The sequence below is a fragment of the Sphingobium sp. genome, from assembly GCF_035511395.1.
GTDB lineage: Bacteria > Pseudomonadota > Alphaproteobacteria > Sphingomonadales > Sphingomonadaceae > Sphingobium.
The window spans coordinates 1-56,817 of sequence record NZ_DATKFP010000350.1; the positions used below are offsets into that span (position 1 = coordinate 1).

Consider the following 56,817-nt stretch of genomic DNA (forward strand, 5'->3'; position numbering starts at 1 on the left):
ACGTTCAGAAGCAGCGCAAATATCACCCCACGCTGCCCTCCAGCGAAATCCCCAACAGCTTCTGCGCTTCGACGGCGAATTCCATCGGCAGCTGTTGCAGCACTTCCTTCGCGAAGCCGTTCACGATCAGCGATACCGCGCTTTCCTGATCCAGCCCGCGCTGCATGGCGTAAAAGAGCTGGTCGTCGCTGATCTTCGACGTCGTCGCCTCATGCTCGATCTGCGCTGAGGGATTGCGCACCTCGATATAGGGCACGGTATGCGCGCCGCACTGGTCGCCCAGCAGCAGGCTGTCGCACTGGGTGAAGTTGCGCACGCCCTCCGCGCCCGGCGCCACGCGCACAAGCCCGCGATAAGTGTTATTCGAGCGGCCCGCCGAAATCCCCTTGGACACGATGGTCGAACGCGACCCCTTGCCGTTATGGATCATCTTGGTGCCGGTATCGGCCTGTTGCAGATTGTTGGTCAGCGCGACCGAATAGAACTCACCCACGCTGTTCTCGCCGTTCAGCACGCAGGACGGATATTTCCAGGTGATCGCGGAGCCGGTTTCCACCTGCGTCCAGCTGACCTTGGAATTGCGCCCCTGGCACAGCGCCCGCTTGGTCACGAAATTATAGATGCCGCCCTTGCCGTTCTCGTCGCCCGGATACCAGTTCTGGACGGTCGAATATTTGATCTCGGCATCGTCCAGCGCGACCAGTTCCACGACCGCGGCGTGCAGCTGGTTCTCGTCGCGCATCGGCGCGGTGCAGCCTTCGAGATAGGAGACGTAAGACCCCTCGTCCGCCACGATCAAAGTCCGCTCGAACTGCCCCGTATTCTCCGCATTGATGCGGAAATAGGTGGAGAGTTCCATCGGGCAGCGCACACCCTTGGGAATGTAGACGAAGGTGCCGTCGGAAAAGACCGCGCAGTTGAGCGTCGCGAAATAATTGTCGTGCATCGGCACGACCTTGCCCAGCCACTTCTTCACCAGATCGGGATATTCGCGCACCGCTTCGCTGATCGAACGGAAGATGACCCCCGCTTCCTCCAGCTCCTTGCGGAAGGTGGTGGCGACCGAAACGCTGTCGAACACCGCATCGACCGCGACCTTGCGACTGCTCTTCACGCCCGCCAGCATTTCCTGCTCGGCGATCGGAATACCCAGCTTCTTGTAGGTCGCCAGGATTTCCGGGTCGACCTCGTCCAGCGAGTTCAGCTCTGCCTTCTTCTTCGGCTCGGCATAATAATAGGCGTCCTGATAGTCGATCGGCGGGATGTTGAGCTTGGCCCAGTCAGGCGATTCCATCTTCTGCCACATGGCGAAGGCCTTCAGCCGCCACTCCAGCAGCCATTCGGGCTCCTTCTTCTTGGCCGAAATGAAGCGGACCGTATCCTCGTTCAGCCCCTTGGGCGCGAAATCCTGCTCGATGGCCGACGACCAGCCATGCTCGTAGGTGGAGGCGCGTTCGGCCGCCTCATGCGCTTCGAGATTGCGGATCGTGGTCGTTTCTTCGGTCATGCCATTTCTCGTGTCAGGCTGGCGATCGTGACGCCCGCGAGCGCCTCGCGGATCGCATTGTTCGCGACATTCATGTGCGGGCGGATGCGGCAATCGCTTTCCAGATTGCAGTCATGCGCGCCCTGTTCGCTACAGGCGGTCATGGCGATCGGTCCTTCGACCGCCTCGACCACGTCCGCAAGGGTGATGGCGGCAGGCGGCCGCGACAGGCGTACGCCGCCGCCCGTGCCGCGGCTCGATTCGAGCAGGCCGGCGGCCGACAGGCGGCTCACCAGCTTCTGCGCGGTAGGCAAAGGGATGCCGGTTTCGGCGCTCAGCGTCGTCGCGTTCATCCGCGTTGCGCCGCAATGCCGTGCAGCAGCGGACATCAGCACGACAGCATAGTCAGCGAAGCTCGACAGTCTCATAGCCTCTGAGCGCGTCCCAAGTTGCGAACCATTCTCAAATCGGACCGATTCCATCCGATTGGGCGCATGTGGTCGCAAGCGGGCCGTTAATCAAGGAGATTCTATTGGGGAGGGGTCAACTCAGCCTATTGAGCACGGCCACGTCGGCCCCCAGCGACCGGCGCAGCAGGGTAAGCTGCGCCACGGCCGTCGGCTCGGTCTGCAACTGGTGCGGGGTCAGGCCGATGAAATGCTTGATCTCCCGAATGAAGTGCGACTGGTCGTAGAACCCGGCCTCCTCGCACAATTGCTGCCAGCTATTGCCGTCCAGCGCGATCCGCGCCGAACAGCGCAGCGCCCGATATTTGCGCGCCAGCAGCTTGGGCGGCGCGCCATAATATTTATTGGTCAGCCGCGCGAGCTGGCGCGGCGACAACTGGGCGGTTTCCACCAATGCCTCGATCCGGGGCGACCCTTCCCCGATCAGCCAGACATCCACCGCCGCCAGCAATTCCCAGGTCGCCTTGCGCATCGGCTTGACCAGTCGGCCCAGTTCCTTCCAGCACAGAGCTGCCATGGCTTCGGCCTGGCTATCCTCCATCTCCTGCAACTGGCCGAGCAACGTGGCATAGGCGGGCCCGCGTTCCGCCGCGAGATCGCACAATCGATCGGCGAGCTCGCTGGCATCTCCGCCATGAAGCGACATCCAGCCGGCCGGAAGCAGGGATATGCCCAGCACGCGCGCCTGTCCTTCCAGAACGAAGCGGGTCGCCCCCATGGTCGGGCCCAGCAGGCAGACCTGCGGCGTCGGCATGACAGCGCCGTCCTGGAAATGATAATTGCCATCGCCTGACAGCATGAAGCGCAGTTGAGGTACGTCGGCGCGCGTGCCGTCCGCATAATTGTCTGCCGAGACGCTGAAGAGGTAGAGCGACCCGAAATAGGCGCGCAGATGTTCGGGTGGAGCGAAATAGCGTAGTCGAACCGGTCCCTGTGCCGCAGCGACCGTGTAGGAAAGTGGTCCCCCCTGGTCCGGCAGAGCGACATTGCTCCCCGGCGCATTCGTATGATGCAGCCCCATATTCTCACCCCAGGCGGCAACTATGCCCCATTCCCGTCCGGACGCAAGCGACGGCAGAGAAAAAGCGCATTCCTCATGCCTCTTTTCAAAGATGAAAATCTGCGGAAAAAAATGACCCGGCGGTTCATCACCGCCGGGTCAGGAAAAGGTCTCGTTGGCCAAATGACCTAAGAGCCTTCGGGTCGCAAGACGGCTTTACGCCCGAATCAGTGAAATTTTATTGGATGGATCGGACATTTTTCCGTCCGAAACGGTCTCATTCATGACGTTTCCTGTCATGAAATGTCATTGGCGGACGTCTGTGATGCTTCTGCCACAGTGACTCGACGCGCGCGCGCGCCGCTGGCATAGCGCGCCCATGTCGTACTGCCTGATCCGCCCGCTGCTTTTCACGCTCGATGCCGAGCGCGCCCATAATCTGTCGATCGCCGCGCTGCGGATGATGCCGACGGCGAAGCCTCTGGCGGCCGATCCGATGCTTGAAACGACGGTGGCGGGTATCCGCTTCCCCAATCCGGTCGGTCTTGCGGCAGGCTATGACAAGGATGGCCGGGTCGCGCACAAGATGCATGGCCTGGGCTTCGGCTTTGCCGAGCTGGGCACGCTGACCCCGCTCGCCCAGCCGGGCAATCCCCAGCCGCGCCTGTTCCGCCTGGTGGAGGACCGGGCCGTCATCAACCGTTTCGGCTTCAACAATGGCGGGCAGGGCGCCGCAGCCGACCGCATCGCCCGCTATCGTCGCCCCAAGGAATCGCGATCAGGGGGCGAAGGGCTGGTGATCGGCATCAATATCGGCGCCAACAAGGACGCGACCGCTGCGGGGCGTGGCATTGCCGACTATGTGACCGGCGTCACCTGCATGGCGCCGCTGGCCGACTATCTGACGGTCAACATCTCCTCGCCCAACACACCGGGCCTGCGCGCCTTGCAGGGGCGGGCGGCGCTCGACGATCTGCTCGGCGCGGTCATGGCTGCCCGCGGCAGCGACACCACGCCGATTTTCCTGAAAGTCGCACCCGATCTGGAGCCGGCCGATGTCGAGGATATCGCCGCCGCCTGCATCGACCATCGCGTCGACGCACTGATCGTGTCCAACACCACCGTCACCCGTCCTGCGCTGCGATCGGCCCATGCTGGGGAGATGGGCGGCCTGTCCGGCGCGCCGCTAACCGACCTGTCGCACGCGCGGCTCAAGGATTTCCGCCGCCTGCTCGGCACGAAGCTGCCGCTGATCGGCGTCGGCGGGATCGCATCCGGGGCGCAGGCTTATGCCCGCATCCGCGCCGGTGCGTCGCTGGTGCAGCTCTACAGCGCGCTGGTCTATGAAGGGCCGTATCTCGCGAAGCGCATCAATGCCGAGTTGAAGGGGCTGATGACCCGCGACGGCGTGCGCAATATCGTCGATATCGTCGGCGTGGACGCCTGATCCATAACCCCGGTCTATCATGGGGTTGCGAAGCGCCGTCGCGGCGATAGGGTGCCGGCCATGACGTCCCGCCTGACCGGCCTGCTGGCCCCCTTCGCCCTCATCTCCCTGATCCCGGCCGCCGCCTTCGCTCGCGAGCCGGTATCGACCAATGCCACCGTGTCCGCCGCAGACCCGCGCGCCGCGCAGGCGGGGCAGGAAATCCTGCGCAAGGGCGGCAGCGCCACCGACGCGGCGATCGCGATGATGCTGGCCCTCAACGTCGTGGAGCCGCACAATAGCGGCATCGGCGGCGGCGGCTTCCTGATGCACCATGATGGTCGCACCGGCGTGCTGGAATCGATCGATGGGCGCGAAACCGCCCCCGCCGCTGCGCGCCCCGACCGCTTCATCGGTTCCGATGGGCAGGTGATGCCGTTCCGCCAGGCATGGCCGGGCGGCTATTCGGTCGGCGTGCCGGGCAATCTTCGCCTCGCCTGGGACGCGCACAGGAAATGGGGCAAGCTGCCCTGGGCGGACGTGTTCCAGCCTGCCATCCGTTATGCGCAGGAAGGGTTCGAGGTGCGCGAGCGGCTCAACACCGCGATGCGTGCGGTCGCGCCGATCTGGGCCGACTTCCCTGAGATCCAGAAATATTTCTGGATCGACGGCAAGCCTGCACCCAAGGGCACGATCCTCAAGAACCCGCCGCTCGCCGCGCTGTTCAAGCGCGTCGCGGCCGAGGGGCCGGACGCTTTCTACACCGGCGAGAATGCGAAGCTGCTCGCCGCCGCCGTCACCAACGCGCCCAAGAATCCGGTACCGATGACCGAGGCGGACATCGCCGCCTATCAGGCCAAGCCGCGCAAGCCGGTCTGCGGCAAATATCGCGTCTATACCGTCTGCGGCATGGGGCCGGTGTCGTCGGGTGGCATCACCGTGCTCGAAATTCTCGGCATGGTGGAGCGCTTCCCGCTCGCCCAGTGGGGCAAGGACGATCCACGCTCCTGGCATGTCATCGGCGAAGCGATGCAGCTCGCTTATGCCGATCGCGACACCTGGCTCGGCGATCCCGATTTCGTCTCGGTGCCGATCAGCGGCATGATCGACCCCGCCTATCTCAAGCAGCGCTCTTCGCTGATCCGCCTCAACAAGGCGCTCACCGTCTATAATCCCGGCACACCGCCCGGCGCGCAGCCCCGCACCACATCTCTGCCCCAGCCCGAAAGCGGCACGAGCCACTTCGTCGCGGTGGATCATGATGGCGACATCGCCGCCTGGACCTCCACCATCGAAAGCTTCTTCGGCAGCCAGCTCGTGGCGAACGGCGTCATCCTCAACAACGAACTGACCGATTTCAGCCTGACCCCGGAAAAGGACGGCAAACCCGTCGCCAACCGGGTTGAGGCGGGCAAGCGTCCGCTTTCCTCGATGTCGCCGACGATCGTCTATGACGACAAGGGCACGCCCATCTTCACCGTCGGCGCGGCGGGCGGCAAGACGATCATCATGCAGGTGGCCAAGGCGCTGATCGCCCATTTCGACTGGGGCCTGTCGGCGCAGGACTCGATCGCCCACGGCCTGATCTTCTTCAACGGCGACGGTCTGGTGCTGGAACAGGGCACCGCACTGGAGGCGATGAAGGCGCCGCTGGAAAAGCTCGGCCACCGCGTGACCGTCAGCCGCCTCGGCCTCAAGGCCAATGCGGCGGAGCGGATGCCCGATGGCCGCTGGGTCGGCGCCGCCGACCCGCGCAGCCCCGGTGTGTCGTTGCAGGAATGAGGTGAGGGCAGGTCGCGCGGATCGTCGAATAGCAGTCGATCGCAGACCCAAATATCAACGTCATCCCGGGCTTGACCCGGGATCCCGCTTCTTTTTGTGGAAAGCAGCACTTGCAAAGGCAGCTGGACCCCGGCTCAAGCCTGTCCTGAGCCTGTCGAAGGGGCCGGGGTGACGAATGTGGAAGCAGTCGCACCCCCAGCCACCAAAAAGGGCGGCCTTTCGAGCCGCCCTTTTCGTTTCCTCTTACTTCCTGCCCGCGAACCACGCCGCGGTCGGCGCCTTCAACCGACCGCGCGTCTCGATCCGCGTCTTGATCGCGGCGATGGAGCGATCCACCACCTTGCGCGATTCCGGCGTCAGATATTGGGTCGCATAGGCGTCCAGCTTCGTAACCATCGCCGGGTCGGCCGATCCGCCGCCCAGGCGCGCCAGCGCCTGGCTGCGGGCCGATACGTCGATCAGCGCCTCATATTGCGCCTTGTGCGCCAGCACATAGTCGACCGCCTGCATCGGATGGGCCGCGCCGACCTGCCCGATGATCGCCGCGCTGGTGGTCTTGCCCGGCTCGTCGGTCAGGGCGAGGTCGAGCGCCTGTGCGCTCAGCTTCTCGTTCTTCGCCTTGCCCAGCAGGGCATAGACGGTGCTCTTCTCCAGGTCGCTCTTCGCGCCCTTCGCCATGGCGCGGAGCTTGTCCCAGGTCGCCTGATCGGCATTTTCCGCGATGATGCCGAGCCACACATTGCGCAGCGGCCCGTCGAGCGCGGCCGGGTTGCTCGCCAGCGCCGCAAAGCGCCTGTTGGCTTCTGCCACCACCACCTTGTCGCCCATGCTGCCCAGCGTCGCGACCAGGCTGGTGCGCAGCACCGGCACCTGCGGCCCTTCGCCAGCCTTCGCGTCATAGCCGATCGCGGCCAGCGCCGGGCTCAGCTTCTTCGACGTATAGGCGGCGATCTTCGCGCGTGTGGCGGCATCGCCCTCCAGCATGTCATAGCTGCTCTTGAGGTAGCCCGGCACTTCGGCCAGCACGGCGGGGCTGCCATCGGTAGGCACTGCGTCGACCAGATCCAGCGCAAGCCCGATCGGCTGGTAGCCGCCCAGCGCCAGCTGGAAATTGTCCGCCATCAGGCCGGTCTGGTCCATGCTCGACAGCGTGCCGAAGCCCTTGGCCAGCGCCTTCATATTCTCGGCCGGATAGAGCGAGCGATAATAGCCCGTCTGCCCCGCGTTGATGACATAGGCGCCGCAGCCCGGTAGCGTGACCTGCCCCTTGCCACCCGACAGGATCAGGCGCTGCGCCTCGCCGCCCAGCGTCTGCGCCTTCACCGGCACATTCCAGCTTTGCGGCGTCTTGTCCTTGTCGTCGCGGCTGAACTCGCCCTGGCTCAGCGTCAGCAATGTGTTGCCGCCCTGGCACTGCGCGCTCTCCACCTTGACCAGCGGAATGCCGGGCAGCGAAGTGAAGTCATGCGCGATGCTGACCAGCCCCTTGGCGCCCGCACCCTCGACCGCCTTCCACAGGTCGTCGGTCACGGTGTTCCCATAGGCGTGCTGCTTCATATAGGACTGGATGCCCGCCTTCCACGCATCCTCGCCGGCATAGCCTTCCAGCATGGTGATGACGGCTTCGCCCTTCTGGTAGGTGATGGCGTCGAACGCCTGATTCACCTGATCCACGGTGGTGATCTTCTGCACGACCGGGTGCGTGGTCTTGAGTGCGTCGAGGCTCATCGCCCGCTCGCGCCCGTCGACGCGCGACAGCAGCGTTTCCCATTCCGGATTCAGCTTGTCCGTGACCTTGGTCGCCATCCAGCTGGCGAAACCCTCGTTCAGCCAGAGGTCGTCCCACCAGGCCATGGTGACGAGATCGCCGAACCACTGGTGCGCCATTTCATGCGCGGCGACTTCGTAGATGGTGCGCTTCGTCTCTTCCGAGGTGAAGCGCGGGTCGACCAGCAGGGTGCGCTCGAAGGTGAAGATCGCGCCCCAATTCTCCATCGCGCTGAAGAACTGGCTCTGGCCCGGCCCGGCGACATTGTCGAGCTTGGGCAGGGGGAAGGGAACGCCGAAATAGTCGTTATAATAGGGCAGGATCGCCGCCGACGCGTCGAGCGCCAGTTGCGCCTTGCCGGTATTGCCCTTGCCGGTGATGACGCCGACTTCGGTGTTGCCCGCCATCTTGGTCGCACGGTCCAGTTCACCGAGGCCGAAGAAGAGCAGGTAGGAGGACATTTTCGGGGACGTGCCGAACGTCACCAGCTTCTTGCCGCCGCCCAGATCCTTGGACGCCTTGACCGGCATGTTGCCGACCGCCAGCTGATCCGCCGGGACGATCGCCGACAGGTCGAACGTCGCCTTGTAGCTCGGCTCGTCGAAGCTCGGCACGAAGCGGCGGGCATCGGGTGCCTCGAACTGGGTGAAGAGCGCGCGCTTCGCCGCCCCTGCATTGTCGGTATAATCGAGCGCGAACAGGCCGTTGGCCTGCTGGTTGATAATGCCGGCATAGGTGATGGCGAGCGTGTAGCTGCCCGGCGCGACCAGCTTGCCGAAGTCGAGCGACACGGTCTGCGCGTCGGCATCGATCTTGGCGGTGCCGGTGATCGGCTTGCCCTTCACGGGCGTCAGCGTGACGCTGGAGAATGTCAGGTCCGCCGCGTTCAGCACCAGCGTAGGCATCGCGGTCGCGACGGTGACGTCGATCGACACCTTGCCGGTGAACTTCAGGTTCGCCGCATCGGGCGTCACCTCGATCGCATAATGGCTCGGCGCGGCGCCGCGCGGCAGCTGGGTCGTGATCCCGGCGGCGGGACCGGCAGGCGCGGCCTGCTGGGCCAGTGCGGGCGTCGCCAATGCGACTGGGGCGGCCGCGACCAGCAGCGGCAGGATTTTCTTGAACGACATAGGGTTTCAGACTCCGACACGTCTCGAAGCGCGCGATGTGACACTATCACGCACGGACATGCAACGCGGGATCGGTTCTTTCGCTGCGGTGGTCAAGTGAACTATCCGCAAGATAATGTCGTTGGTCGAACCCTGTTGGGCGTTCGTCAAACAGGGGCAGGCCAATTTCCGTTCGGAGCCGGGAATTATCCCCGGCCGCGATAGCCCGGCACATCCTGCGCCGGCAGCCACAGGCCGGCTGGCGGTTCGTCGGACTGCCAGAAGACGTCGATCGGGATGCCGCCGCGCGGATACCAGTAACCGCCGATGCGCAGCCAGACCGGCTTCATCTCGTCGAACAGGCGCTGGCCGATCCCGACGGTGCAATCCTCGTGAAAGGCGGCATGGTTGCGGAAGGCGCCGAGGAAAAGCTTGAGCGACTTCGACTCCACGATCGTCTCGGCGGGCGCATAGTCGATCACCAGATGGGCGAAGTCGGGCTGGCCCGTCACCGGACAGAGCGAGGTGAATTCGGGCGCGGTAAAGCGCACCAGATAGGGCTTGCCGGGGCGGGGATTGGGCACATAGTCGAGCACGGCCTCTTCGGGGGAGGCGGGCAGGGCGCTGGTCTGGCCCAGATGCAACGGAGTCGTGGGAAGGTCAGTCATGCCGCGCCGTCTACGCGATCGCACGCCTGATGTCATCGCCCTGCATTGTTCACTTGCGGTTCAGCCATTCTTGTGCCTTGGCAGGGCCATGGGGTCCGCTATTCGTCCGTTGATTTTCGCCGTGCCGCTGTTGCTGGCATCGCCCGTCCACGCCCAGCAGACGGAGCAGCCCGCGCCGGGCTTCCAGCTGCCGCCGACCAGCACGACACCTGCGCCCGATCCCAACCGACAAGGGCCGGAACTGAACGTCTATCGCGATCAGCCGCGCACCGCGCCGCCCGTGGTCGCGCCGACGGTCGTGCCGCCGCCGGTGTCCGTGCAATCGACCCCGACGGTGCAGCCGAATCCGGCGCGCTCGACTCCCGCTCGCCCCACGCCGGCGCGACCCACACCCGATCAGCCACGCATTGCGCAGCCGACCGAGCGCGCGACGCCCGCGCCGGCCGAGCCGGCTCCAGCCGAACCGACCCAAGCCGCAGAACCCGCGAACGAGACGGCACCCGTCGCGGCGCAGCCGCTTCCCGCACCCGCAGCCCCCGCACCCAATGCTGTGGCAACGCCCGGACCAGCCGCGCCCGCGCCGGTCGCGACCGAAGAAGGCAGCAACCTCCCGTGGATCATCGGCGGCGCGCTCGCGCTCGTCGCGCTGGCGGCGTTCCTGCTGCTCCGTCGCCGTCGATCGGTTGAAGAGGAGGAACTGTTCGTCGAACCGGTGTCGCCGCCTGCGCCCGCTCCCGAACCGACTCCCGCGCCAGCCCCGGTCGAAGCTGCGCCAGCGTCGCCCGCTCCGGCGCCCGCGCCTGTCGCCGCGCCGGAACCTGTCGCCGCCGAGCCGGTCGCCGCCGAACCTGCCATCGAACGCCCCTGGCTCGACATGGACATGGCGGTCAGCCAGGCACGCTATTCGCTGATGGGCATGACCATCGCCTACAGCCTCATCCTTCACAATCGCGGCGACCGGCCGGCGCAGGACATATTGGTCCGCGGCATCGTCGGCAATGCGGGCGCGCAGCAGCAGGCGCTACTCCAGGGCTTTTTCGGCGGGGATGACGGCCTGCCGCTCCACAGCGCCGTGACGATCGCGCCTGGCGAGACGATCCAGCTCGGCGGCGAACTGCGCCTGGCGCCCGACCAGATCGTCCCGGTCGAGATGGGCCAGCGCAGCCTGCTCATCCCGCTCGCCGCCTTCGACATGGGCTATCGCTGGGAATCGGGGGAGGGCGAGCCGATCGGCCATGGCCGCACCGCGCGCGCCTTCATCGTCGGGCAGGAGCAGGAGCCGCCTGCCGATCGCCTCGCGCCGCTGCGCCTCGATCAGGGGCCGCGCCAGTATCGCCGTCCCGCCGCTCGCGCCGCCGCCGAACTGGCGCCGGCCTGACGCCTCTTCCCAGCTCCGAAAGCCGCGCCTAGAAGAAAGCCAATGGGTTCAGGCAAAGGACGCTGGGAAGCCGCATGACCATATTCGTTTCCACCGATTGGCTCGCTACCGAACTGGGCAAGCCCGACCTCGTCATCCTCGACGCCAGCCTGTTTCTGCCCGGCACTCCGCGCGATCCGCGCGCCGAATATGAGGCGGGCCATATCCCCGGCGCCGCCTATATGGACTTGCCGACCCTCGCCGATCCCGACGATCCGACGCCGGGCCAGTTGCCGCCCGAAGCGATGATGACGCAGCGCATGCAGGCGCTGGGCGTCAATGCCGACAGCCGCATCATCGTCTATGACAACAGCCCCACCCACAGCGCCGCGCGCGGCTGGTGGATGATGCGCATCTATGGCCTGGGCGCCTCTGCCGCGATCCTCGACGGCGGCCTTCCCAAATGGATCGCGGAAGGGCGTCCGGTCGAAAACGGCCTGCCCGCCATCGCGCCCGGCAACGCCGTCGCCCGGCTCGACCGGACGCAGGTCCGTACCAAGGCGGATATTCTCGCCAATCTCGACAGCGGCGCGGCGCAACTGCTCGATGCGCGCGGTGCGGGCCGCTTCACCGGCGCGGAGGCCGAACCGCGCCCCGGCATGGCGTCGGGCCATATTCCGGCCAGCCGCAACATTCCTTCGTCGGCCTTCTTCGCCGCCGACAACAGCATGAAACAGGGTGATGAACTGCGCCGCCTGCTGCTCGACGCCGGCGCCGATCTGAACAGGCCCATCATCACCACCTGCGGCAGTGGCGTGACGGCGGCGATCATCCTCGCCGGGCTCGAATCGCTCGGCAAGACCGACGTCGGCCTCTATGACGGCAGCTGGTCCGAATGGGGCTTCGACCCCGCCACGCCCAAGGCAACCGGCCCCGCGGCATGAGCGATCCCGACAAGCGCAAGCCCCTCACCAAACTCGCCCAGGCCGGCCGCAAGCCCGAATGGACCGGCATGCCCGACCAACCCGGCGGCATCGTCAGCCCGCCGGTGTGGCGCGCCTCGACCATTCTCTATGACGATGTCGCCCATCTGCGGCAGGCGGCCGGGCGCAGCACCCATGAACGCCTCTTCTACGGGCGCAAGGGTACGCCGACCGCCTGGAGCCTCGCCGACGCGCTCACCGAGATGGAGCCGGGGGCGGAGGGGACGATGCTCTTCCCGTCGGGCGTCGCGGCCATCGCCTGCGCGCTGATGGCGGTGCTGAAGCCCGGCGACCGGCTGCTGATGGTCGACAGCGCCTATGACCCGACCCGCAATTTCTGCGCGCAGATGCTCAATAATTACGGCATCAAAACGATATATTATGATCCGCTGACTGTCGACTTCGATGTCCATCTTTCGAATGGACCGGTCCGCGCCATCTTCCTCGAAAGTCCCGGCAGCCTGACCTTCGAGGTGCAGGATATCCCCGCCATCACCGCCTGGGCGAAGGCGAACGGGGTCGTCACCCTGCTCGACAATACCTGGGCGACGCCGCTCTATTTCCCGGCCATGGCGCAGGGCGTGGATATCGCGATCCTCGCCTGCACCAAATATATCGTCGGCCATAGCGACGTGATGATGGGCAGCGTCACCGCGACCGCCGAATGGTTCGGCAAGATTCGCCAGACGGCCTATCTGTTCGGCCAGATGACCAGCCCCGACGACGCCTGGCTCGCCTCGCGCGGGCTGCGCACGCTGGGCGTCCGCCTGAAGCAGCATCAGGACAGCGCGCTCGCCATCGCCCATTGGCTGAAGGAGCAGCCCGATGTCGCCCGCGTTCTCCACCCGGCGCTGCCCGACTGTCCCGGCCACGACCAATGGCGGCGCGATTTCAGCGGGTCCACCGGCCTGTTCAGCTTCATCCTGAAAGGCGGGAACGAAGCCGCCCGCGCCGCGTTGATCGACGGCCTCGCCCATTTCGGCATCGGCTATAGTTGGGGCGGCTTCGAAAGCCTCGCTTTGCCGATCGACCCGGCCCGCTATCGCAGCGCTACCCGGTGGCAAGCCGAAGGCCCGGCGATCCGCCTCCATATCGGCCTCGAAGACCCGGCCGACCTGATCGCCGATCTCGACGCCGGCCTTGCCCGCTTCCGCGCCATCCGCGATACCATCTGCGATCGGGCCTGAGGATATGACGCCGGGCCTGACCGACCTTATCGGCCGCCTGCCCGGCGATCCGGATCTGGTTCAGCCGGCCGTCGCGCTGGCGCTCGCGATCCTCTTCTATTCGGCCGCATGGGGTATCGCCCAATTGCTCGCCCCGCGTATCCGGCGCAGCCTGCCGCCGCTGGGCGATGCGCTCGCGGGCCATGTCCGCGCCATCACCCGCCACGGCATTGCGGCGCTGCTGCTGGCGCTTGGCCTCGCCTTCTTTCCCACCGGATCGCTTGGCCATCTGGTCATGGGTATCGTGCTCGGCAGCGCGGTGGCGCTGCTCGCCACCCACATATTGCGCGGCCTTGCCATACCGCGCTGGGCGGTGGTGCCGCTCGCGCTCATCCTGTTCATCCTGATCGTCTCGGGCAGCGGCGGCGGCATCGCGCCGGTGGGCGAGATGCTGGATCGGGTCGGCGTCAATCTCGGCAAGCGGCGCATCACGCTGCTCGGCCTGCTGTCGATCGCCGCCACCTGCGTCGCCCTCTTCGCCGCCGTCCGCCTCACCAACCGCGTCATCAGCCGCTGGATACAGAAGACGACCGGCTTCGACCCGACGCAGAAGCTGCTCGCGCAGAAACTCGCCGCCATCATTGTGGTGGTCGCCGCCTTCTTTATCGGCGTCGACCTGCTCTCGATCGACCTCACCGCCTTCGCGGTCTTCTCCGGCGCGCTCGGCCTTGCCATCGGCTTCGGCCTGCAAAAGACCTTCGGCAACCTGATCGCCGGCATCATCCTGCTGATGGACCGATCGATCAAGCCGGGCGACGTCATCGTCGTGGGCGACAGCTTCGGCTGGGTGAACAAGATCGGCGTGCGCGCCGTCAGCGTCATCACCCGCGATGGCAAGGAACATCTGATTCCGAACGAGAATCTGATGACGCAGGAAGTGGAGAACTGGTCCTATTCCGACCGCAACGTCCGCGTCCGCATCCCCATCGGCATAGCCTTCGATTCCGACCTGAAGCTCGCCCAGCAACTCATGCTCCAGGCCGCGCAGGAAAGCCCGCGCGTGCTGCGCAGTCCCAAGCCAAACGTCTGGCTGACCGGCTTCGGCGAAAGCCGCGTCGAACATGATATCCTCGTCTGGATCAGCGATCCGGAAGGGGGCGTCGGCAATGTGAAGTCGGACGTGCTGTTCCGCGTCTGGCAGCTGTTCCGCGACAATGGCATCGCCATTCCCTATCCGCAGCGCGTCATCCATCGCGTCCCGGATACCGACCAGCAATAATCGCATTTCCGACAGAAACCGGCCGATTATCTGCCGTTCTGTAGAGGGCGGCCATCAGTGCTGTCTAATTTTGTTGCAGTCCAGCAACATTAGGGCAGCAAAAGATACCATATAGCAATAAATTCTTGTGCGCCGCAGCGCAGGCAGGCATTTCCATTCTCGTTGAGGCAGCCAGCCCGTCCCGACCGGGAAGACAGAGGCAGGCGTCTGGACGCAGGCGGGACGATCGCAGAACCACCATCAAGGGGAATCCCATGCGTAAGTCCATCATCGGCCTCTCGGCTGCTCCCATTGTCCTTGGCGCTTTGATGGCGCTGTCGGCGCCTGCGATGGCGCAGGACGAGCCGACTCCCGAAGTCACCGTCACCGGCAATGCGGCCGTCGTCACCGACTATCGCTTCCGCGGCATCTCGCAGACCAACAAGAAGTTCGCGCTTCAGGGCGGCCTCACCGTCTCCCATGCGTCGGGCTTCTACGCATCGGTCTGGGGCAGCTCGATCGACGATTATGTCGCGGCTGGCAGCGATCAGGAACTGGACCTGATCGGCGGCTATTCGACCACGATCGGCGCAGCCACGATCGACGTCGGCGTCCTCTATTATTACTATCCCGGCAATGCGGGCGCGAACACCGACTTCGTCGAACCCTATGCCTCGGTGAAGGGCACGTTCGGCCCCGCCACCGCCAAGCTGACCGTCAATTACGCGCCCAAGGCGAAGGCGCTGACCGTCGGCAACGGCAAGGAGGACAATCTCTACGTCGCGGGCGATCTGTCGGCGTCGATCCCCAACACCCCGCTCGGCGTGTCAGCGCATCTCGGCCACAGCTTCGGCCCCAGCTATCTGACGATCGGCGACGAATATACCGACTGGAATATCGGTGCGACCTATACCTGGAGCCACCTGACCTTCGGCGTTTCCTATGTCGACACCGACAGGTCGCTCTTTTCGCCGGCGGGCCACAATATCAGCAAGGCCGGCGTCGTCGGATCGATCACCGCCTCCTTCTGATCCCTTCGCCTTTCAGAAGGATGGCAGGCCGCGATCTCCCCAGGGAGGTCGCGGCCTTTTCGCATCCTGCGGCTATTACGGGTCGCACCCGCGCCCGCGCGTCCCTATAAAGGCTCCATGTCGCCCATCGCCCTTCTTCTGATCTTCGTCGTTACCGTCGCCGCGATGGAGGGCTTTGCCTATGTCATGCACCGCTGGGTGATGCACGGCCCCGGCTGGTTTCTCCATGCCAGCCACCACCGACCGCGGACCGGATGGTTCGAGGCGAACGACCTGTATTTCGTGATCTTCGCCATGCCGTCCATCCTGCTGCTGCTGGGCGGCGTGCAATGGGGCTGGGGCAACTGGGCGACGGCGTGCGGAGCAGGCATTGCCGCCTATGGTGCCATCTATCTCGGCTTCCACGACATTATCGTCCACCAGCGGGTGAAGCACCGCTATGTCGCCCGCTCACGCTACATGAAGCGTATCGTCCAGGCCCATCGCCTCCACCATGCGGTGGAGACGAAGGAAGGTACGGTCAGCTTCGGCTTCCTGATCGCGCCGCATCCCACAACGCTCAAGCGCGATCTGGCCCGCCGCAACCGGGCGGGCGTCCGCGCACCGGTTATTTCGGCAGATCCAGCCCCGCGACATTGAACTGGAAGGCGGTCTTCTCGTCCTTCGTCCCGGTGATCAGGTCGACCTTCACCGTCTTGGATTTCGCGATCACCTCATAGGCCTTTTGCGACGGCGGAATCTCGATCCCGTCGTCGGTCGTGGTTATCCGGCCCTTCCAAAGCTCCGTCTTGCCATCGTCGCCGGTTGCGCTCACCGAACAGTCGGACAGGTCGCAGCGGAAGGGCGCGCCGACCAGCTTCACCCGCACGATCTTTTCGCCATTGTCCATCGGCTGGATCAGAAGGACGGAAAAGGTGTCGGGCGCGGTCATGGTCTGTACCGCATTGGTGCTGCCGATATAGGCCAGCTTCGCCTTCGCGCCTTCGCCGCCCTCATATTTCCAGACCTGACCGATCTGCTCGCGCTGGGTCGGCCCCTTGTCCTTCTCGCCGGAAGAACAGGCGGCCAGCAGGCCGATCGAGGCCAGGACGATGATGTGACGCATATACTGTCTCCTTGTCGAAGGAGCATAACGCGCCGGCCTTGATCCAGGTTGCAGCGTCAGCCGGCGTAGCGGCCGGCCGTCTCGCGGATCAGGGCGATCATGTTGGGAATGCCCTGGGTGCGGTTGGAACTGAGCTGGTTCTTGAGGTCGAACGGCGCCAGCGCCGCTTCGATATCGGTGGCGCCGATCTCGGCCGGCGCGCGGTCCTGCACCGTCAGCAGCACCAGCGCGATGATGCCCTTGGTAATGGCGGCATTGCTGTCGGCCAGGAAGTGCAGCCGGCCATCCTCCAGCACCGTGGGATAGACCCACACCGCCGCCGAACAGCCGCGCACCAGGGTCGCGTCGGTCTTCAGCGCATCGGGCATCGCCTCCAGCCCGCGACCCAGATCGATCAGCAGGCGATAGCGATCGTCCGCGTCCAGAAATTCATATTCTTCCTGAAGGTCGGCGAGGTTGGGCATGTCGGTCATGCCGCCCATATAGCCCGATCCTTGCGCCGGGAAAGCCCCAAGCCTGTCAGAGCATCCGCCGCAATATATCGTCCTTCAGCAGGAAATGATGGCGCAGCGCCGCGCCGACATGCAGCAGGATCAGCGCGGCCCACAGCCACGGCAGCAATTCGTGTGCCTCATGCGAGATGCCAGCGATCGCATCGCCCTTGGCCACCGCGAATTTGGGCACGTCGAACAGGAAGAACCAGTTCAGCGGTCGCGGCCCCGCCGAGGACATGATCCATCCCGACAGCGGCATGACCAGCATCAGCGCGTAGAAGGTGAAATGGGTGAGGTGCGCCGCACCCTTTTCCCAGACCGGCATGGCGGCGGGCAGGGCAGGGGCCCGATGGGTCAGCCGCCAGACGATCCGAAGGATGGTCAGCGCCAGCACGGTCAACCCGATCGACTTATGCACAGGCATGACTGCCCAATCCCTGGGCAGCGCATCATGCGCGAAGCCGAAGAACAGGTTCGCCAGAATGAGGATGGCGATCGCCCAGTGCAGGGCGCGGGCGACGGACGTGTAACGGGCCATGGGTTCTCCTGTTCGGATGTTTCCCGACAAGCCATGGCCATCCTACCCGATGGCCATCGCTCCTGTGTCAACGGACCGCAGCCGCGCGCGATCCCTCTATGACCGATCGACATTCAGATGATGGCGTGGCGAAAATGATGGATTTTCGCGACCCGGAGCGCAGCGTACTAAAAGTATGTGAGCACCGGAAGCGCGGAAATTCGCCATTTGCAGCCCGTCAGCGCTGAATGCCGATCGGTTCTAACCCTGACGATTGGCGACCAGATTATCCACCACCGACGGGTCGGCCAATGTACTGGTGTCGCCCAGCGCCTGGGCCGATACCTCGCCCTCGGCGATCTTGCGCAGGATGCGGCGCATGATCTTGCCCGACCGGGTCTTGGGCAGGCCCGGCGCGAACTGGATGGCGTCGGGCGTCGCGATCGGGCCGATCTCGGTCCGCACCCATTGCACCAGCGTCTTGCGCAGCGCGTCGTTCGCTTTCTCGCCGCTGTTCAGGGTCACATAGGCATAGATGCCCTGCCCCTTGATATCGTGCGGGAAGCCGACCACCGCCGCCTCGGCGACGCTTTCATGCAGCACAAGCGCGCTTTCGACCTCGGCCGTGCCCATGCGGTGGCCAGACACATTGATGACGTCGTCGACGCGGCCGGTGATCCAGTAATAGCCGTCCGCATCGCGCCGCGCGCCGTCACCCGTCGTATATTTGCCGGGGAAGGTGGTGAAATAGGTCTGGAAGAAACGCTCATGATCGCCCCAGACGGTGCGCATCTGCCCCGGCCAGCTCTGTGCGATCACCAGATTGCCCTCGGTCGCGCCGTCCAGAACATGCCCCTCGCCATCGACGATCTGCGGCACGACGCCGGGCATCGGGAAGGTCGCCGAACCCGGCTTCAGGTCGGTCGCGCCCGGCGTCGGCGCGATCATCGCCGCGCCCGTCTCGGTCTGCCACCAGGTGTCGATGATCGGGCAGCGATCCTCGCCCACGACATGATGATACCAGCGCCATGCCTCCGGATTGATCGGCTCGCCCACCGTGCCCAGCAGGCGCAGCGACTTGCGGCTGGTCGAATGGACGAAATCGTCGCCCTCCTTCATCAGCGCGCGCAGCGCCGTGGGGGCGGTGAAGATGGTCTGCACCTGATGCCGGTCTACCACTTCCCAGATGCGGCTCGGCGTCGGATAATTCGGAACGCCCTCATACATCAGCGTCGTCGCGCCGTTCGCCAGCGGGCCATAGACGATATAGCTGTGCCCCGTGACCCAGCCGATATCGGCCGCGCACCAATAGATGTCGCCCGGCCGATAGTCGAAGCAGAGTTCGTGCGTCAGGCTCGCCCAGAGCAGATAGCCGCCCGTCGTGTGCAGCACGCCCTTGGGCTTGCCGGTCGAGCCGGAGGTATAGAGGATGAACAGCGGGTCTTCCGCATTCATCGGCTCGGGCGCGCAATCGGCATCGACCTTCGCCACTTCCTCATGCAACCACAGGTCGCGCCCGTCCTTCATCGTCACCTCGCCGCCGGTCGCCTTGACGACGATGACCTTCTTCACGCTGGTGCAATGATTGAGCGCGGCGTCGACGTTGACCTTCAGCGGCACCGCCTTGCCGCCACGCCGGCCTTCATCGGCGGTGATGACGATATTCGAATCGCAATCCTGAATGCGGCCCGCCAGCGCATCGGGCGAAAAGCCGCCGAACACGACGCTATGCACCGCACCGATCCGCGCGCAGGCGAGCAGGGCGAAGGCGGCTTCGGGGATCATCGGCAGATAGATGGTGATGCGGTCGCCCTTCCTCGCGCCCGCGCTCTTCAGCACATTGGCGAGGCGACACACCTCCGCATGGACCTGGGCATAGGTATAATGACGCGGCTCGGCGTCCGGCGAATCGGGTTCCCAGATGATCGCGGTCTGGTCGCCCCGTTCCGCCAGATGGCGGTCGATGCAGTTGGTGCTGACATTCAGCACGCCGTCGCTGAACCACTTCACGCCGAAGTCCGCCTCGGCGAAGCTGCTCTCATTGGTGCGGGTCGGCGGCGTCACCCAGTCCAGACGCTGCGCCCGCTCCAGCCAATAGCCATGGGCGTCGTCGATCGAGCGGGCGTAGTCGGCTTCCCGTGCGGCACGGTCCATCAGCGAGCCAGTGGCCCAGTTGTCCGGCACCGGGAAGAAATCGTCAGACATCAGGCATCCTTTCCGTAGCGAAACTGTTTTCGCAGCTCCTTCAATTCTCAACTTAGCGCGATCGGGCGCGAGGTCCATGCCGTTTGACGTCGTTCTTTTGGAGAATATCGCCGAAGCCCGTGCGTCTCATTTCCGCAATTTGCCGCTTTCCCCTTTACGTGGTCGCGCCTAACACGACTCATCTATGTGGCTCCTTTATCAATTCCCGCTTTGCCCCTTTTCCCGCAAGGTCCGGCTGCTGCTGGGCGAGAAGGGGATCGGCTATGATCTGGTGCGCGAATCCCCCTGGGCGATGCGCGACGAGTTTCTCGACCTGAACCCCGCCGGCACGACGCCGGTGATGGTGGATGAGGGACGCGGCATCACCCTGATCGACAGCCAGGCGATGTGCGAATATTTCGAGGAGACGGTGGAGAAGTTCCCGCTCATCTCCGGCACGGCCGCGGGCCGGGCTGAAGTGCGGCGGCTGACCGCCTTCTTCGACCAGAATTTCTACGGCGATGTCGTCGGCCCCCTGCTGCACGAGAGGATGAAGAAGCGGCTGGTCGAGCGTGCATCGCCCGACGCGCGCGTCCTGCGGGAGGCGATGAAGCGCGCCAACGTCCATATGGACTATATGGATTATCTGCTCGACCATCGCAGCTGGATGGCGGGGGGCACCCTCAGCCTTGCCGACATCGCGGCGGCGGCACATCTGTCGGTGGCGGACTATCTGGGCGGCATCGACTGGGCCGGGCACGAGCCGGTGAAGCGCTGGTATGCGGGCTTCAAGTCGCGCCCGTCCTTCCGGCCGCTGCTGTCGGAACGGATGGAAGTGATCACGCCCCCGCCGCATTATGAAAAGCCGGATTTCTAAGGGTCAGTCCCTCCCCTCGCGGGAGGGGCTGGGGTAGGGCTTTCTACCCCATCATCAATCCGTCTCCGCCGCCAGATAGACACGATTGCGGCCATGTTCCTTGGCCAGATAGAGCGCCCGGTCCGCGGCCTTGAGCGCCGCGCGCGGGTCTTCATAGGCCAGCACATTGGCGACGCCGGCGGAAAAGCTCACCCGCTCCATCCGCTCGCCATTGCTGCGGTTGACCAGGCTGCGATTGGCCAGATCCTCGCGCACGCCGTCCACCGCCTCGCAGGTTTCCGCTGCCGTCTTGCCGCGGAACAGCATCACGAACTCCTCGCCGCCATGGCGTGCGACATGACAATGATCGTCCGACACCTTGGACAGCAATCCGGCGACGAACTTCAGCACCCGGTCGCCGGTATCATGGCCATGCGTGTCGTTGATGATCTTGAAATGATCGATGTCGCAGAAGGCGACCGACAGCGGCTCCTGCTGCTCCTGCGCCAGCGCCAGCTCGTCGCGCAGCACGCTCTCGAAGGCGCGACGGTTGGGCAGGCCGGTGAGATGATCATGCTCGGCGGCGCGGCGGGCGCTTTCCAGGCTGGATTTCAGCGCCTGTGTCTGTTTCTGGTTCTCGCGCAGCTGGCCTTCCACCTGCCGCGTCTTTTCCACCATCGAACGGGTCAACCCGACCAGGCGGGACAATATGGATTCGCTGTCGCCGCCGGCGGCCAGATCCTTGGCCTGTTCCTGAAGGGCGGCGCCATAATCCTTCGCCGAATTGCGCGATTCATGCATCAGGCCAGTGACCTGATCCAGATTCTCCTCGACCTTGTCCAGCATCGACGACAGGGATTCGGGGGTGACTTCGTCGGCGCGCTGCTCGGCCGCAATCGCTTCGATGAAGCCGTTGGTGATTGTCCCGCGCTCCATCATCACCGCGCGGACGGCCTTCTCGATGCCGATATTGGCGCCGGTCAGATAATCCAGCGCGACGCTGAAATTGATCGGCGTCAGGTCCAGGTCGTGGGCAAAGAGGAAATCGCCGATATCGGCATAGAGCTGACGGCGGCGATTGACTTCCCGGTTGGCAGCACCGCCTGTGCGCGGTCGCTGCTCGATCTCGGCCTCCTGGTCCTCGTCGGACTTGCCCGACAGTCCCTTGGCCCAGCGCGCCAGACGGTCGGTCAGTCCATGTTGCTGACTTGCGGATGAAGTTGTTGCCCCTGTCATGCCCGCTAAAACGACGCTGGCGAAACAAGGTTAAGGGCGCGCCCACAAAGAATCATGGGCGCCCCTGGCTTCATATGTCGGCCGCGATCAGCCAGTCGCGGAAGATGCGCACCGCTCGCGTTTGCAACGCCCGTGGGCGGCAGACGAAGAAATAGCGATAGGGGCTTTCGACATGGATCGGGAACAGCCGCACCAGCCGTGGATCGTTCGCCTGTTCGAAATGGCTGGTGTGCATCACCGCCACGCCCAGCCCCTGCGCCGCCGCCTCCAGCATCAGCTGGCCCGAATCATAATTGTCGATGGCAAGCGGTTGCAGGTCCGGCAGGCCGGCCGCGTCTTTCCACGCGTCGAACGACAGGGCCATGTCGCGATGGAGCAAAATGGTCTGCTGCGCCAGTTCCTCGGGCGACTTGAGCGCATGTGGCCCTTCGAGCAACTGGCGCCGGCCGATCAGATAGACTTCCTCATGATCCAGCTCATGCGCATAGAGCGCCGAATCGATGTCCTTGGCCATCAGCACGATCGCCGCGTCCAACCCTTCGCCGAGGCGCGCAACGGCGTGGGGTGTCGTTTCGATATCGATATGGAGTTGCGGATGCTGTTGCCGCAGCCGCCCCAGATGGGGGAAGAGTCGCTGGGTCGCGAACAGAGGCATCACCGCCAGCCGCAACCGCAGTTGGTTCCCGCCGCTCTGGATATTTTCCAGCGCCTGACTCAGGGAATCGAGCGCCGGTGCGATATCGTCGAGAAGGCGCTGCCCGTCGACATTGATTTCCAGTGCCTGATGCTTGCGATCGAACAGAGGGCGACCGATGAATCGCTCCAGCGCCTGCACGCGGCGGCTGAGTGCCGGCGTCGACAAGGCGAGTTCTTCGGCGGCGGCCTTGACAGAGCCAAGGCGCGCAACCTGAACAAAGGCCTCCAGGGCCGTAAGGGGCGGCAATCTGCGCATAATATCAAAAGTCCGAAGCCGATCCGCTGCGCCGCGTCAATTGTCTTTATCGAACGGCGCGCATCTCGGTTCCAAGCATCCTCTCCGCAATCATCAGGAAAAAGCCAGAAATGGCAAGGTGCAATTTTTGCAACCTATCGAATTATTTCGCACTTGCAAAAACTTGTGCGGCAGCGCACATAAAACGGGCCTTTCAGGCATCCTCTCCTAAAAACTTTCAGGGCTGGCCTTCGGGCCGGCCCTTTTTTTGTCCCGCCTCATCGTGACGGTGGCTCTTTCCGAACGTGATCGCGTTTCCTATCTCGTTACGCGAACGACAAGGACGGGGATGGCTCGTGGACGATCAGGAAAGAACAGGTCGTAGGATTCAGGTCGCCAATGCGCGGCCGGAGGATGCAGGGCGCGGTCTGGCGCGGCTGCCGCTGTCGGTGATGGCCGAACTTCAGCTCAGCGAAGGTGATGTGGTGGAGATCATCGGCAAGCGGCCGACCCCCGCGCGCGTCGTGCGCCCATATAAGGAAGATGAGGGGCTGGATGTGCTCCGCCTCGACGGTTTGCAGCGCGCCAATGCCGGCGTCGGTTCCGGCGACTTCGTTCAGATCGCGAAAGTGGAGACGCGTGCGGCGCAACGTGTGGTGTTCGCACCTGCACAAAACAATCTGCGGTTACAGGGTAATCCCGACGCGCTGAAACGCGTCTTCTTCCAACGGCCACTGACGTCGGGCGACGTTGTAGCAACGGCCGGGCAACAACAGGTGCCCCCTGGCGACATGCCGCCGCAGCTGCGCCAGATGCTGGCCGCGCCCGCTTACGCGCTCCAGGAAATCCGCCTGATCGTCGTGTCTACCGTGCCCAAGGGCATCGTCCATATCGATGCCGAGACCGAGGTCGAACTGCGCGCCGAATTCGAGGAACCGCGCGAGGCGCGTCGCGCCGACGTCACCTATGACGATGTCGGCGGCATGGCCGACACGATCGACCAGCTGCGAGAAATGGTGGAGTTGCCGCTCCGCTATCCCGAACTGTTCGAACGCCTCGGCGTCGACCCGCCCAAGGGCGTGCTGCTCCACGGCCCGCCGGGGACCGGCAAGACCCGGCTCGCCCGTGCTGTCGCCAATGAATCGGAAGCCGAATTTTTCCTGATCAACGGGCCGGAGATCATGGGGTCGGCCTATGGCGAGTCGGAAAAGAAGCTGCGCGAGATTTTCGAGGAGGCCGCCAAGGCCGCGCCCTCGATCCTCTTCATCGATGAGATCGACTCGATCGCGCCCAAGCGCGGCAATGTGACCGGCGAAACGGAAAAGCGCCTGGTCGCCCAGTTGCTGACGCTGATGGACGGGCTGGAGCCGCGCACCAACCTTGTCGTCATCGCCGCGACCAACCGGCCGGAGGCGATCGACGAGGCGCTGCGTCGTCCGGGCCGCTTCGATCGCGAGATCGTCGTCGGCGTGCCGGACGATCGCGGCCGGCGCGAAATCCTCGGCATCCATACCCGCGGCATGCCGCTCGGCGACCGGGTCGACCTCGCCGAACTGGCGCGCATGACCTATGGCTTCGTCGGTGCCGACCTTGCCGCCCTCACCCGTGAGGCGGCGATCGAGGCAGTGCGCCGCTTCATGCCGCGCCTCAATCTGGAGGAAGGGACGATCCCGCCCGACGTGCTGGAGGAACTCTCCGTCACGCGGGAGGATTTCATGGCCGCGATCAAGCGCGTCCAGCCTTCGGCCATGCGTGAAGTGATGGTGCAGGCGCCCAATATCGGCTGGTCCGATATCGGTGGCCTGGACGATGCGCAGATGCGCCTCAAGGAAGGCGTCGAACTGCCGCTCAAGGATCCGGAGGCCTTTCGCCGCATAGGCATCCGCCCGGCCAAGGGCTTCCTGCTCTACGGCCCGCCCGGCACCGGCAAGACCCTGCTGGCGAAGGCCGTCGCGCGCGAGGCGCAGGCCAATTTCATCGCCACCAAGTCGAGCGACCTCCTGTCCAAATGGTATGGCGAGAGCGAGCAGCAGATCGCCCGTCTCTTCGCCCGCGCGCGGCAGGTGGCGCCAACGGTCATCTTCATCGACGAACTGGACAGCCTAGTCCCTGCGCGCGGCGGCGGGCTGGGTGAGCCGGCGGTGACGGAACGGGTAGTCAACACCATCCTTGCCGAGATGGACGGGCTGGAGGAACTGCAATCGGTGGTGGTGATCGGCGCGACCAACCGGCCGACGCTGGTCGATCCCGCGCTGTTGCGGCCCGGACGCTTCGATGAGCTGATCTACGTGCCCGTCCCCGACCAGGCCGGGCGCAGGCGCATCCTGACGATCCACACCAAGAAGATGCCGCTTGCCGACGATGTCGATCTGGACGTGCTGGCTGAACGGACCGAGCGCTTCACCGGCGCGGACCTCGAAGATCTGTCGCGTCGCGCCGGCCTGCTCGCGCTGCGCCAGTCGCTCCGGGTCGAAGCCGTGACCATGGCCCATTTCGAGGCGGCGCTGGAGGAAACCCGTGCTTCGGTCACGCCGGAGATGGAGCGTGAATATGAGCAGATTCAGGCCACGTTGAAGCAGAGCGCCTTGCAGGTCGATCCGATCGGCTTCGTGTCGCCCGGCATGCTGCGCAAGCGCGACTGATCCGAAGCGTGTGGTCGGTGGATTGAACCCATCTGTCGCCCGCGCGTTTCCGGCACATGGTGCGCAAAGCCGCTTGCCAGCGAGCGGCAATTTTGCGACGCCGAACCGGACAGTCACACAGGCGGAAATTAATGGCCTCCACTCCCTTCAAAGATAAGAAGAAAATAGTTTCGACGCGCGCCGGTGGCGCTTCCTTCCTCAGCCAGTGGGGCATGTTCTTCCGTCAATTCCTGAAGCATCCGGGCATGATCGGCTCGATCATCCCCTCGTCGCAGACGCTGGTGGATGCGATGCTGGATCAGGTCGACTGGCACCGCACCCGCCTGTTCGTGGAATATGGACCGGGTGTCGGCACCTTCACCAACTCGATCCTGGACCGGCTCCATCCCGACGCGACGTTGCTGGCGATCGACCTCAATCTCGATTTCGTCGCCTGGCTCGAAGCCCGGATCGACGATCCGCGCCTGCGTGTCGTTCATGGCTCGGCTGCCGACGTACGCCGCTTCGTGCGGGAAGCGGGCCATCGTCAGGCTGACTATGTCCTGTCGGGCATCCCCTTCTCGACCTTGCCCGCTGGCGTCGGCGAAGCGATCTGCGCCGAAACCCGCACTGCCCTGCGGCCGGGCGGCGAGTTCCTGATCTATCAATATTCCCGCTATGTCCGTCGTCTGGTCGACCCGGTGTTCGGCGACGTCAGCGATCGACTCGAATGGCGCAACATCCCGCCCTGCCGCACAGTGCGCGCGGTGAAGGAAGATATTCTCGCCCAGGCGGCCTGATTTCCTGATCCAGATCAGCCTTATGGTCGATTCTCGCCACTGATCCCGCTCTCCGATTGACTCGGCCTCGCGCTTGCACGAGCGGTGGATGGGGGCAGGGGAAACGGCGATGGCATCATTGGCCATGAAGAATGACGCGTGGGCGGACATGTTCCTGTCCGCCGCGCTGGAACCGCATCTATGGGGCGATGCGATCCAGGCCATGGCGCGCGCCACCGGGTCGCGCCATGGGCAGATGATCGGCTTCGGGCCGGGGGCGACCTCCTTCAACTGGATCAGCGACATTGACGAGAGCATCGTCAGGCGGACGGCTTCCATCGACCAGAACGCGCCGGACCTCAATTTTCGCGTCGCTGCCGATCGGCTCCCCGGACGACCCGACATCGTGCATGAGGCGCACTACGACATTGCCCGTAAAGGCCTGCGCGCCGATGACTATCTCGACCTCTGTTCCGACTTCGACATTTTCGACGGCTGCCAGACCAAGCTGGTGGGCGATAGCACATCGATGATCGGCCTCGCCCTGTTGCGCGACAGCAAGGACGGCCGCACCCTTGAAGAAGAGCGGGACATCTTCGCCGCCATCGCCGGCCATGCCCGCATGGCCGTGCGCCTGCAAAGAGCGGTCGAGCAGCAAGGCTTCGCCCTGTTGTCGGGCACTTTTGAATCGATGGATCGCGCCTGTTGGCTGCTCGATGCCACCGGCCGCATCGGCGGCACGACCCCGCGCGCGGAAGCGCTGCTCTCCTCCAGCCGCATCCGCATCGTCGACGGCTGGCTTGCCAGCGACCGGACGGACGAAAGTCGCGCCATGCTGCGGTCGGTGCGCAGCGTCCTCGAACGGCCCGACCAGCCGGCCGATCCGGTTCCGCTGGCGGATGAGGATGGCGGAGTCGCCATCATGCTGGAATTTCATCCCCTGCCGGTACGCCTCTGGTCGCTGCCCTTCGCCCCGCGCGCGATCGCGATCGCGCGGGTCGGCGCCCCCACCGACCGGCATGTGCAACTGCTGATGCGCAGCTTCCGCCTGACACCGGCGGAGGCGGACATCGCGATCCGGCTGGCGTCGGGCCAGACGAGGCCCGAAATCGCGGCGGCGCGCGGCGTCTCCGTGGAAACGCTCAAGGTTCAGCTGCGCAGCGTCTACGAAAAAACCGGCTGCAACCGCGAATCTCAACTGGTCCGGCTGATTGGCCTCCTCAGCCATTGATCTCGTCCCTTCGGACGGGGGTAGGGTTAACCCAAATCAAGGATATCCGGTCAGAATTTTTTTACCCTACCCCGACTGGGGTATGTGCGGCGCGGCGCTTTCGTCTACCGATGGATATGGCAGCATCGCCTGCCAGCTGGCGGCCGGATCATATGCGACCCATGGTTCGGCCGTCGGCACAAAGGGCGTTTGTCTGCGCCCTTTGGCTTCCCCCGCTTTCATGCTAAGCCGCCGCCCGATTGGATGGCGAGACCTTTGATGAACGACCTGACCCAGACTCCCGAAATGCTGATCGCGATGCTTGGCGCGCGTGCCCGTCGCGCCTCCGCGCTGATCGCGCAGGCCAGCGACGCGCAAAAGGCTGACGCCCTGCGCCGTGCCGCGCAGGCGCTCCGGGATCAGGCACCGGCGATCATCGCCGCCAATGCCCGCGACATGGAAAATGCCGCTGCGAACGGTCTGTCGCCCGCCATGCTCGACCGGCTGAAGCTGGACGAGGACCGGATCGCGGGCGCCGCCGCCGGCGTGGAGCAGGTCGCCAGCCTCGCCAATCCGCTGGGCAGCGTCATCGACAAGCAGGTCCGGCCCAACGGGCTGGAACTGTCGCGCGTGCGCGTGCCGCTCGGCGTCATCGGCATCATCTATGAAAGCCGCCCCAACGTGACCGCCGACGCGGCGGCTCTCTGCCTGCGCGCCGGCAATGCCGTGATCCTGCGCGGCGGCAGCGAGGCGAAGGAAAGCAACCGCGCTATCCACGCCGCCATGGTGGAGGGCATCGTCGCCGCCGGCCTGCCCGCCGAAGTGGTGCAGCTCGTCCCCACCACCGATCGCGCGGCCGTGGGCGCGCTGCTCAAGGCGTCCGAGTTCGTCGACCTGATCGTCCCGCGCGGCGGCAAGAGCCTGGTCGCACGCGTGCAGGAAGAAGCGCGCGTCCCCGTGCTCGCCCATCTCGACGGCATCAACCACAGCTATGTCGACGGCGCGGCCGATCCCGCCATGGCGCAGAGTCTGGTGGTCAATGCCAAGATGCGCCGCACCGGCATCTGCGGATCGACCGAGACGGTCCTGATCGATCGCGCCTATCCGGAGGCGCCCGCGCTGGTGCAGGCGCTGCTCGACGCCCAATGCGAAGTGCGCGGCGACGAAGCGGTGCAGGCGATGAACAACCGCGTGAAGCCGGCTTCCGACGAGGATTGGGACACCGAATATCTCGACGCCATCGTCTCGGCCCGTCTGGTCGGTGGCGTGGACGACGCGATTGCCCATATCGCTGCCCATGCCAGCCACCACACCGACGCGATCATCACCGAGGACGCGGCCAGGGCCGAACATTTCCTCAATGCCGTCGACAGCGCGATCGTGATGTGGAACGCCTCCACCCAATTCGCCGATGGTGGCGAATTCGGGCTGGGCGCGGAAATCGGCATCTCCACCGGCCGCCTCCACGCCCGTGGCCCGGTGGCTCTGGAAGGGTTGACGACCTATAAATGGATCGTGCGCGGCACAGGGCAGGCGCGACCGTAATCACAGACGGGGCTCCTGCGAAAGCAGGAGCCCAGAGTCGAACGATATGCCCTGCATCCTGGGCTCCTGCTTTCGCAGGAGCGCGTTATCTGATCAGTTCTTCACCACCTGATCGATCGCGCGCAGCGTTTTGAGCATCGGCGCGACCCATTGCAGCGGCAGCATCACCGGACCATCGGACGGCGCATTGTCGGGATCGTCATGGGCTTCGGCAAAGATCGCCGCGACCCCGGCCGCGACCGCGCTGCGCGCCAGCACCGGCGCGAATTCGCGCTGGCCGCCCGACGCGGTGCCAAGCCCGCCGGGCTGCTGCACCGAATGGGTCGCATCGAACACCACCGGATAGCCGGTCTGCGCCATCGTCGGCAGCGCCCGCATGTCGCTGACCAGGGTGTTGTAGCCGAAACTTGCGCCACGCTCGGTCAGCAGGATGCGCTCGTTTCCAGTCGACGCGACCTTCTGCGCCACCGCCGCCATGTCCCAGGGGGCGAGAAACTGGCCCTTCTTGACGTTGATGACCGCGCCGGTCCTGCCCGCCGCGACCAGCAGGTCGGTCTGGCGGCAGAGAAAGGCAGGAATCTGGAGGATATCCACGGCCTGCGCCGCCGCTTCCACCTGCTCCGGTCCATGAATGTCAGTCAGCACCGGGCAGCCCAATGTCGCTTTCACCTCAGCCAGGATCGCCAGCCCCGCATCGATGCCAACGCCGCGCTTGCCCGACACCGACGTGCGGTTCGCCTTGTCGAAACTGCTCTTGAAGATGAAGGGCACGCCAGCGCTCGATGCGGCCTTCGCCAGCGCGTCGGCCATGAACAGCGCATGGTTGCGGCTCTCGATCTGGCAGGGGCCGGAAATCAGGACGAAGGGCAGGTCGTTCCCGATCGTGACCGGGCCGACCTCTACATGCTTGGCGTCTGTCATGCCGCTCACTTGGGCGCTTTGGCGAAGCGGCGCAACAATTGTCCGCGCCACAGTCCCTTGCCGGGGTGATAATTCCAGCAGAACCAGCCGAACGCCAGGCAGGCAAGCAACGACGGCAGCGCCATCGGATCGCCATTGGCCCTCATATGGCGGTAGAAGGCCATGTCCGCGCGCCACCGGTCGCGCTCGCTGCCGCCGCCGTTGATGCCGTACATATTATCATGTTTGCGGCAGCCGACATTGCGGTTGTATTTGCGGTGGTCAATGAAATAGCAGTAATCGCGTTCGGGCGTGCTCATGCGCGTGATTAGGGCGGCGGTGTTGGAAAAGTTCAAGCGCAAAGTCTTCTATCTTGGCGGTTTCGACCCACGCGGCGTTCGTTTCTACCATCAGCTCTACCGCGAGCAGGCGGCGCGCCATGGGGCGCTGACCGGGCAACCCCTGACCGTGGGCGGCCGGCAGGCGGGCGCGGCAGGCCCGGCCGTATCCGCGCGCTGGACTGTGGATAACGCCGAGGCCGGGGTCGAAACCGACTATGAATATCTCCGCTGGGAGGATCTGGTCGGCAAGGTCTGGATCCGCAATCCGCTCAGCCTCGCCCTGCGCGCGGCCCGCGCCTATGCGGGGCACGCCCTGAAGATGGATTTCCTGCGCATGCGCCGCCTGCGCAAGGGGCCGGTCATCACCATCCTCTATCCGCCGCTGCTCGCGATGCTGATCCCGCTGCTGCTCGCGCTGGTGCCCGCGCTGCTCCTGTCGCTGCTGCTGCCTTTCTGGGCGGGAGCGGTCATCGGCATCGCGATCAGCGCGCTGCTGTCGGGGCGCATCCTCGCCAAGCTGGTCGTACCCTGGCTGCTGCGGTTCATGACCTATCATGGCTCCTTGGCGGCGGAGGGGCCGGGCGATGCGCTGGATGAACGGCTCGACCAGTTCGCCGCCCGCATCGCGCAGGAACTGGACGGCGACTGGGACGAGGTGCAACTCGTCACCCACAGCGCCGGCACGATCCTTGGCATGCGCCTGATGCGCCGCCTCATCGCCCTGCGCGGCGGAAGCCTGCCCGACCATTTCGTGATGCTGGGGCTGGGGCAGGTGGTGCCGGTTATCGGCCTGCGCCGCGACGCGGCCTGGTATCATGACGATCTGCGCGCACTCGCCGACAAGGCTTTCCGCTATGTCGATATCAGCTCGCCACCCGATGGCGCGGCCTATTACAACGTCAATCCGTTCGGGCTTGTCGCGGATTACCATGCCGCCCGCGTCGACATGCTGTCGCCGCGCTTCCACCTCTTCTACTTGGCCGAAAATTATCATGGCGGCTGGTCGAACAAATATGAGGCGCATTTCGACTATCTGCGCGTGGGCGACCGCCTGTCCCCGCTCGACTTCATCAGCCTGACCGCAGGCCGCCGCACCGTGGACGACGCCGTCGCCGCCTTCAGGACGATCCCGTGACCGATCTTTTCACGCCACCCTATCCTCAGCCGCCCAGAACGAAGCGCGGCCTGCTCAAGCGGTTCCTCAGCGGCTGGCACAGCTGGATCCATGTGCTGTTCGACAAGAGCTACACGATGAAGATGGGCGAGATCCGCCTGCCCAGCCGCACCATGTACATCGCCAACGAACTCAGCCTCGTGGACCAGATATTGCGCGGCGGCACCGCTTATCCCAAGCATAGCGAACTGGTCCGCAACCTCGATCCGCTGATCGGCAATTCGGTCTTTTCCGCCAATGGCGAGGATTGGGAAAGCCAGCGCGCGATGGTGAACCCGGCCTTCGCCCATACCGCGCTCGGCCGCTCCATGCCGCTGATGGTTGCGGCCGCCGACGATCTGCTCGCCCGCCTCGACGCGGCCGACCGGGGCAAGCCCGTCGATATCGACCCGATGATGACCCATGTCGCGGCCGACATCATCTTCCGCACCCTGTTCAGCCAGACGCTGGATGCGGAACGCTCAAACATCATCCACACCGCCTTCGGCAAGTTCCAGCGGCTGGCCCACAGCGCGTCGATGCTGCGCCTCTACGGCCTGCCCGCCGGCTGGTTCGAAAAGCGGTCGAAGACACCCGCGCGCGCCATCCACGACGTCTTCCGCCCGATCGTGGAGGCCCGCTACGAAGCCTTCCACGCACGCGGCGAAACGCAGCAGCGCGACATCCTCCAGTCGCTGATCGAGGTGAAGCATCCGCAAACCGGCATCCATTTCACCTGCGAACAGGTGATGGAGCAGGTGTCGACCATCTTCCTCGCCGGGCATGAAACGTCCGCCAGCACCATGACCTGGGCGCTCTACATGCTCGCCGAATGCGCCCATATCCAGGACCGCGTCCGCGCCGAAGTGGCGGGCATCGCGGGCGAAGAAGCGCTCACCGGCGCGATGCTCAAGGACATGGGCCAGGTCCGCAACATCTTCAGGGAAACGCTGCGCCTCTATCCGCCCGTCTCCTTCTTCCCGCGCGAAGTTACCTGCCCGATGCCGATGCGCGACAAGCAGTTGGAGGCCGGCGCGATGCTGGTCGTCGCCCCCTGGCTGACCCAGCGCAACAAGGACAACTGGGCCTGCCCCCATGCCTTCGACCCAGACCGGTTCGACGATCCGGCCAATGCCGACATGGCGAAACAGGCATGGTTCCCCTTCGGGCGCGGCCCGCGCGTCTGCGTCGGCGCGGGCTTCGCCCAGCAGGAGGTGATGACGGTGATTGCGTCGGTCATCCGCCGCTACCGCCTGACCGTCCCCGCCGGCTTCAAGCCCGAACCCATCAGCCGCCTCACCATCCGCCCAAGGACGGGGATGCCGTTGATGTTCGAGCGGGTGGGGTGACAATAAGCGGCCATATTCCCACCCCGTTCGTTTTTGGTTGAATGTACCTTGCCCTATGAGGCGGACGGTCGATCGCGCGAATAACTCAGGCCTTCAAAGAGCCTCGCCTGATCGCCGTCGCCAGACGGGACATCAACCAGTCACTCAGACTATAGTTACATCTTTTTCGTAATGATCAATCCGATCGACGTCGTCAGTTGGCCTGCCAACAGCAGTTTTAGATGCGGCTCGCTATAGGGAGGCAGGTCGATATGCTCATCGACGGGCAGCGCGCCCGGCCATGTATTGAGCGGCTCGACGCTATGTCCCTCTTCGATCAGTTCATGCATGACCTGCTCGATGTCGCGTTTGAGGAAAACGGCCAAGCCAGGAACATCAAGCGTATCTGTGTCTGATCCCAGATTGAATTCGGTCGTCTGGACAGAAACGCCGCCCGGCTTCAACGTCGCAAGGCTGTTGTGCAGAAAATCAAGGCCCATTCGGATAGATCCCAGATGTTCGAAGCAACAGGCCGACCAGCAAAAGTCGAAATCCTTCAGATCGGTGGGAATGTTGTTCATATCGGCGGGGCGAAACTGAACCCGATCGAAAAACACCTCCCGATCAACGATCGCTGGACGCCAGAGACTGTCCAGCCCGTTTGACCATTGTGCCGATTTTTCCCAAGCTGCGCTGAAATCCAGATCTGCGGGCGCATCGGTCGCAGTCACCTGCACACCAGCCTGGGCAAACACCGATGGCAAAGGTTCCTGTCCGGTGCCAAAGCCTAGCCCGCGGCGTCCTGGTGCCAGCATCCCGCGTGCTTCCAAAGCGGAAACAATGTAGACGAATTCCCATATTTTCCTGTGAACGACCGCCGGGTCGAGTTCCAGGCGAGTGCATATGTCCTTGTAATGCTGGGTCTGCATCTGTTCGGACGTGCATAGCTGTGTCACAGGATTTTCAATGGACGGCTCGGCGAACTGCCACGGGACATTCTCATGAGCGGGCCGACGCAGCAGAAACGGGGGAATAGTGTAGCCATCGCCCTTCTGGATGCGGCCATCGCCCCATTGCGCGCCATTGGCTGTCTGGAATAGCTTTTTTGCTTCATCCGTTTGCAGAAATGTTGTGCGCAGTTCCTCGAGCGAATTGTACCCGTTGCTATGGAGATCGACCAACGTTTCATCGGGTTGTTGATCCAGTAACAATTGCATCGCCCAAGCAGTCGCTTCGCGGGAAACAGGCATGGAAATTCCTTCAATGGCGTACGCGATGGACAATTATCCACGTCTGGCCAAAAATCAATGAATGACGGGATGAAGCGGTTCACACTTGCTGACGGCCGCTTACCTCCCCGCACACGCGCCTTTTTACCACCCCGGTTCGACCGAGCCGGACAGGCACGAATGAATATCCTTGCGGCTCCCATCCCGGATTAGGGACCGGTAAGCGTGAAGCGCAGTCTACTTTTCGCATACCCAAGATAACGGGCAATGCGTTCGCACGGCGTCGCCGATCTTATGTTTCGGTTTCCTGGGCGCGGAATGGGGCGACACCAGCGTCTCGCCTGCATTCAGTGAGTTTGGCGCCAGACTGCCAGCTCCCTCCGCTTATCCCGCCGCCGGCACCTCCACCTGCACCTGCGTCGGAATCGGCGCGGCCATGATCGCGATCCCCGCCGCGATGCCCAGCGCCCCCCAGACCCAGCGCTTCGCTCGCAAATCCATGACGCCGCGCGCCAGGCAGTAAAGGCCCGCAAGGACCAGGATGACGGCGGCGATCATGCGACTTCCTTTTCTTCTTCCCGCGCGACATCGACCATCACCGACAGGCTCTGGCCAGCGCCGCCGACGAACAGCCCGTCCATCGGCGCGACGTCGGCATAGTCGCGCCCCATCGCCACGAACAGATGCCCGTCGCCGGTGATGCAGCCATTGGTGGGGTCAAAGCCGATCCACCCCCGCGTCGGCCCGCACCACAGCATCACCCAGGCGTGCATCGCGTCGGCCCCCACCAGCCGGGGCATCCCCGGCGGCGGCAACGTGCGCAGATAGCCGCTGACATAGGCGGCGGGTAGCCCCGCCAGCCGCAGCGCGACCACCATCACATGGGCGAAATCCTGACAGACCCCATGCCGCGCGGCAAAGGCGTCGGCCACCGGCGTCCCCGCATCGGTGACGCCCGGCTGATAAGCGAACTCGGCCTTTATCCGCAGCGCCAGTTCCAGCGCGGTGCCGACGATCTGGCGGCCGGGGGCCAGCGCCGCGCCGACCCAATCGCCGATCGCCGCCAGCATCGGCGTGCGCGCCGAAGCATAGAGATAATGGGCGGGCGCGGCCGGTCCCATCTCCCGATCCACAAGCGCCGCCTGCGCCACTGCGCCGATCGTCGGATCATCGTGCTGCGGCTCGATCGCGCCGCCCTGCACCCCCATGCGGAACCGGGTTTCGATGGCGAGTTGCCGGATCGGGCTTTCGATCACCAGCCGCGCGACATGGACGGGCCAGCCGCCGGGGCGCGATTCGATGATGGTCGGCTTCGGCTCCACTTCCAGCGCATAATCGGATGTCCATTGCCCCGGCCAGGGCGCGGGCTTCAGCCGCAGGTTGAAGCGCGCCAGCCGCACCGGCGCGGCATAGTGGATCAGGGTGCGATGCCGGACATGGTAGATCATGACAGGATATCCGCATCGTGCGTCTTGTGGACCTGAAGGAAATAACGCTGCCCGATCGCGTCGGACAGGGCGAACAGCCGGCTTTCCGCCTCGCTGATCTCCGCCATGGTCATCATATCGCCCGTCAGCGGCGCCAGCCGCGCCACCAGTGCATCGGCCAGCCGCCGCGGCTCCTCCGGCATCCCGTCCGCGCGTAGCGTCGGCAGCGCCGCGACATGCTCGGCCATGCGCATTGCCTGATAGACGATGGCGCGCGGATTGATCGGCTCCAGCGCCAGCAGGTCACGCACCGGCGGCAGCGCCGGTCCGGCCAGATAGCGGGTGCGATAGCTGATCTGGCTGTCCATCAGGTCCAGCAGCACGGTCAAGTCGTCGTCCGACGCACCGTCCCCGCCGAACAGGCTGATCAGGCGACAGCCATTCACCGCCCGCTCCATCCGCCGCCCCATGTCATGGAAGCGCCAGCCGTCACCGCGCCCCATATTCTCGGCCGCGAGGCCCGCCAGTGCCGAAATCCGCTCGATCATGCGCGACGATGCGTCGAGCAGCGTTTCCGTCACCGCCCCGTCGAAGGCCGGCAGGGGCAGGCGCACCAGCCGCCAGAAATCGCTCGCCAGCCGGTCGCGCAGGCCTTCGCCGATATTGGCGACCACGCGCATCAGCGCCCGAACGCTGCCCGGTTGCCGAGCATCGCCCAGCGCCGTGGCGCACAGCGGGCCGACCGCCGCGCCGACTGATCCGGAGTTGGCTGGCACCGCGCCCCATGCGGCAAGCTGCCCGACCAGTCGCGCCACGGTGGGGCTGGCGAGCGATGGGCCAAGGTCCGCCTCGATCGACCCGCCGGCAATGGCGCGGATCAGCCGCAGCGTCATTTCCGCCCGCTCGATATAGCGGCCCAGCCAGAAGAGATTGTCCGCCGCCTTGGCCGGCAGCATCCCGCCGATCCGCCGGATCGCCGGCGCCCCGCCGCCCAGCAGGCTGTCGGGCGGCACCGGGCTGCTGTCGATCACGCACATGTCCGCCGACATGTCGCCCCTGCCCATCAGCGCCGCGCGAATATCGCCATGCCCTGCCAGCCGCGCAAAGGCGCCCGGCATCACCCGCCACTGGCCCGCCCCGTCGCGCGCCACGAAGATGCGCAGGGTGAAGGGCAGGGGGGTCAGTTTCCCGTCGATCACCGCCGGCGTGGTGGACAGCTTCACCAGTTCCTGACCGACATAGTCCATCGGCCGCCGCGCCATGGCCTCCTTCAACGCCGCGCGCCGCGCGGCATCGAGCGACGCGCCCGGCGTGAAATGCGCGTCCGACAGGCCCGCCACATCCTGATCGAAGGCTGAGCCGACGACGAGATTGTCCATCTGCGCCTCGACATGCGCGCGCTCGCGCGGCTGGCCGCACCACCATGTCGCGATATTGGGCAGGATCAGCTCCGACCCCAGCACCGCCCGCGCCAGTTGCGGCAGGAAGGCGGCGAAGGCGCGCGATTCGATCACTCCTGCACCCGGCCAGTTACTGACCATCACCCCGCCCCGCGCGCAGGCGTCGTACAGGTCGGGCACGCCGATGCGCGACTTGCTGTCGAATGCCAGCGGATCGAGGAAGCGGCTGTCCATCCAGCGCCACAGCCCATCGACCCGCTTCAGCCCCTGGATCGTCCGCACAAACAATCGCCCGTCCGACACGATCAGGTCGTCGCCCTCGACCAGCATCAGGCCCAGATAGCGCGCCAGATGCGCCTGTTCTGCATAGCTCTGGTTGAACCGGCCCGGCGTCAGCAGCCCGATGCGCGGATCGGACCGGGCGCAATCGGCCGCCAGCCCCCGGCGCAGGTCGGCGAAGAAGGGTGCCAGCCGCCGCGTATTCATTGCGCCCAGCAGGTCGCCGGTCGCGCGCGACAATGCCAGCCGGTTCTCCAGCGCATAGCCGACGCCCACGGGGGTCCGCACCCGATCCGCCAGCACGCGCCATTCGCCGCCCGGACCGCGCCCGATGTCGGCGGCGTAGAAATGCAGGAAATGGCCGTGCGGCGGCTGCGTGCCCGTCACCACCCGCCAATAATGGGGACTGCCGGTGACGATGCTGGCGGGCAGCTTGCCTTCCCGTACCAGCGACTGGGTGGAATAGATGTCGGCGACCACCCGCTCCAGCAATTGCGCGCGCTGGGTCAGCCCCGCCTCGATATGGCTCCATTCCCTGGCGTCGATCAGCAGCGGCACCGGACCCAGCGGCCAGGCGCGCTCCTGCTCGTCGCCGGTCAGGCGGAAGGCGAGGCCCAGATCCGCCGCCTGCCGTCCGACATGATCGGCCAGTGTCGCGGGATCGCCCTTGGCCTGCGCCGACAGCCGCTCTAGCATCGTCCGCCAGCGTGCCGCCATATCGGGCGATGCGCCCGCGAACAGGTCGCCGGTCGGTGCGGTCGCCAGATAGGCGTCCGCCCAGTCTAGTCTGGTTTCGGTATCCACCCGAACATCCTTACCCGACCGGATGCTGGAACCGCAAATCGAGCGTCATCGGAAATTCGCCCGGCAGTTCGGCGGGCGGCATGTCGACCGATCCCGGCGTATGGCCATGATCTTGAAAGCGCGCCTTGCGCCGCGATTCCGCTTCATAGCCGTTGATCGGCAGCGTGTCGTAATTGCGCCCGCCCGGATGCGCGACATGATAGACGCATCCGCCCAGCGACCGCCCGCTCCAGCTATCCAATATGTCGAAGGTCAGCGGCGCATTGACCGGCAGATTGGGGTGCAGGCAATTGGCCGGCGCCCACGCCTTGTAGCGCACGCCGCCTACGCCTTCACCCGGCACGGCTGTCGCCGTCATCGGCACGCGGCGACCGTTGCAGGTGACGACATGCCGTCCCGCGATCAGGCCCGTGGCGCGCAGCTGCAACCGCTCGGTCGAACTGTCGACATAGCGCACCGTGCCGCCGATCGCGCCCGTCTCGCCCAGCACGTTCCACGGCTCCAGCGCATGGGTGAGCTCCAGCCCCACGCCGCCCGCATCCACCTGCCCATGGACAGGGAAACGGAACTGGCGCTGCGCCTCGAACCAATTGGGATCGAAGTCGTAACCCGCCCCTTTCAGGTCGCCCAGCACTTCCAGGAAATCGGCCCAGACGAAGTGCGGCAGCATGAAGCGATCATGCAGCGCCGTGCCCCAGCGCACCAGCCCGCCCTGCTGCGGCTGGCGCCAGAACCACGCCGTGAGCGCCCGGATCAGCAATTGCTGCGCCAGGCTCATGCGCGCCTCGGGCGGCATTTCAAACCCGCGAAACTCCAGCAGGCCCAGCCGTCCGGTGGGGCCATCGGGCGAGAACATCTTGTCGATGCAGATTTCGGTGCGATGGGTATTGCCCGTCACGTCGACCAGCAGGTTGCGGAACAGCCGGTCGACCAGCCAGGGCGGCGGCAATCTGTACACACCCTCGGCCGTCGGGTCGGGTACCTGCGCCAGCGCGATCTCCAGTTCATAGAGCCCGTCATGCCGTGCCTCGTCGATGCGCGGCGCCTGGCTCGTCGGCCCGATGACGAGGCCGGAGAAAAGGTAGGACAGCGAAGGATGGCGCTGCCAGTAGAGGACGAAGCTCTTCAGCAGGTCGGGCCGCCGGATGAAGGGCGAATCCTCCAGGCTCGGCCCGCCCAGCACGATATGATTGCCCCCGCCGGTGCCGACCGATCGCCCGTCGACCATGAACTTGTCGGCGGTCAGATCGCATTCGCGCGCCAGCGCATAGAGGCGCTCGGTGATCCGCACCGTCTCGTCCCAGTTGGCGGCGGGCTGGACATTGACCTCGATCACGCCGGGATCGGGCGTAACCTTCAACACATTGAGGCGCGGATCGGTCGGCGGGGCATAGCCCTCGATCCGCACCGGGATACGCGTCGTGTCCGCCACCGCCTCGACCTGTGCGATCAGTTCCAGATAATCTTCCAGCGTTTGCACCGGCGGCAGGAAGATCGACAGATAATGGCCGTGCGGCTCGACCGTGATCGCGGTGCGCACCGCCCCCTCGATCATCACCTGCTCGACCCGCTCCTGCGGCGCCGCGCCGCCCTCGACCGCACCGACGCGCTGCACCGGTTGGGGTATGGCTTGGGCCTGCACCTCCTCGCGCGTCGCCGCCTCGCTCACCTGCGCGCGATAATCGCCCAGCGGCCCGCGTGGTTCGCTGGTGTCGCGCGGGTGGATATAGGGATAGGCGGATTCCGGCACATGCGGCAGCGATCCCAGCGGCAGGCGATATCCCAGCGCCGAATCCCCCGGCACCGCGAACAGCTTGCCCCGGCGCAATTGCCAGATCTCGCTCTGCCAGCGCGGCGTGGCGACCTGACTCTGCCAGCGCTGCACCGGCAGCACATAGCCAACCGGCTGGTCGAGGCCACGCTCGAAAGCCCGCACCATCCGCGCCCGCGCTTCGGGGTCGCTGATTTCCGGCGTTTCGGGCGATGTGTTGACCGGCAGTTCGGCTTCCTTGACCGCCCACACCGCCGGGTCTTCATAGACGGCATGGATATGGTCGGCGGAAAATCCGATATTGTCCGCCATCGCGCCCAGAAAAGCCTGCGCATCCGCCGCCGTCACCGTCCGCGCGCCGTCGGGCGCCTCGTCATCGGCGATCAGGTCGGCGTCGCGCCACAGCGGCACGCCATCCTGCCGCCAATAGACGGCATAGGCCCAGCGCGGCAGGCTCTCGCCCGGATACCATTTGCCCTGCCCATGATGCAGCAGGCCACCGGGGGCGAACTCCGTGCGCAGCTTGCGGATCAGACGGTCGGCAAAGCCCGCCTTGGTCGGTCCCACCGCATCGCCATTCCACTCGCCCGCATCGCCGCCATCCTCCGCGACGAAGGTCGGCTCGCCCCCGGTGGTCAGGCGCACATCCTGATTGTCCAGATCGGCATCCACTTTCGCGCCCAGCGCCATCACCGCATCCCAGCGCGCATCGGTGAAGGGCTTGGTGATCCGCACCGCCTCGGCAATGCGCGACACGCCCATCGCGAAATGGAAATCGACCTCGGCCGGCTCGGCCATGCCGCTGATCGGCGCGGCGGAGCGATAATGGGGCGTCGCGCAGAGCGGGATATGCCCTTCGCCCGCGAACATGCCGCTGGTCGCGTCCAGCGCCACCCAGCCCGCACCCGGCACATAGGCTTCGGCCCAGGCATGAAGGTCGACCACATCCTGCGTCACGCCCTTCGGCCCTTCCAGCGGCTCGACGTCGGCGACCAGCTGGATCGAATAGCCCGACACGAAGCGCGCGGCGAAGCCCAGCCGCCTCAGCAACTGCACCAGCAGCCAGGCGGAATCGCGGCACGACCCCGTGCCGATGTCCAGCGTCTCTTCCGGGCTTTGCACGCCCGTTTCCATGCGGATGACATAGCCGACCCGCTGTTGCAGCCGCCGGTTCACCTCGACCAGAAAATCGACGGTGCTGCTTTGATAGCCGTCATATTCGGCGACCAGCGCGTCGAACAGCGGCCCCTGATCCTCCAGATCGAAATAGGCGGCGAGGTCGGTCTTCAACTGCTCGTCATAGGCGAAGGGATAGTCCTCCGCATAGGGCTCCACGAAGAAGTCGAAGGGATTGATGATGTCGAGATCGGCGAGCAGGTCGACCTCGATCGAGAAATGATCGACCGGATCGGGGAAAACCACCCGCGCCAGCCAGTTGCCGTGCGGATCCTGCTGCCAGTTGAGGAAGTGGCCCGATGGCTCGATCTTCAGCGCATAGTTGGGCACCTTGGTCCGGCTGTGCGGCGCGGGACGGAGGCGGATGACCTGCGGGCCGAGCCGGATCGGGCGGCTGTAGCGATAGGCGGTGAGGTGGTGCAGCGCGGCCTTGAGCATATGCCGATCAAACGCCACCCCTTGCTGCAATGCAACAGCCAATCACTTTTGCAGGAAAGTTTCTGGACTTCCGGCCTGAAAATCCCTCCGTTCGGTTCGAGCTTTTCGAGAACAGTTCTCGACAGGCTCGAACCGAACGGGAAAGGCCTTATTCTCCTTCCAGCCGCTGGCTGAAATAGACCATCTGCATCGCCTGCAACCGCGCGCCCTGCTCGATATCGGCGTCGCCCGAATGGCCGCCTGCCGTGTCCTCGTAGAAATGATAGGGCAGGCCATAATCCTTCAGCCGCGCCGCGAACTTGCGCGCGTGCTGCGGCCCGACCCGGTCGTCCTTGGTCGTGGTCCAGATATAGGGCGTCGGATAGGCCACCCCCTTGCGGATGTTCGCATAGGGCGAGATCGTTTCCAGAAACGCCTTTTCCTCCGGCACCGACACGCTGCCATATTCGTCGACCCAGGACGCGCCTGCCGCGATCTGCTCGTAACGGATCATGTCGAGCAACGGCACCTGAATGACGACGCCATTCCACAGGTCGGGATGCTGGTTGAACTCGACCCCCATCAGCAGTCCGCCATTGGAGCCGCCATAAATGCCGAATTTCTTGGGCGACGACAATTTGCGCGTGAAGATATCCTGCGCCACCGCCGCGAAATCGTCATAGATGATCTGGCGTTTGGTCTTCAGCCCCGCCTCATGCCAGGCCGGGCCGAACTCGCCGCCGCCGCGGATATTGGCGAGCACGAAACTGTTGCCCCGCTCCAGCCACAGCTTGCCGGTGATCGCGGCATAGCTGGGCGTCATCGGCACCTCGAAGCCGCCATAGGCGGTCATGATCGTCGGCGTGGACCCGTCCTTCTTCATGTCCTTACGATGGACGATGAAATAGGGAATCCTGGTCCCGTCGGTCGATGTCGCCTCAAACTGCTCGACCACCAGCCCCGCCGCATCGAAGCGCGCCGGCATCGCCTTCACCTGAACCGGCTTCGGGTCGCCCGCATCCATCGCCCAGAGCGTCGTCGGCGCCAGGAAGCCCGCCACCGCCAGATAGGCCTTGTCGTCCTTGTCGGTCGCGCTCGCGATCGAGATGGTGGCATTGTCGGGCAGCGCCACCGGCTTGCTGGTCCAGCCCGCCGTTCCTGGTGTGAGCACCTGCACCCGCCCGCGCACATTGTCGTTGATCGCCAGTATCACATGGCCCTTGGTCGCGGTGACGCCGTCGATCGACTGGCGGGCCGTGGGCGCGAACAGGATTTGCGGCTTCAGCACCGCGCCCGATTGCAGCGCTTTCAGCGGCACGGCGGCGAGCGCGCCCGCAGGCACGGACACGCCGCCGCTCGCCCATATCTCGCTGGTCTGGATCAGCACCTGCCCCTCGACCATGCCCTGCAACTGGCTCCGGGTCGGCAACGGCAGCTTCTTCACGCCGTCGTCTGTCACCAGATAAGTCTCGTTCCCGAAGAAGGTTACGCCGCGATAGAGGAAGGCCGCTCGGTTGCCCGATCCGTCGGCCAGCACCATCGGATAGGTGCCGACCTGATCGCCGGCATCCCCGCGATAGATTTCCTGCGCCGCCGCCAGCGGCGCGCCGCGCTTCAATGCCTTCGCCACGAAGGGATAGCCCGACTTGGTCATGGTGCCCCCATGCTGATCGGCACCCCAGTCCCGCGCGATCAGGAGCGTGTCCTTGTCCAGCCAGTCCACATTCTGCTTGGATGTCGGAATGTCGAACCCGCCCTTCACGAACTGGCCCGTCTCCAGATCGAACTCGCGCAGCGTGACGGCGTCCTCGCCCCCGTCGGACAGGTTGAGCAGCGCCAGCCTCTCCTCTGGATCGAGGATGGTCGCGCCCTTCCACACCCATTTGCGCCCTTCCGCCTTCGACAGCGCATCCAGGTCCAGCACCGTCGTCCAGTGCGGCGCGTCGGTCGCATAATCGGCTTCGCTCGTATGGCGCCAGATGCCCAGCGGATGATCGGCATCGCGCCAGAAATTATAGACGCGGCCATGGATCAGCATCGGCATGGCGATCCGGTCCTTGGCCGATGCGATGGCCAGCGCGTCCCTGTAATAACCCGCATAGCGCGGATCATTCTGGAAGGCAGCGACCGTCGCCTTGTTCTCCGCCTCGACCCACTGCATCGCGCGCGGGCCGGTCCAGTCCTCCAGCCACACGAACGGATCGTCGGCGGCATCGGAGGGCGGGGAGGGCGGCGCACCGGCGCCGGTCAGAAGGGCAGCGGAAACCAAGCTCATCATCCTTTTTTTCACGTCTCTTGCGTTCCCCCGATTTTCAGGCGCCCCCGCCTGTGTCGTCGTCGCAACACCGCCGCGGTGATCAGCAGCGGCAGCGCGGCAAAGCAGGCGACCAGTCCCAACCAGACCGGCGACCATCCCAGCAGGCTGTGGATATCCAGCGCCGACGGCGCGATCAGCAGCAGCGCGCCGATCGCCAGCAGCCACAATCCCCAGCGGCGCGGCCGCACCGCCACCATGCGCATCTCATGCCGCAACGCCTTGCGCCCGGCTTTTGTCGACGGATCGGGCGGCATATGGCGCGAAGGCATGGCGTGAGGCTGGATCTTGTCTTGCACGGGGGAAATATGGCCGGAAATCCGTATATTGCAAGAGTCACCATCTATTGGTGGAATATATCGTCATATGGCGTCGTCATTTAGGGATATTACTGAATATCGTCCCATTTCAAATGCTTCTTTATTATGGCTGGATTGGTAATTGACTATGATATGATCGATGTCATCTTCCTCCTGTCAAAGGAGGAATCGGAATGGTTTTTGATCCCGCGACATTTTTCGATGATTTGCGCCATGGTTTACTTGGGCCGACCCTCAGTCAGGAGGAGGTGGACGGGTGCAACGCCATTTTGACCGCGATGATCGACACGCCGCTGGCCTATTGCGCCTATGCTCTGGCGACGGCCTATCATGAAACCAATGCGACGATGCAGCCGGTCAGGGAAGCCTATTGGCTGTCGGAGGCATGGCGGAAGAAGAATCTGCGCTACTGGCCCTGGTATGGCCGCGGCTATGTCCAGCTGACCTGGGAAGAAAATTACGAGCGTGCCGACCTGAAGCTGGGTCTGGACGGGGCGCTGGTGGCCGACCCGGAATTGGCGCTGGCGCCGGCGGTCGCGGCCGACATCATGCGGCAGGGCATGGACGAAGGCTGGTTCGCCGGTGACAACAGGGGCCGCCATACGCTGGCCCGGCATCTGCCTGAAGGTCGCCCCGCGACCGAAGGGGAGTTCAGGAGCGCCCGCCGGATCATCAACGGCACCGACAGGGATCTGCTGGTCGCGCGCCATGCGCTCCAGTTCCAGAAGGCGCTTGGCCGGGGCGGCTGGTCATGATTTCGCGCGTTCCGTCGCGCCGGCCCATAACCCGATCTTAAACTCCATCCCGCTACGCTACCTGCCTCCTCGGTTATCCAGGCAGGCGCGTCCCGTGGCGATCATCGTCTTCACCCAGCCCGTTCCCTTTCCCATCGCGCCGCTGCGGCAGGTGCTGAGCGCGCAACTGCCGCTCTATAAATGGCAGATCGGGGAAGCGGACGATGGCGGGGCCAAGACCATGGCCGAATGGAGCGACCATCAACTGATCGCTGGTCGCACCGACGCCACCATCCTCTTCTGCGAACTGTTCGCGCGCCCGGAACCGGTCGCCGGCGACGCGCCGGTACATAGCTGGCATCTGGAAGTCCGCCGCCCGACGACGGACAATGATGCGATCGCCCACCGCGTTCTGCTGCTGATCGCCTCGGTGGTGATGGTGCCGGACGACGCCGCGCTCTGCCAGTTGCTCCCCGGCGGCGGCTGGCTCTCCCGCGAGGAGACGCTGCGCGCTGCCAAAGCGTTGTTCGCAGGCGAAACGCTGGAAAAGATCGCCCATTTTGGTCGCCCAGCCAGCACCTTTGCCGCCAATAACTTCGCCGGCAGCCGCGCGGCCCAGCCCGCCACGTCCGCGCCGCGCGGGGAGGGACGCTATTCCAACCTCAGCCAGGAACAGGCGCTGCGCCTTGGCGACATGGACGAAACCATGGCCCGCATCCTGCACGAAAAGGGCATGGGGGAGATTGCCGACGGCATGGGCCTCACCAAACCGCCCGCCTTCGCCCATGAACTGCCGCAATCCGATCGCTTGCCGACCATGGTGCTGCTGGCGCGCGAGCCATTGATCCTCGACTGGGGGCAGGTGGGCGAGGGGCTGCGCGCGATCGATCCGGCGGGCGACTGGCGGGTCGGCCAGACCGGGATCAGCCATGGCGCGCTGCACGGGCGGGGCGCGATCATCCGCTTCGACACCGGGCAGGCGCCGCTCCCCGCCTATCTCCTTGCCCAGGCGCAGGCGCGCAGCCATGGCCTGACCGAGGAGGACAGGCGCGCGATCGCCACCCACAGGCTACACCACAGCGTCACCGTCGATCTCGACACCCGCGCCGCCGATTTCATAGCCGTGCGTCAGGTGGCCAAGGTCGCGACCCTGCTGATCGGCCTTGCCGCCAGGCGTCACGGTTGCGTCGGCCTGTTCAACGCCGGGATCGGTACGGTCATGCCGGTCGATCACGTCTACAAGCAGATCGGCATCCTCGGCAGCGACGAAGTGCCGATTCAGCTCTGGACCTGGTGCGCTTTCCATTCGACACAGGCCGACGCCATCTCCATCTCGACCGGCGGGATGCTGCCCTTCGCCGGTTTCGAGGTAGAACTGTGGAACGCCCCCGGCACGCTGGAGCAGGTGGCCGATCGGCTGAACGGCGTGCTGCGCTATCTGCTGATCAACGGCCCGGTCATCGCCCATGGCGATTCGATCGGCGACCATGCCAGCGACCGCTCGACCCGCTGCTTCCTGGGCGACAGCCGTGCCGACCGCGGCGACCGCACCGTGCCGGCCATGCTGCTGGAGTTCGACGCGCCCGAAGTCGCCCGCCCGAAAGCCGACCTGCCACGCCCGGACGCCCCGCCGCCATCATCATCGCCGCCGCCCGCCCGACCCACGCCCACCGGCTTTGGCCGTCGCGCGCCCGGCAGCTTCGGCCGCAAGGGGCTTTAACTCTCCCACCGTATCGTCTATGCCCATCCGACCCCGGGGGACCGTCCGCAGACGGTTGAGAGGCGGCTTGGTGGCCGCGACCCGTTGAACCTGATCCGGTTGACACCGGCGGAGGGAGGGAAGCGCCTGTCAGACCACAGTCCGCGCCCGCTTTCCGCCCGAACAAGAGGAGGAGAGTGACGGCCATGGACACGATTTCCATCCTGACCCTGCGCCTTGCGGAGGCGATGGGCCTCTACATGATCCTCATCGGCATCGGCGGTCTCGCCAGCCCGCCGCGCTGGCGCGCGGTGATGGACGATCTCAACGCCTCGCCCGCGCTGGTCGTGGCGCTGGGCTTCACGGTCTTCGTCGTCGGCGTCACTTTGGTCATGATCCACAGCATCTGGACCGATCCGCTCGCGGTCATCGTCTCCATCATCGGCTATGTCGCCCTGATCGAGGGGGCGCTTCTCCTCGCCGTGCCGGGACCGCTGATCCGCATCGGCCATTGGTCCACCACCTTCATCCGCGCCTGGGCGATCATTGCGCTGCTCCTCGGCCTCTTCCTTTTCCTGGCCGGCCTCACCGGCCGCGCCACTATTTCCGTCTGAAAGGTACCCTCATGGCAGATGTCGATTCCTTGATTGAACGGGCTTCCGCTGGAAGCCCTGGGCCCCGCATCGAAATGCCCGAAGCCGAAGGCTTCACCGGCCGGCAGGCCGCAATGCCCGAAGCCGAAGGCTTCACCGGCCGGCAGGCCGCAATGAACGTCACGACCGGCCCCATCCGGGGCAGCCGCAAGATCCATGTCGGCCCCTTGAAGGTCGCCATGCGCGAGATCGACCTGGAGCCGGGCAGCGGCGAACCGCCCGTCCGCGTCTACGACACCTCCGGTCCTTATACCGACCCCAACGCACAGATCGACATCATGGCGGGCCTCCCCGCGCTGCGCCGCGACTGGATCATCGCGCGCGGCGATGTCGAGGCATATGACGCCCGCGCAATCCAGCCCGAAGATAACGGTCTTAAGGGGCCGGATCGCAGCGGCGGCGTCCAGCCCTTCCCCAATGTCGTGAAGCGCCCGCTCCGCGCGAAGCCGGGCATGAACGTCTCCCAGATGCACTATGCCCGCCGCGGCATCATCACGCCGGAAATGGAATATGTCGCCGAGCGCGAGAATCTGGGCCGCGCCCGCCTCAAGGGCTATATCCGCGACGGCCATGACTGGGGCGCGGAAATTCCCGACTATGTGACGCCCGAATTCGTCCGCGACGAAGTCGCCCGTGGCCGCGCGATCATCCCCAACAATATCAACCACCCGGAATCGGAGCCGATGGCGATCGGCCGCAATTTCCTGGTGAAGATCAACGCCAATATCGGCAACAGCGCCGTCGCGTCCGACGTCGCTTCCGAAGTCGACAAGCTGGTCTGGTCGATCCGCTGGGGCGCCGACACGGTGATGGACCTCAGCACCGGCCGCAACATCCACGACACCCGCGAATGGATCATGCGCAACTCGCCCGTGCCGATCGGCACCGTGCCCATCTATCAGGCGCTGGAAAAGGTCGGCGGCATTGCCGAAGACCTCAATTGGGACATCTTCCGCGACACGCTGATTGAGCAGGCCGAGCAGGGCGTCGACTATTTCACCATCCATGCGGGCGTGCGCCTGCCCTATATCCCGATGACGGCGAAGCGCGTCACCGGCATCGTCTCGCGCGGCGGGTCGATCATGGCGAAATGGTGCCTGGCCCATCACAAGGAATCGTTCCTCTACGAGCATTTCGACGAGATCACCGAGATCATGAAGGCCTATGACATCGCCTATTCATTGGGCGACGGCCTGCGCCCCGGATCGATCGCCGACGCCAATGACGAGGCACAGTTCGCCGAACTCTACACGCTGGGCGAACTCACGAAGCGCGCCTGGGAACAGGATGTGCAGGTGATGATCGAGGGGCCGGGCCACGTCCCCATGCACAAGATCAAGCAGAATATGGACAAGCAGCTTGAGGCGTGCGGCGAAGCCCCCTTCTACACGCTTGGGCCGCTCACGACCGATATCGCGCCGGGGTACGACCATATCACGTCGGGCATCGGCGCGGCGATGATCGGCTGGTACGGCACGGCGATGCTCTGCTACGTCACGCCCAAGGAGCATCTCGGCCTGCCCGACCGCGACGATGTGAAGGTTGGCGTCGTCACCTACAAGCTCGCCGCCCACGCTGCCGACCTAGCCAAGGGCCACCCTGCCGCCAAGGTCCGCGACGACGCGCTGTCCCGCGCCCGCTTCGAATTTCGTTGGCGCGACCAGTTCAACCTGTCGCTCGACCCCGACACGGCGGAAAAATATCACGACCAGACCTTGCCCGCAGAGGGTGCGAAAAGCGCGCATTTCTGCTCCATGTGCGGCCCCAAATTCTGTTCGATGAAGATTACCCAGGAAGTGCGCGACTTCGCGGCAAAGCAGAACCAGCCCGCCGACGCCTTCATCGCGGCGACCACCGAGGAAGAAGCGGAAAAAGGCATGGCGCAGATGAGCGCCCTCTATCATGAAACCGGCCGCGAGCTGTATATGGGCGCTGGCGACAGGGAGCATGATTGAGGCGCTGTCATCCGATAAATTTCTGATCTTTCTCGGATGATCTGACGGCGATGCTTTTATAGATGGTTGGGCATCGGAAGGGAGACTGCGACTGATGCCCACCATCTTCCGCCTCGACGGCTATCGATTCTATTTTTACAGCCATGAACCCAATGAGCCGCCCCATGTTCATGTCGACAAGGGTGGCGTGTCGATGAAGGTTTGGCTCGATCCCGTCTCTCTCGCCAAGAACACCGGCTTTCGCCGGTCGGAGATCAATGGCATAATTGCTATGGTGGCGACCCATCGGGATCGCCTACTGGAGGCGTGGCATGAATATTTCGGCTAGAATCGCTGATGAACGTGTCGCCGATGTGCGCTGCGACAGTGATAGTCTGACCGTAGACCTGATGGATGGCCGGAGCATTTCGGTGCCGCTGGCCTGGTATCCGCGCCTTGCCCAAGCCACCCCTGCCGAGCGTGCCATATGGGAAGTTGCAGGTGGCGGTTATGGCATATATTGGCCGGAAATCGATGAAGATCTGAGCACGGAGGGACTGCTGAGGGGCGCGCCTGCGCCAGCAGCTGGACGCGTTAGTTAGCACCCTCCGAATGCCGAACCTATCGGCTATTCGAGTTGCGGCTTGGTCTTGGACCATGTTATAACCCCTGTATGAACACGCCTCTCAAAATCAAGAAGATCGGCAACAGCGCCGGGGTGATCCTGCCCAAGGAATTGCTGGCGCATCTTCAGGCGGCTGCCGGGGACAGCCTCTCGGTGGTCCTGACGCCGCGCGGGATCGAACTGTCCGCCGCCGAACCGGATTTCGACGCCCAGATGGCCGCCGCCCGCGAAGTGATGGCGCGGCGCAAGCGGGCGCTGCGCGAACTCGCCAAATAATGGCGCGGGAAAGCTGGGGCTGGATCACGCCCGCCGTGGCCGAAGCCGTCCATGCCGAACAGATTGCCGAACATGGCGGCGGTGGCGATGCGGTGCGGGATCGCGGCCTGTTCGAAAGCGCCATGGCGCGGCCGCAACAGATCGCCCACTATGGCGAACCCGATGCCGCAGCGTTGGCCGCCGTTTATGCCTATGGCCTCGCGCGCAACCATCCCTTTGTAGACGGCAACAAACGGATTGCAGCGGTGATCAGCGAAACCTTCCTGATGCTCAACGGCTATTGCCTGGTGGCGACCGACGCCGAACTGGTGGTCGCTTTCCTCGAACTTGCCGCCGGCACGCTGTCGGAAGACGAACTGGCCGACTGGTTCCGCCAGCATCTCGCTCAGGGCTGAGCAGGCGGCGACACAGAGACCTTTCCTATTTGGATTTCCTCTGATCTATCCTGTCGGATGGAACAGCCTTCCCCCCATCCGTCCGCTCATGCCACGCCCACGCGCCGCGCCCGCTGGACGCCGGCATTGCAGGCGCGCTTTCTCGCCATGCTGCTTCAGACCGGCAGCGTCCGCCACGCCGCGCGCGAGGTAGGCATGTCGCCGTCAAGCGCGCATCGTCTGCGCCATCGTCTCACGGGCACGCAATTCGACCGCGATTGGGATGAAGCGCTGATGCTGCATGGCCAGTTGATGGCCTGCCCGCTCGCCTTCGATCATGGCGCCCAAGTCGCTCCGACGATGATAGTGCGGTGAGGGCATGCAGCATCTGGGTGACGCTTCGGGGACGCTTTGCGGGAGCGTCGAGGCCAAAAAAGCCCGAAGACGGTGTGAACTTCGCCTGCTTGTCGCGCCGTGCCCAAAAACGCAGCGCGCCTTATCCCTCCATCGCCACGACGCTGCGGCGCTTCTTCCAGTCCAGCGCGATGCCGATCCGCTGGCCAAGGCTGCCGTCCCAATCGACGGCCAGCCCATGCGCCTCCAGTTGATCGACGATGCGCTGGCCGATCGCGATCGCGGCCTCATCGCCCTCTTCGCAGGCGCCGTAGTTCAGGCAGAGGCCATGACCCTCGATCGCCGACTCGGTGTCCTGCATGTGGAAGAAGGCATAGCCATCGGCCGGTTCGCCGGCCTTTTGCGCTGCCTCGATCTCGTCCCAGATTTCCGAAGCGCCGCATGTGCCGCAGCAGGTGAAATTCTGCCGCGCGATCACGCCTTCGGCCTCCAGCGCGACGAAGGCGGCATCCAGCCGGTCGCAATCGGTGGCATGGGTCCAGCCCTGTTCGGCCGCGCGATGCTCGGCCATGGCGACGCGCAGGCTGGCCGACGCCTCGCGCCGCAACACGGGCATCGGCAATTCTTCCTCGAACACGTCATGCGCGTTGGTCAGGATGGCGTCCTCGTCATAGAAGCCGCCGACGACGTCGCGGCGCACCTGGACGCGCAGCGCCTCGACCGGGTCGTAGGCGGGTATGTCCTTCTGCGGCTCTGTGGTGGTGGCCCTGGTTCCGAAAATCCGATTCCACAAAGTCCCGAACATGCGCCCGTCTTGCCTCCTGCGCTGCGTCGCCTTTTACCTACCATGCCGCGCGATACGGCAAAGGAAAAGGGGGTAGCGACACAAGCCGTCGTTTCCGGGCGATTTGTCCGGTCAGCCCATCGGATCAGGGCGCGGGTTCCAGCACCACGTCCCAATGATCCTCGGTCACGGCGCCGCGCCTGCCTTCCTCCGCATCGAACGCGGCCTTGTCGGGGAACATCCGTGCCTTGGCCGCCGCCATCGCCGCCTTATAGGCTGCGCCTGCGCCCACGCCGTCCGCGCCATGCTTGTAGACGATGGTGGTACGCACGTCCCATCGCGTGCTGCCGCCCATATGGGTGAAGGGCATTTCGACCGTCACCTGGCTGATATAGCCCTGCCGCATCATCTCGCGCAGCAGCGCCTCATGCTGCTTGTGGTAGACGCGCAGGAACTCGCCCATGCCGCCCCATTTGACGCGATAATAATTCTCGACCTTGAGCGGCCCGTCCGCCGTGACGCCGCCGTCCTGCGCCATTGCGGGGGACAGGGGAAGGAGGGAGAGGAGCAGGGCGGCAGCTATCGGGAAACGCATCGGCGATGGGCCTTTCGGAGCATGGAACGGTCCTTCCATCAGACGATCTGCGCGCGCTTTTCCGCCGCGGCCCCTCCCTCCCACTTGCTTCGCAGGTGCGAAAACCCCACCATATCCATCCCTTGAACCATGAAGGATCGCGCATGGCCCGCCGGTTGCTGTTGACTTCGATGCTGATCGCGCCGCTTGCGCTGGTCGCCTGCACCGGCGGGGAGAAGGCGGACGATCAGGCTGTGACCAATGCTTCCAATGCAGCCGCGCCGGCCAATGCCGCCAATGCGACCGCTTGGGCACCCGCGCCCGACGCCTTTTCCCGCTATGTCGGCCATTATCCCTTCGACAAGGTCGGCGCCTACAGCTGGCATGATGATCCGCTGGTCGTGAAGACAGTGGAAACGACCGTTTCCGACAAGGCGGTGCGCAAATGGGTGCTGGAAGACGCCGGCCCCGCCACCCCCATCGCCATGGTCGGCAGCCGGGTCGCTTCCTGGGCGTGCGAGGCGCATAATTGCGGCCCGCATCAATGGGTAACGCTGGTCGATCCCAGGGATGGCGCGACGGAGGTCTGCTATTTCGACGAGAGCGTGGCTCCCGACAAGACGCGCTGGTTCCGCGACGGCAAGGAGGAGGAACGCCCCGGCAAATGTCCGGAGGTGGAGGGCTGATCCTGTCCTACAGCCTCCATGCCTGCTATGGTCCGCATTAATGCTCGACATTCCGATAGGATCAGGCACGCGTAACAAAATGTCGGGATCTGCGGGAAATATGCGAAGTTAAGCAGGTGGGGATAGGAGACTCGCTGGTTTAGCTCGCCCGCCTTTACGCCGCTGCCATTGGATAAGTGCGCCGAAACGCCTAAATAGGCGCAAATGCCGCCATCCACGCCCGATTCCACGCCGATCCCGCCCATCTGGGCGACCTTCCGGCGCTTCCTGCCCTATCTCTGGCCCGCCGACGCGCCCGCGCTGCGCCGGCGGGTGACGATCGCCATGCTGCTGGTGCTGCTGGCCAAGGCGGTCAGCCTCGCCATGCCCTTCGCCTACAAGGCGGCGGTCGATCGCATGGCGCCGGGCCTCGAACCCGCCGCCGGCCTCGCCATCGCGCTGGTCGTGGCCTATGCCGGCGCGCGTTTCGGCAGCGTGTTGTTCGACAATCTGCGCAACGCCGTCTTCGAAAGCGTGGGGCAGGAGGCGGGCCGCCGCCTGTCGGACGATGTCTTCGTCCATCTCCATCGGCTGTCGCTGCGCTTCCACCTCGACCGCCGCACCGGCGCCGTCACCAAGATCGTGGAGCGCGGCACCAAGAGCATCGACACGATGCTCTATTTCCTGCTGTTCAACATCGCGCCAACCATCATCGAACTGCTCGCGGTCTGCGCCATCTTCTTCGTGAAGTTCGGACCCGGCCTCGTCCTTGCCACGCTCGTCATGGTCGGCGCCTATATCTGGTTCACCCGCGCCGTCACCGAATGGCGCAACCAGCTGCGCCGCGACATGGTGGACATGGACACCAGCGCCGTCGCCCATGCCGTCGACAGCCTCCTGAATTTCGAGACGGTCAAATATTTCGGTGCGGAGGAGCGTGAGGCGAAGCGCTACAGCGCGTCCATGCGCCGCTATGCCAAGGCGGCGGTAAAGTCGGAAAACAGCCTCGCCTGGCTCAATATCGGCCAGTCGCTGATCACCAACCTGATGATGGCGGGGGCCATGGGCTATACCGTCTGGGGCTGGAGCCGGGGCCAGTTCACCACCGGCGACGTGGTGCTGGTGAACACCCTCCTGTCCCAGCTGTTCCGCCCGCTCGACCTGCTCGGCATGGTCTATCGCACCATCCGGCAGGGGCTGATCGACATGGAGGCGATGTACCAGCTGATCGACACCCGCACCGAGGTGGCCGACGCGCCGAACGCGCCCGCGCTCCATGTCGCGGGTGGCGAAGTGAGTTTCGACCATGTCCGCTTCGGTTATGATCCGGAGCGGGAGATCCTCCATGGCGTCAGCTTCACCGTACCGGCGGGCAGGACGCTGGCGATCGTCGGCCCATCTGGCGCGGGCAAATCGACCATCGCCCGCATCCTCTTCCGCTTCTACGACATTCAGGGCGGCCGGGTGACGATCGACGGGCAGGATATAGCCGGCGTCGCCCAGCACTCGCTGCGCGCCGCGATCGGCATCGTGCCGCAGGACATGGTGCTGTTCAACGACACGGTCGGCTATAATATCGGCTATGGCCGCGAAGGCGCGAGCCAGGTGGAGATCGAGGCGGCGGCGAAGGCAGCGTCGATCCACGACTTCATCATGGGCCTTCCCAAAGGCTATGATACGCGCGTCGGCGAACGCGGGCTGAAACTGTCAGGCGGTGAGAAACAGCGCGTCGCCATCGCCCGCACGCTGCTGAAAGACCCGCCCGTGCTGGTGCTGGACGAAGCGACCAGCGCGCTCGACAGCCGCACCGAAACCGAAATCCAGACCGTGCTGCGCGACATCAGCCGCAAGCGCACGACGCTGGTCGTGGCGCACCGCCTCTCGACCGTGGTCGACGCTGACGAGATCATCGTGCTGGATCAGGGCCGCATCGTCGAGCGCGGCCGTCATGCCGATCTGGTTCGCGCCGATGGCCTCTACGCCATCATGTGGGCGCGTCAGGCGGCCGAGCGGGACGTCGCCCCCACAGAACCGGGCATCGACGATGTCTTCGAGGTGATGCGGCCGCTTTCTTAGAGCATGGTGCGCAAAAGTGGGAACCGGTTTGCGCTTAGAACGATGCGAAAACAAAAAGCTAGAGCGCGCGACCTGCGTCTGATTTAACGCAGCGCGCTCTAAGGCGTACCCGTGCTTTCCTGCATCCGCCGCTCGGCGAACCATTGCGACAGCATCTGCGCGGTACAGCCGGTAAAGCCGCCCGCGCCGTTGACCGAGCAGCTGTTGGGCAGGTTCTGCCGCTGCGTCGCCTCCATCGTCGCGACCTGGCTGCCCCAACCGGGGCCGCCGGCGGGTTCCGGCTTCTCGCGCAGCTTCTTGGGAATGCGATAGCGTTCGGATTCCGGCCGCCGGGCGCAAACGACGATCTCGTCGCCCTTGCCCTGGGGACAGGGATCGTCGCCATAGACGAGCAGGTTGATGGTCCGCTCCGGCGGCGGCGCCGGCTGCGCCATCACCGGGGCTGGAAGCAGGGCGACCAGCGAAAGAGCGAACAAGGGAAATGCGCCAAGACGTGGCATAGAAACTGGTCCTTCATTCCCCTGTGGTGAAAGTCGCGAGCGCCCCAACTCCCGGCTATGTGGATAAGGACGGCACGCGGCCGCCCCATCCGTCAATTTTGCGGCGGTGTTGTCGTGTCCTGCGGCGTCGGCTGCTGCTTGGCCTTGGCTTCCGCTTCTTCCTCCGCCTTCACCCGTGCCTCGATCGCCTTGCTGTCGGCATCAATGGTCGACAGGCGCTTCTCACGCTCCGCCGCGACCAGATCCTTCCAGCTGGCATTGTCCGCCTGCTGCCGCTCGGCCTTGGCGAGGCGGGCCAACTGCGCGAAGCAGCCGGTCGCGCCGCCCGCGCCCGATGGCGAGCAGCTTTCCGTGCCCGACCGACCGACATATTCCATCGACCGTACCCGCTCGCCCCAGGCCTGATTGCTCGGCTTGTTGGGATCGCCGCGCAACGGCTCGGGAATGCGATAGCGTTCCTCCTCGCCCTTGCGTGCGCAAACCACGATGTCATCGCCGCCGCTCTGCGGACAGCTGTCGTCGCCATAGACGATGACGATATTGACCTTCTCCGTGCCGCTGCTGGTCGCGGCGTTGGGCGTGCTGTCCTGCTGCGCCAGCGCCGGGACGGCGGCGCCCGTCAGGGCGAGGGCGGCGATCCATAGTCTTGTCTTCATCGGTCCGTCCTTATCAGATGCGCTTGGAAAGCGCGATGGCGGCGCGGCATCCCAGCCGGATCGCGCCGGACAGGAGCGGGTAGGCGGGCGCCTGTTCCGCGCCATGAGCGAAGGCGGTGTCGCGATGCTCGGCCTCCTCCGCCTGAAAATCCGCAATGGCGGTGGAGAGTTCCGGATCTTCATTGCCCAGCGCTTCCAGCTGGTCGGCATAATGTTTGTCGATCTCGGTCTCGACTGCCGCGGTGCAGGCCATGGCGGCCTTCGGTCCCATGGCGGCGGTCACGGCGCCAAGGGCAAAGCCCGCGACATTCCAGAAGGGCGCCAGGATGGTCGGGCGCACGCCGCGCCGCGCGATCATCGCGTCGAAGGCGTCGCGATGCCGTTCCTCCTGCGCCGCCATGCCCGCGATCAGCCGGCCATAGGGATGGCGGTCGCCCATCACCGCCAGCTGCCCGGCATAGATGCGCACCGCGCCGAACTCACCGGCCTGGTCGACCCGCACCATGGAGGCGCGATCGGCGTCGGTCAGTCGCTTGCCCGGCCGGGGGAAATCCTCAGGAGCGCTCATGCCTTCCTCGCTTTCAACAGCAGGGCCAAGATGGCGAGCGCGGCGGCACTGGACAAGAGGCCGTTATAGCCAGCCATGGAAATGCCGAACATGTGCCAGGGGGCTACGTCGCAACGCGTGATCGGGCTGGCCATGATCTGGTTCAGCAGATCGGTCGCGCTGCCGCCCGCGGGCGAGGTGGAGCAGGTGGTCAGGCCTTCCCACCAGCCATATTCGACCCCGGCATGGAACAGGCCGATAAGGCCGCTGACCCCGACGGCAATGCCAGCGAACCCGGCGAACAGGCCGCTGATGCACGCCCGGCCGCGCACGCCAAAGGCAATCAGCGCCAACGGGATCGCCGCGAAATGGGCATAACGCTGCCACCAGCACATTTCGCACGGATGCAGCCCGCCGAAATATTGGAAGGCATAGGCGCCGGCGAGCATGGCGATCGGTGCGAGCAGCGCGAGGACGCGAGCCTTGGCGAGGGACGGGGACAGGCTGTTCATCATGCCCGCTTAAACC

52 protein-coding genes and 1 riboswitch are annotated in these 56,817 nt (G+C 65.0%); of the genes, 26 read left to right on the forward strand and 26 right to left on the reverse strand.

The annotated features are described in order from the left end of the window. Positions 1-22 precede the first annotated feature (22 nt). From sufB to VMR39_RS23815, 3 genes are all read right to left on the reverse strand, one after another. Complete coding sequence (gene sufB, locus VMR39_RS23805) at positions 23-1,507, reverse strand: Fe-S cluster assembly protein SufB (RefSeq protein ID WP_325419858.1); 1,485 nt, start codon at positions 1,505-1,507, stop codon at positions 23-25. Further along, entirely contained in the window at positions 1,504-1,914 is a 411-nt protein-coding gene (locus VMR39_RS23810) for an Rrf2 family transcriptional regulator (RefSeq protein ID WP_325419860.1), read from the reverse strand. Before VMR39_RS23810 ends, sufB begins: the two co-directional genes overlap by 4 nt. A gap of 115 nt (positions 1,915-2,029) precedes the next feature. Then, positions 2,030-2,974: a helix-turn-helix transcriptional regulator gene (locus VMR39_RS23815; RefSeq protein WP_325419862.1), complete on the reverse strand. Its 945-nt coding sequence runs from the start codon at positions 2,972-2,974 to the stop codon at positions 2,030-2,032. 358 nt (positions 2,975-3,332) lie between these two features. On the opposite strand from VMR39_RS23815, the gene VMR39_RS23820 reads away from it, so the two are divergent. Together VMR39_RS23820 and ggt are read left to right on the forward strand one after the other, a co-directional pair. Continuing rightward, a complete protein-coding gene (locus tag VMR39_RS23820; RefSeq protein ID WP_325419864.1) occupies positions 3,333-4,400 on the forward strand; it encodes a quinone-dependent dihydroorotate dehydrogenase in 1,068 nt (355 codons plus the stop codon). 60 nt (positions 4,401-4,460) lie between these two features. After that, entirely contained in the window at positions 4,461-6,161 is a 1,701-nt protein-coding gene (ggt, locus tag VMR39_RS23825) for a gamma-glutamyltransferase (protein ID WP_325419866.1), read from the forward strand. Positions 6,162-6,404: 243 nt separating this feature from the next. On the opposite strand, the gene VMR39_RS23830 is transcribed toward ggt, so the two are convergent. After that, a complete protein-coding gene (locus VMR39_RS23830) occupies positions 6,405-9,059 on the reverse strand; it encodes a M1 family metallopeptidase (RefSeq protein ID WP_325419868.1) in 2,655 nt (884 codons plus the stop codon). Positions 9,060-9,244: 185 nt separating this feature from the next. Continuing rightward, positions 9,245-9,706, reverse strand: coding sequence for a preQ(1) synthase (gene queF, locus VMR39_RS23835; protein WP_325419870.1), 462 nt, complete (start codon positions 9,704-9,706; stop codon positions 9,245-9,247). Between the two features lie 88 nt (positions 9,707-9,794). Here queF and VMR39_RS23840 point away from each other — a divergent pair, with 88 nt between their 5' ends. The 6 genes from VMR39_RS23840 to VMR39_RS23865 all read left to right on the forward strand — a co-directional run bounded on the left by VMR39_RS23840 (position 9,795) and on the right by VMR39_RS23865 (position 16,140). Beyond that, a complete protein-coding gene (locus tag VMR39_RS23840; protein WP_325419872.1) occupies positions 9,795-11,084 on the forward strand; it encodes a hypothetical protein in 1,290 nt (429 codons plus the stop codon). A gap of 74 nt (positions 11,085-11,158) precedes the next feature. Further along, the gene (locus tag VMR39_RS23845) at positions 11,159-12,007 is read left to right on the forward strand and encodes a sulfurtransferase (protein WP_325419874.1); all 849 of its coding nucleotides are present in this window, start codon (positions 11,159-11,161) and stop codon (positions 12,005-12,007) included. Next, entirely contained in the window at positions 12,004-13,233 is a 1,230-nt protein-coding gene (metC, locus tag VMR39_RS23850; protein ID WP_325419876.1) for a cystathionine beta-lyase, read from the forward strand. The genes VMR39_RS23845 and metC overlap by 4 nt, the downstream gene beginning before the upstream one ends. Positions 13,234-13,237: 4 nt before the next feature. Then, positions 13,238-14,491: a mechanosensitive ion channel family protein gene (locus tag VMR39_RS23855; protein WP_325419878.1), complete on the forward strand. Its 1,254-nt coding sequence runs from the start codon at positions 13,238-13,240 to the stop codon at positions 14,489-14,491. 254 nt (positions 14,492-14,745) lie between these two features. Next, a complete protein-coding gene (locus VMR39_RS23860) occupies positions 14,746-15,501 on the forward strand; it encodes a TorF family putative porin (RefSeq protein WP_325419880.1) in 756 nt (251 codons plus the stop codon). A 117-nt stretch (positions 15,502-15,618) separates the two neighbouring features. Next, the gene (locus VMR39_RS23865) at positions 15,619-16,140 is read left to right on the forward strand and encodes a beta-carotene hydroxylase (protein WP_325419882.1); all 522 of its coding nucleotides are present in this window, start codon (positions 15,619-15,621) and stop codon (positions 16,138-16,140) included. On the opposite strand, the gene VMR39_RS23870 is transcribed toward VMR39_RS23865, so the two are convergent. From VMR39_RS23870 to acs, 4 genes are all read right to left on the reverse strand, one after another. Then, positions 16,109-16,606, reverse strand: coding sequence for a hypothetical protein (locus VMR39_RS23870; protein ID WP_325419884.1), 498 nt, complete (start codon positions 16,604-16,606; stop codon positions 16,109-16,111). The genes VMR39_RS23865 and VMR39_RS23870 overlap by 32 nt on opposite strands. Positions 16,607-16,662: 56 nt before the next feature. Further along, positions 16,663-17,088 carry a SufE family protein gene (locus VMR39_RS23875; protein ID WP_325419886.1) on the reverse strand — a complete coding sequence of 142 codons (426 nt, stop codon included), beginning with the start codon at positions 17,086-17,088 and terminating at the stop codon, positions 16,663-16,665. Between the two features lie 37 nt (positions 17,089-17,125). Further along, positions 17,126-17,638, reverse strand: coding sequence for a cytochrome b (locus tag VMR39_RS23880; RefSeq protein ID WP_325419888.1), 513 nt, complete (start codon positions 17,636-17,638; stop codon positions 17,126-17,128). A 240-nt stretch (positions 17,639-17,878) separates the two neighbouring features. Beyond that, complete coding sequence (acs, locus tag VMR39_RS23885) at positions 17,879-19,822, reverse strand: acetate--CoA ligase (protein ID WP_325419890.1); 1,944 nt, start codon at positions 19,820-19,822, stop codon at positions 17,879-17,881. A gap of 184 nt (positions 19,823-20,006) precedes the next feature. Here acs and VMR39_RS23890 point away from each other — a divergent pair, with 184 nt between their 5' ends. Further along, a complete protein-coding gene (locus VMR39_RS23890) occupies positions 20,007-20,678 on the forward strand; it encodes a glutathione S-transferase family protein (protein WP_325419892.1) in 672 nt (223 codons plus the stop codon). A 54-nt stretch (positions 20,679-20,732) separates the two neighbouring features. Here the strand turns inward: VMR39_RS23890 and VMR39_RS23895 are convergent, their stop codons facing one another. Beyond that, positions 20,733-21,893, reverse strand: a complete 1,161-nt coding sequence (locus tag VMR39_RS23895) for a GGDEF domain-containing protein (RefSeq protein ID WP_325419894.1) — start codon at positions 21,891-21,893, stop codon at positions 20,733-20,735. 70 nt (positions 21,894-21,963) lie between these two features. Beyond that, a complete protein-coding gene (locus VMR39_RS23900; RefSeq protein WP_325419896.1) occupies positions 21,964-22,845 on the reverse strand; it encodes a LysR substrate-binding domain-containing protein in 882 nt (293 codons plus the stop codon). A gap of 335 nt (positions 22,846-23,180) precedes the next feature. On the opposite strand from VMR39_RS23900, the gene VMR39_RS23905 reads away from it, so the two are divergent. The 4 genes from VMR39_RS23905 (at position 23,181) to VMR39_RS23920 (ending at position 28,979) form a co-directional block, all read left to right on the forward strand. Further along, positions 23,181-25,466, forward strand: coding sequence for a CDC48 family AAA ATPase (locus VMR39_RS23905; RefSeq protein ID WP_325419899.1), 2,286 nt, complete (start codon positions 23,181-23,183; stop codon positions 25,464-25,466). A 131-nt stretch (positions 25,467-25,597) separates the two neighbouring features. After that, positions 25,598-26,245: a class I SAM-dependent methyltransferase gene (locus VMR39_RS23910; protein WP_325419901.1), complete on the forward strand. Its 648-nt coding sequence runs from the start codon at positions 25,598-25,600 to the stop codon at positions 26,243-26,245. 109 nt (positions 26,246-26,354) lie between these two features. Then, the gene (locus VMR39_RS23915; RefSeq protein WP_325419903.1) at positions 26,355-27,455 is read left to right on the forward strand and encodes a helix-turn-helix transcriptional regulator; all 1,101 of its coding nucleotides are present in this window, start codon (positions 26,355-26,357) and stop codon (positions 27,453-27,455) included. A gap of 258 nt (positions 27,456-27,713) precedes the next feature. Beyond that, positions 27,714-28,979, forward strand: a complete 1,266-nt coding sequence (locus VMR39_RS23920; RefSeq protein WP_325419905.1) for a glutamate-5-semialdehyde dehydrogenase — start codon at positions 27,714-27,716, stop codon at positions 28,977-28,979. A 93-nt stretch (positions 28,980-29,072) separates the two neighbouring features. Here the strand turns inward: VMR39_RS23920 and kdsA are convergent, their stop codons facing one another. Together kdsA and VMR39_RS23930 are read right to left on the reverse strand one after the other, a co-directional pair. Beyond that, on the reverse strand, positions 29,073-29,900 hold the full coding sequence (gene kdsA, locus VMR39_RS23925; protein WP_325419907.1) for a 3-deoxy-8-phosphooctulonate synthase: 828 nt from the start codon (positions 29,898-29,900) through the stop codon (positions 29,073-29,075). Between the two features lie 5 nt (positions 29,901-29,905). Then, the gene (locus VMR39_RS23930; protein ID WP_325419909.1) at positions 29,906-30,199 is read right to left on the reverse strand and encodes a hypothetical protein; all 294 of its coding nucleotides are present in this window, start codon (positions 30,197-30,199) and stop codon (positions 29,906-29,908) included. Between the two features lie 22 nt (positions 30,200-30,221). On the opposite strand from VMR39_RS23930, the gene VMR39_RS23935 reads away from it, so the two are divergent. Beyond that, positions 30,222-31,355: a hypothetical protein gene (locus tag VMR39_RS23935; protein WP_325420029.1), complete on the forward strand. Its 1,134-nt coding sequence runs from the start codon at positions 30,222-30,224 to the stop codon at positions 31,353-31,355. Beyond that, the gene (locus VMR39_RS23940) at positions 31,352-32,722 is read left to right on the forward strand and encodes a cytochrome P450 (protein ID WP_325419911.1); all 1,371 of its coding nucleotides are present in this window, start codon (positions 31,352-31,354) and stop codon (positions 32,720-32,722) included. Before VMR39_RS23935 ends, VMR39_RS23940 begins: the two co-directional genes overlap by 4 nt. A 155-nt stretch (positions 32,723-32,877) precedes the next feature. Here VMR39_RS23940 and VMR39_RS23945 read toward each other — a convergent pair whose 3' ends face one another. The 7 genes from VMR39_RS23945 to VMR39_RS23975 all read right to left on the reverse strand — a co-directional run bounded on the left by VMR39_RS23945 (position 32,878) and on the right by VMR39_RS23975 (position 43,775). Further along, on the reverse strand, positions 32,878-33,951 hold the full coding sequence (locus tag VMR39_RS23945; protein WP_325419913.1) for a class I SAM-dependent methyltransferase: 1,074 nt from the start codon (positions 33,949-33,951) through the stop codon (positions 32,878-32,880). 363 nt (positions 33,952-34,314) lie between these two features. Continuing rightward, complete coding sequence (locus VMR39_RS23950; RefSeq protein WP_325419915.1) at positions 34,315-34,488, reverse strand: hypothetical protein; 174 nt, start codon at positions 34,486-34,488, stop codon at positions 34,315-34,317. Then, positions 34,485-35,378 (reverse strand): transglutaminase family protein, encoded by an 894-nt coding sequence (locus VMR39_RS23955; RefSeq protein ID WP_325419917.1) that lies wholly within the window; start codon positions 35,376-35,378, stop codon positions 34,485-34,487. The genes VMR39_RS23950 and VMR39_RS23955 overlap by 4 nt, the downstream gene beginning before the upstream one ends. After that, entirely contained in the window at positions 35,375-37,753 is a 2,379-nt protein-coding gene (locus VMR39_RS23960; RefSeq protein WP_414712589.1) for a circularly permuted type 2 ATP-grasp protein, read from the reverse strand. The genes VMR39_RS23955 and VMR39_RS23960 overlap by 4 nt, the downstream gene beginning before the upstream one ends. Before the next feature lie 97 nt (positions 37,754-37,850). Further along, on the reverse strand, positions 37,851-41,225 hold the full coding sequence (locus VMR39_RS23965; protein WP_325420031.1) for a transglutaminase family protein: 3,375 nt from the start codon (positions 41,223-41,225) through the stop codon (positions 37,851-37,853). A gap of 148 nt (positions 41,226-41,373) precedes the next feature. Continuing rightward, positions 41,374-43,482 (reverse strand): prolyl oligopeptidase family serine peptidase, encoded by a 2,109-nt coding sequence (locus tag VMR39_RS23970; RefSeq protein WP_325419921.1) that lies wholly within the window; start codon positions 43,480-43,482, stop codon positions 41,374-41,376. A gap of 8 nt (positions 43,483-43,490) precedes the next feature. Then, entirely contained in the window at positions 43,491-43,775 is a 285-nt protein-coding gene (locus VMR39_RS23975; RefSeq protein ID WP_414712590.1) for a hypothetical protein, read from the reverse strand. 236 nt (positions 43,776-44,011) lie between these two features. Between VMR39_RS23975 and VMR39_RS23980 the strand changes: the two genes are divergently transcribed. From VMR39_RS23980 to VMR39_RS24020, 9 genes are all read left to right on the forward strand, one after another. Then, complete coding sequence (locus VMR39_RS23980) at positions 44,012-44,593, forward strand: hypothetical protein (protein ID WP_325419923.1); 582 nt, start codon at positions 44,012-44,014, stop codon at positions 44,591-44,593. Between the two features lie 94 nt (positions 44,594-44,687). After that, entirely contained in the window at positions 44,688-46,292 is a 1,605-nt protein-coding gene (locus VMR39_RS23985) for a DUF4261 domain-containing protein (protein WP_325419925.1), read from the forward strand. A gap of 24 nt (positions 46,293-46,316) precedes the next feature. Then, positions 46,317-46,426: riboswitch (TPP riboswitch) on the forward strand. Between the two features lie 51 nt (positions 46,427-46,477). Then, positions 46,478-46,885 carry a DUF2065 family protein gene (locus tag VMR39_RS23990; RefSeq protein WP_325419927.1) on the forward strand — a complete coding sequence of 136 codons (408 nt, stop codon included), beginning with the start codon at positions 46,478-46,480 and terminating at the stop codon, positions 46,883-46,885. A gap of 152 nt (positions 46,886-47,037) precedes the next feature. Further along, entirely contained in the window at positions 47,038-48,879 is a 1,842-nt protein-coding gene (gene thiC, locus VMR39_RS23995) for a phosphomethylpyrimidine synthase ThiC (protein WP_325420035.1), read from the forward strand. Between the two features lie 94 nt (positions 48,880-48,973). Then, entirely contained in the window at positions 48,974-49,207 is a 234-nt protein-coding gene (locus VMR39_RS24000; protein WP_325419929.1) for a DUF4160 domain-containing protein, read from the forward strand. Further along, positions 49,191-49,460: a DUF2442 domain-containing protein gene (locus tag VMR39_RS24005; protein WP_325419931.1), complete on the forward strand. Its 270-nt coding sequence runs from the start codon at positions 49,191-49,193 to the stop codon at positions 49,458-49,460. Before VMR39_RS24000 ends, VMR39_RS24005 begins: the two co-directional genes overlap by 17 nt. A gap of 71 nt (positions 49,461-49,531) precedes the next feature. Next, complete coding sequence (locus VMR39_RS24010; RefSeq protein ID WP_325419933.1) at positions 49,532-49,759, forward strand: AbrB/MazE/SpoVT family DNA-binding domain-containing protein; 228 nt, start codon at positions 49,532-49,534, stop codon at positions 49,757-49,759. Then, positions 49,759-50,154 carry a type II toxin-antitoxin system death-on-curing family toxin gene (locus VMR39_RS24015; RefSeq protein ID WP_325419935.1) on the forward strand — a complete coding sequence of 132 codons (396 nt, stop codon included), beginning with the start codon at positions 49,759-49,761 and terminating at the stop codon, positions 50,152-50,154. Before VMR39_RS24010 ends, VMR39_RS24015 begins: the two co-directional genes overlap by 1 nt. A gap of 57 nt (positions 50,155-50,211) precedes the next feature. Then, positions 50,212-50,508, forward strand: coding sequence for a LysR family transcriptional regulator (locus VMR39_RS24020; protein ID WP_325419937.1), 297 nt, complete (start codon positions 50,212-50,214; stop codon positions 50,506-50,508). A 121-nt stretch (positions 50,509-50,629) separates the two neighbouring features. Here the strand turns inward: VMR39_RS24020 and VMR39_RS24025 are convergent, their stop codons facing one another. Together VMR39_RS24025 and VMR39_RS24030 are read right to left on the reverse strand one after the other, a co-directional pair. After that, positions 50,630-51,292: a DUF6891 domain-containing protein gene (locus VMR39_RS24025; protein ID WP_325419938.1), complete on the reverse strand. Its 663-nt coding sequence runs from the start codon at positions 51,290-51,292 to the stop codon at positions 50,630-50,632. Positions 51,293-51,416: 124 nt separating this feature from the next. Next, complete coding sequence (locus VMR39_RS24030; protein WP_325419940.1) at positions 51,417-51,866, reverse strand: hypothetical protein; 450 nt, start codon at positions 51,864-51,866, stop codon at positions 51,417-51,419. A gap of 143 nt (positions 51,867-52,009) precedes the next feature. On the opposite strand from VMR39_RS24030, the gene VMR39_RS24035 reads away from it, so the two are divergent. Together VMR39_RS24035 and VMR39_RS24040 are read left to right on the forward strand one after the other, a co-directional pair. After that, on the forward strand, positions 52,010-52,531 hold the full coding sequence (locus VMR39_RS24035; RefSeq protein WP_325419942.1) for a hypothetical protein: 522 nt from the start codon (positions 52,010-52,012) through the stop codon (positions 52,529-52,531). Between the two features lie 204 nt (positions 52,532-52,735). Beyond that, positions 52,736-54,586: an ABC transporter ATP-binding protein/permease gene (locus VMR39_RS24040; RefSeq protein WP_325419944.1), complete on the forward strand. Its 1,851-nt coding sequence runs from the start codon at positions 52,736-52,738 to the stop codon at positions 54,584-54,586. 98 nt (positions 54,587-54,684) lie between these two features. Here VMR39_RS24040 and VMR39_RS24045 read toward each other — a convergent pair whose 3' ends face one another. From VMR39_RS24045 to VMR39_RS24060, 4 genes are all read right to left on the reverse strand, one after another. Then, entirely contained in the window at positions 54,685-55,086 is a 402-nt protein-coding gene (locus VMR39_RS24045) for a hypothetical protein (RefSeq protein WP_325419946.1), read from the reverse strand. A 92-nt stretch (positions 55,087-55,178) separates the two neighbouring features. Next, positions 55,179-55,742: a hypothetical protein gene (locus VMR39_RS24050; RefSeq protein ID WP_325419948.1), complete on the reverse strand. Its 564-nt coding sequence runs from the start codon at positions 55,740-55,742 to the stop codon at positions 55,179-55,181. A gap of 13 nt (positions 55,743-55,755) precedes the next feature. Next, entirely contained in the window at positions 55,756-56,310 is a 555-nt protein-coding gene (locus tag VMR39_RS24055) for a demethoxyubiquinone hydroxylase family protein (RefSeq protein WP_325419950.1), read from the reverse strand. Further along, positions 56,307-56,801 (reverse strand): disulfide bond formation protein B, encoded by a 495-nt coding sequence (locus tag VMR39_RS24060; RefSeq protein ID WP_325419952.1) that lies wholly within the window; start codon positions 56,799-56,801, stop codon positions 56,307-56,309. The genes VMR39_RS24055 and VMR39_RS24060 overlap by 4 nt, the downstream gene beginning before the upstream one ends. Positions 56,802-56,817: the final 16 nt, after the last annotated feature.

What these genes read in the sequence shown, in the direction of transcription:
- sufB (WP_325419858.1), bottom strand. Translation starts at nt 1,507, where the DNA reads ATGACCGAAGAAACGACCACGATCCGCAATCTCGAAGCGCATGAGGCG.
- VMR39_RS23810 (WP_325419860.1), bottom strand. Translation starts at nt 1,914, where the DNA reads ATGAGACTGTCGAGCTTCGCTGACTATGCTGTCGTGCTGATGTCCGCT.
- VMR39_RS23815 (WP_325419862.1), bottom strand. Translation starts at nt 2,974, where the DNA reads ATGGGGCTGCATCATACGAATGCGCCGGGGAGCAATGTCGCTCTGCCG.
- VMR39_RS23820 (WP_325419864.1), top strand. Translation starts at nt 3,333, where the DNA reads ATGTCGTACTGCCTGATCCGCCCGCTGCTTTTCACGCTCGATGCCGAG.
- ggt (WP_325419866.1), top strand. Translation starts at nt 4,461, where the DNA reads ATGACGTCCCGCCTGACCGGCCTGCTGGCCCCCTTCGCCCTCATCTCC.
- VMR39_RS23830 (WP_325419868.1), bottom strand. Translation starts at nt 9,059, where the DNA reads ATGTCGTTCAAGAAAATCCTGCCGCTGCTGGTCGCGGCCGCCCCAGTC.
- queF (WP_325419870.1), bottom strand. Translation starts at nt 9,706, where the DNA reads ATGACTGACCTTCCCACGACTCCGTTGCATCTGGGCCAGACCAGCGCC.
- VMR39_RS23840 (WP_325419872.1), top strand. Translation starts at nt 9,795, where the DNA reads ATGGGGTCCGCTATTCGTCCGTTGATTTTCGCCGTGCCGCTGTTGCTG.
- VMR39_RS23845 (WP_325419874.1), top strand. Translation starts at nt 11,159, where the DNA reads ATGACCATATTCGTTTCCACCGATTGGCTCGCTACCGAACTGGGCAAG.
- metC (WP_325419876.1), top strand. Translation starts at nt 12,004, where the DNA reads ATGAGCGATCCCGACAAGCGCAAGCCCCTCACCAAACTCGCCCAGGCC.
- VMR39_RS23855 (WP_325419878.1), top strand. Translation starts at nt 13,238, where the DNA reads ATGACGCCGGGCCTGACCGACCTTATCGGCCGCCTGCCCGGCGATCCG.
- VMR39_RS23860 (WP_325419880.1), top strand. Translation starts at nt 14,746, where the DNA reads ATGCGTAAGTCCATCATCGGCCTCTCGGCTGCTCCCATTGTCCTTGGC.
- VMR39_RS23865 (WP_325419882.1), top strand. Translation starts at nt 15,619, where the DNA reads ATGTCGCCCATCGCCCTTCTTCTGATCTTCGTCGTTACCGTCGCCGCG.
- VMR39_RS23870 (WP_325419884.1), bottom strand. Translation starts at nt 16,606, where the DNA reads ATGCGTCACATCATCGTCCTGGCCTCGATCGGCCTGCTGGCCGCCTGT.
- VMR39_RS23875 (WP_325419886.1), bottom strand. Translation starts at nt 17,088, where the DNA reads ATGGGCGGCATGACCGACATGCCCAACCTCGCCGACCTTCAGGAAGAA.
- VMR39_RS23880 (WP_325419888.1), bottom strand. Translation starts at nt 17,638, where the DNA reads ATGGCCCGTTACACGTCCGTCGCCCGCGCCCTGCACTGGGCGATCGCC.
- acs (WP_325419890.1), bottom strand. Translation starts at nt 19,822, where the DNA reads ATGTCTGACGATTTCTTCCCGGTGCCGGACAACTGGGCCACTGGCTCG.
- VMR39_RS23890 (WP_325419892.1), top strand. Translation starts at nt 20,007, where the DNA reads ATGTGGCTCCTTTATCAATTCCCGCTTTGCCCCTTTTCCCGCAAGGTC.
- VMR39_RS23895 (WP_325419894.1), bottom strand. Translation starts at nt 21,893, where the DNA reads ATGACAGGGGCAACAACTTCATCCGCAAGTCAGCAACATGGACTGACC.
- VMR39_RS23900 (WP_325419896.1), bottom strand. Translation starts at nt 22,845, where the DNA reads ATGCGCAGATTGCCGCCCCTTACGGCCCTGGAGGCCTTTGTTCAGGTT.
- VMR39_RS23910 (WP_325419901.1), top strand. Translation starts at nt 25,598, where the DNA reads ATGGCCTCCACTCCCTTCAAAGATAAGAAGAAAATAGTTTCGACGCGC.
- VMR39_RS23915 (WP_325419903.1), top strand. Translation starts at nt 26,355, where the DNA reads ATGGCATCATTGGCCATGAAGAATGACGCGTGGGCGGACATGTTCCTG.
- VMR39_RS23920 (WP_325419905.1), top strand. Translation starts at nt 27,714, where the DNA reads ATGAACGACCTGACCCAGACTCCCGAAATGCTGATCGCGATGCTTGGC.
- kdsA (WP_325419907.1), bottom strand. Translation starts at nt 29,900, where the DNA reads ATGACAGACGCCAAGCATGTAGAGGTCGGCCCGGTCACGATCGGGAAC.
- VMR39_RS23930 (WP_325419909.1), bottom strand. Translation starts at nt 30,199, where the DNA reads ATGAGCACGCCCGAACGCGATTACTGCTATTTCATTGACCACCGCAAA.
- VMR39_RS23945 (WP_325419913.1), bottom strand. Translation starts at nt 33,951, where the DNA reads ATGCCTGTTTCCCGCGAAGCGACTGCTTGGGCGATGCAATTGTTACTG.
- VMR39_RS23950 (WP_325419915.1), bottom strand. Translation starts at nt 34,488, where the DNA reads ATGATCGCCGCCGTCATCCTGGTCCTTGCGGGCCTTTACTGCCTGGCG.
- VMR39_RS23955 (WP_325419917.1), bottom strand. Translation starts at nt 35,378, where the DNA reads ATGATCTACCATGTCCGGCATCGCACCCTGATCCACTATGCCGCGCCG.
- VMR39_RS23960 (WP_414712589.1), bottom strand. Translation starts at nt 37,753, where the DNA reads ATGGCGGCACGCTGGCGGACGATGCTAGAGCGGCTGTCGGCGCAGGCC.
- VMR39_RS23965 (WP_325420031.1), bottom strand. Translation starts at nt 41,225, where the DNA reads ATGCTCAAGGCCGCGCTGCACCACCTCACCGCCTATCGCTACAGCCGC.
- VMR39_RS23970 (WP_325419921.1), bottom strand. Translation starts at nt 43,482, where the DNA reads ATGATGAGCTTGGTTTCCGCTGCCCTTCTGACCGGCGCCGGTGCGCCG.
- VMR39_RS23975 (WP_414712590.1), bottom strand. Translation starts at nt 43,775, where the DNA reads ATGCCGCCCGATCCGTCGACAAAAGCCGGGCGCAAGGCGTTGCGGCAT.
- VMR39_RS23980 (WP_325419923.1), top strand. Translation starts at nt 44,012, where the DNA reads ATGGTTTTTGATCCCGCGACATTTTTCGATGATTTGCGCCATGGTTTA.
- VMR39_RS23990 (WP_325419927.1), top strand. Translation starts at nt 46,478, where the DNA reads ATGGACACGATTTCCATCCTGACCCTGCGCCTTGCGGAGGCGATGGGC.
- thiC (WP_325420035.1), top strand. Translation starts at nt 47,038, where the DNA reads ATGAACGTCACGACCGGCCCCATCCGGGGCAGCCGCAAGATCCATGTC.
- VMR39_RS24000 (WP_325419929.1), top strand. Translation starts at nt 48,974, where the DNA reads ATGCCCACCATCTTCCGCCTCGACGGCTATCGATTCTATTTTTACAGC.
- VMR39_RS24005 (WP_325419931.1), top strand. Translation starts at nt 49,191, where the DNA reads ATGAATATTTCGGCTAGAATCGCTGATGAACGTGTCGCCGATGTGCGC.
- VMR39_RS24010 (WP_325419933.1), top strand. Translation starts at nt 49,532, where the DNA reads ATGAACACGCCTCTCAAAATCAAGAAGATCGGCAACAGCGCCGGGGTG.
- VMR39_RS24015 (WP_325419935.1), top strand. Translation starts at nt 49,759, where the DNA reads ATGGCGCGGGAAAGCTGGGGCTGGATCACGCCCGCCGTGGCCGAAGCC.
- VMR39_RS24020 (WP_325419937.1), top strand. Translation starts at nt 50,212, where the DNA reads ATGGAACAGCCTTCCCCCCATCCGTCCGCTCATGCCACGCCCACGCGC.
- VMR39_RS24025 (WP_325419938.1), bottom strand. Translation starts at nt 51,292, where the DNA reads ATGTTCGGGACTTTGTGGAATCGGATTTTCGGAACCAGGGCCACCACC.
- VMR39_RS24030 (WP_325419940.1), bottom strand. Translation starts at nt 51,866, where the DNA reads ATGCGTTTCCCGATAGCTGCCGCCCTGCTCCTCTCCCTCCTTCCCCTG.
- VMR39_RS24035 (WP_325419942.1), top strand. Translation starts at nt 52,010, where the DNA reads ATGGCCCGCCGGTTGCTGTTGACTTCGATGCTGATCGCGCCGCTTGCG.
- VMR39_RS24040 (WP_325419944.1), top strand. Translation starts at nt 52,736, where the DNA reads ATGCCGCCATCCACGCCCGATTCCACGCCGATCCCGCCCATCTGGGCG.
- VMR39_RS24045 (WP_325419946.1), bottom strand. Translation starts at nt 55,086, where the DNA reads ATGCCACGTCTTGGCGCATTTCCCTTGTTCGCTCTTTCGCTGGTCGCC.
- VMR39_RS24050 (WP_325419948.1), bottom strand. Translation starts at nt 55,742, where the DNA reads ATGAAGACAAGACTATGGATCGCCGCCCTCGCCCTGACGGGCGCCGCC.
- VMR39_RS24055 (WP_325419950.1), bottom strand. Translation starts at nt 56,310, where the DNA reads ATGAGCGCTCCTGAGGATTTCCCCCGGCCGGGCAAGCGACTGACCGAC.
- VMR39_RS24060 (WP_325419952.1), bottom strand. Translation starts at nt 56,801, where the DNA reads ATGAACAGCCTGTCCCCGTCCCTCGCCAAGGCTCGCGTCCTCGCGCTG.